The organism is Pannonibacter carbonis (genome assembly GCF_003012935.1).
Taxonomy (GTDB): Bacteria; Pseudomonadota; Alphaproteobacteria; order Rhizobiales; family Stappiaceae; genus Pannonibacter; species Pannonibacter carbonis.
In genome coordinates this window covers 1-55648 of sequence record NZ_PUDR01000011.1, presented here as the reverse complement: position 1 = coordinate 55648, position 55648 = coordinate 1, and the positions used below count along the sequence as shown (strand labels likewise).

Here is a 55648-nt window from a genome sequence, read left to right as displayed (position 1 = left end):
TCTGATGAAGCTCGATGCGGCCGGCTGCCAGACCTTGCTGCGCAACGTCGAGAAGGATCGGCTGGCGATCGCGCTCAAGGGCTCCAACGATGCGGTGCGCGAGTTCTTCTTCTCCAACATGTCTGGCCGTGCGGCCAAGATGTTGCAGGACGATATGGAGGCGCTCGGCCCGGTTCGCCTGCGCGATGTCGATGAAGCCCAGACCGGCATGGTCAACACCGCAAAGGATCTCGCTGCACGCGGCGAACTCATGATTTCGAAGTCGAAGAATGACGACGAGATCATCTATTGATCTCGGGCAACCTTAGGATCAGCGTATGTCACGCCTGAGCAAACCGTCGAAGTTCTTGTTCGACAAGAATTTCAACGTACCGGAGGTGCCCAAGGAAACGGCGCCGCCGGAACCCGTCGAACCGATGATGACCGTGGCCGAGCACGAACGTCTGATCGCCGCCGCCCGTGAGGACGCACGTCGCCAGGGGCACGCGGAAGGGCTGATGGAGGGGCGGTCCGGAGAGGAGCGTCGCCTGGTCGATCAGGTTGGCGACCTGGTCCAGGTCGTCTCCCGCCTGCTGGGGGCACTCGACGAGGCGCGCGAGGAGACCGAGAAGGACGCGGTGACGCTGGCATTCCTGGTCGCGCGCCGTCTGAGCGCCCATCTGATTGCCCGCAATCCGCTGGGTGAAACCGTGGCGCTGGTGTCGGAATGCCTCGGCCCGTTGCGGCAGGCGCCGCATCTGGTGATCCGGGTGGCGGAGCGGGATGTGGAGCCGCTCAAGGCGCGGCTTGACCCCGTGGTGCGGGAAAAGGGCTTTGACGGGCGTCTCGTCCTTCTGGGCGAGCCGGAGATTGCACGGGGCGATTGCCGGATTGAATGGGCCGATGGCGGCATCATGCGTGACCGCAAGGCGGTCGAGGCGCAAGTCGACCTGTCCATTCGCAACTATTTCGAGGCCAAGGCCGCTGCACGGGCACGAACCCGGCAGGCTGCCGTCGCAGGGGCCAGGGAGACTGAAGCATGACCAGTGACAGTGATCGCGGCATTCAGCTCGATGAACTCTCGCCGCAAGGCCGGCGCCGCGACGAGCGGGATGAAAACGCCGGGACCGCGCAGTCAGCGGCGGATCTTGAGGCGGTGTTCGATGTTCCAGTGCGGATTTCTGCCGTGCTGGGGCACTCGAGGCTGCATGTATCTGACCTTCTGAAGCTGGCGTCGGGGACCGTTCTCGAGCTGGATCGCAAGGTTGGCGAGGCGATCGACATCTATGTCAACGACCGCCTTGTGGCACGTGGGGAAGTGGTGCTCGTCGAGGACAAGCTCGGCGTGACCATGACGGAAATGATCAAGGCCGAGCGCTAAGAGCTTGAGCAGGAGACGACGATGCGCTTGCTGATTGTTGGCACGCTGGGTGGTCAGCTGACCACGGCTTCCAGGATCGCGATGCAGCGCGGTGCCCAGGTGACCCATGCCGAGGATGCTGAGGGCGCTCTGAAGGTGCTGCGGTCGGGCCGCGGCGCGGATCTGCTGATGGTGGACGTGAAGCTCGACATCGCCGCGCTTCTCGCAAGCCTTGCCGATGAGCGCATCCACGTGCCGATTGTCGCCTGCGGTGTCGAGACCGACGCCCGCGCGGCTGTTGCCGCCATTCGTGCCGGAGCCAAGGAATACATCCCGCTGCCGCCGGATCCGGAGATGATCGCGGCCGTTCTGGCCGCTGTCGCCCAGGAGCGCGGCGATCTCATCTACCGCGACGAGGCGATGGCGGCGGTGGTGAAACTGGCCGAGCAGGTTGCCCCCTCTGATGCCTCGATCCTGATCACCGGCGAGTCCGGTACCGGCAAGGAAGTCATCGCGCGGCACGTCCACCGTTCGTCCTCGCGCTCGGGCAAGCCGTTCATCTCCATCAACTGCGCTGCGATCCCGGAGCAACTGCTGGAATCCGAACTGTTTGGCCATGAGAAGGGCGCCTTCACCGGGGCTGTTGCCCGCCGTGTCGGAAAGTTCGAGGAAGCCGATGGCGGCACGCTGCTGCTGGACGAAATCTCGGAGATGGACGTCCGCCTGCAGGCCAAGCTCCTGCGCGCGATCCAGGAACGGGTGATCGACCGGGTTGGCGGTACGCGTCCCGTCCCTGTCGACATCCGCATCATTGCTACGTCGAACCGGGATCTTGCGGACAGTGTCCGTCAGGGCACATTCCGCGAGGATCTTCTGTTCCGCCTCAATGTGGTCAATCTCAAGCTGCCGCCGCTGCGCAACCGTCCGGCGGATGTCCTGGAACTGGCCAGCTATTTTGCCCGCCACTATGCCCAGGCGAATGGCCTTCCGGACCGGCCAATCAGCGCCGATGCGCGGCGTGCCCTCACCGGGAATCCCTGGCCGGGCAATGTGCGCGAGCTGGAAAACACCATGCACCGGGCAATCTTGCTCGCCAACGGTCCCGAGATCGGCGTCGACGCGATCCGCATGCCGGACGGCAGTCCGCTCACCGTGACCCGCAGCCCGGTGGAACGGGCCGTAGAGACAGCGGAGGCGGTCTCGCGTTCCCTCGTTGGCCGCACGGTGGCCGATGTCGAGAAGGATCTCATTCTCGACACCCTCGATCATTGTCTTGGCAATCGCACTCATGCCGCCAAGATTCTCGGCATTTCGATCCGCACCCTGCGCAACAAGCTGAACCAGTACATGGACGAAGGCGTCCTGGTGCCGGGGCCCGGCGAGGCGCGTGGCGCGTGACCACTGAACCAGGGCAGGCCAGGGGCACCCCATGACCGATACGTCCGCCAACGAGCCGACACCGCCGACACCGCCGCGCCCGCCGGCCGTGCCCAGCTTCGGCTTGCCGTCGGCTGGCGAGTTCCTGGATTCCATCCGCAAGGGCGATATCGGCCTGGCGGTCGGCGTGATGGTTATCCTCGTGATGCTCATCATGCCGATGCCGGCGATGTTGCTGGACTTCTTTCTGGCGATCTCGATCATCCTGTCGGTGATGATCCTGATGACGGGCCTGTTCATCCAGAAGCCGCTTGAGTTCTCGTCCTTTCCGACAGTCCTGCTGATCTCGACGATGCTGCGCCTGGCACTCAACCTGGCCTCGACCCGTCTTATCCTGGCCGGAGGACATGAGGGGACCGGGGCAGCCGGTCAGGTGATTCAGTCCTTCGGCAAGTTCGTCATGGGCGGAAACTTCGTCATCGGCATCATCGTCTTCGCCATTCTGGTGATCGTGAACTTCATCGTCATCACCAAAGGTTCCGGGCGTATCGCTGAAGTTGCAGCGCGCTTCACCCTGGACGCCATGCCCGGCAAGCAGATGGCCATCGATGCCGACCTGTCGTCCGGACTGATCGACGAGACGGAGGCCAAGCGCCGGCGCAAGGAACTGGAGGAGGAAAGCACCTTCTTTGGCTCCATGGACGGTGCCTCGAAATTCGTGCGCGGCGATGCCATCGCCGGTCTGCTCATCACCTTCATCAATGTCATCGGCGGCATCGTCATTGGTGTGGCCCAGATGGGGCTTACCTTTGGCGAAGCGGCGCAGAACTACACGATCCTGACCGTGGGCGACGGTCTGGTGTCGCAGATCCCTGCGCTCATCGTCTCCACTGCCGCCGGCATTCTCGTCTCCAAGGCTGGCGTCAGCGGCTCGGCCGACAAGGCGCTGGTCGCGCAGTTCACCGGCTATCCCAAGGCATTGGGCATGTCGTCCTTCGTCATGGTGGCATTGGCAATGCTGCCCGGCATTCCCATGGTGCCGTTCCTGGGGCTTGCGGCGTTGGCCGGCTGGCTGGCGGTCAAGGCGGGCAACGCGAAAAAGGTGACGGCCTTCCAGGCTGCGGCGGTCAAGGCTGTCGAGGCCGCCCCGAAGCCGGTTCCCGAACCACCGATCACCGACGCCCTCAAGATGGACGAACTGCGCATCGAGCTTGGCTATGCGCTCCTGCCCCTGATCAACGGCCAGCAGACCGGGCAGCCGGATCAACTCACCGAGCAGATCAAGGCCCTGCGCCGGCAGGTCGCGGCCGATATGGGCATCATCATGCCGCCGGTGCGCATCCTCGACAACATTCAGCTCGGCGCCAATGATTACACGATCAAGGTCAAGGAAGTGGATGCCGGCAAGGGCATGCTGTTCCCCAACCGTTTCATGGTCATGGATCCGGCTGGCGGCCAGGTGAAGATCCCCGGCACCAACACCACCGAGCCGACTTTCGGCCTCCCGGCCACCTGGGTCGAGGCGATCTATCGCGAGGATGCGTCCCTTCGCGGTTACACCGTTGTCGATCCCGCGACCGTCCTGTCGACGCATCTGACCGAGACCATCAAGGCCAATGTCGCCGAACTGCTCACCTATGCCGATGTGCAGAAGTTGCTGAAGGAGTTGAAAGGGGAGCAGGCCAAGCTGGTCGAGGACCTGATCCCGTCCCAGATCACCGTCTCTGGCATCCAGCGCGTGCTGCAGACCTTGCTGGGCGAACGCATCTCCGTGCGCGATCTCGGCACAATTCTGGAAGGCGTCGCCGAAGCCGCCGGCTTCACCCGCAATACCAACACCATCGCCGAGCATGTGCGCACGCGGCTGGCCCGCCAGATCTGTGCGGCCAACATGTCGCCGGGGGGGTATTTGCCGCTTGTCTCCCTGTCCCCGCGATGGGAGCAGTCCTTCATCGAGGCGATTGTCGGGGAAGGGGATGACCGTCAGCTGGCGATGCAGCCGTCGAAACTGCAGGAGTTCGTCACGCTGGTGCGTGATGCCTTTGAAAAGGCGGCGCAGCAGGGCGAAGTGCCGGTGCTTCTGACTTCACCGCAAACCCGTCCCTTCGTCCGCTCGATTGTCGAACGCTTCCGCGCCCACACGACCGTGATGAGCCAGAACGAGGTGCATCCGCGCGTCAAGCTGAAGACAATCGGATCAATCTGAGGCGGGGGCAGGGATGTGGTTCAGGCTGAGGCGCGTCAGACCAGGATGTTCAGACGGGACAGTGCTGAAGCGGTGCTGATATTGTTGCCCTGGAAGGCATCATATGTCTGCTGCTGGCTGACCGTCACAGTCGTCTGGTAGATTGAGTTCTGGACTTCCTGCGACAACGCCTTGGTCTTCTCGATCGATTTTCTGCGGACAGTCGCCCAGGCGTCATTGTAGTCCTTGAGAGTGACACGTTCTTTCTGCTGCCCGAACTTGTTGCCGGACCTGCCTCCGAATTTGTTACCGAAATTGTTTCCGATCTTTGCCATGCCTTCATGCTGGGCACATATGGTTAACACAGGGTTAATGGTCGCAATCTGCGTCAAATGCCGGTTGTCGGTTGTCGGCGGCGGGTGCTAAGCGATGGTCTTGTTTGCGCCCCCAAGGACTCGCCAGAACCCTCCAGGACTTTTCATGACCGCCCTCAATTTGAACGGATACACAGATCTTCCGCCCGGCAAGATCGCCTTTGTTGTCACCTATCTCGAGATGTTTGCCCGGCCGGCCCCGCGGCTTTCGCGCGCTCCGGAGGGCGTCACGTTGACCCGTTGGGAAAAGCCGGATCCAGAAACATACCTGCCGCTGTTTCGCGCCATTGGCGACGAATGGCTCTGGTTCTCCCGCCTCCTGATGCCGCGTGGCCGGCTTGCTGCGATCCTGGCGCAAGAGACCCGGACCATCCACGTTGCCGTTGCGGATGGCCGGCCTGTGGGGTTGCTTGAACTTGACTATGCTGATCCGGCCAATGTGGAACTGGCCTTTTTCGGCCTGGTGCCGCAGGAAACAGGTCGCGGCCTTGGCCGTTGGCTGATGGAAGCGGGGCTGGACATGGCCTGGGCGCGGCCCGAAACGCGGCGCTTCTATGTGCACACTTGCACTGGCGACAGTCCGGCGGCGCTTGGCTTTTATTGTGCCAGCGGGTTCACGCCTTACCGTCGCGCGCTGGAAGTCATCGATGACCCGCGCCTTTCCGGCCTGTTGCCGGACAGCGTCGGCCCGCATCTGCCGATCATCCGGCCGGATCGGTGAACTGCCGGCCCCAGCGCTGGCGGTAACGGTTAAAATGTCTTAAGAAGGGTTAACCAAACTGCCGACATTGCCGGTGGACGAGTGCCGGGGGGCCGGTCAGTGCGGTTTTAACTGCCGCGCAATTGGGTAAAAGTCCGCTTAACAAAAGCGACGTCCTCAACCTGGAATCACCATGGCCAACGAACAGACCAGCGGTTCACCGACGAATGTCGTGCCCCACGCAAAGGTGCGAAACCTGCGCGATGCAATCCGCAAGGTCCGCCTTGGCGAGGCCGAGCGGGCCGATGTGGTGATCGAGCTGCAGGAGACCGAACGCACGCGGCTGGAGATGCTCGCCGACGAGCTGACCGATGTGTTCAAGGAAGTGCCCGAGAACGACGACCAGTTCTCGTTCCAGATCGTCCCGGGCACGACGCCGCGCCTGTGGATCGACATGACAAGCCACATTGCCGTGGCCGGAGACCGGCGCACCTACCGCTTCCTGAAGGACACAAGGCTTGGCCGTGTCGTGATCCTCGAAACCGCGGACATCGACGACATGGCCGACTGCGTCACGGAATATATCGCCGAGCGCATCATCGAGCGCGAGCGGGCCCTTGAGGGCGACTGGCTCGACAAGCGCATGAAGGCGGCCATCAACGGTCAGCCTGCCGCTGCGGCACGGGGTGGCGTGATCTGGGGTCCGGTGCTTGTCGCCTTTCTCGGCGGCATCCTTGCCGGCATGATCGGCCTCATCGCCTATGCCTGGTTCGCCAACCCGATGGGGTAAGGGCTGCCCATTCAAGAACCTATCCGGGGATGGTCAGGTTCAGCCGGTCGATGACCTCGATTCCGCCACCGGCCTCGACAAATCCGCGTTCTTCCATATGGCAGATCCATCCGGCGTTTCCGCGCGCAATGTCGAACAGGTTGTAGCGCGCGCCAGGCTTGCGCCCGCCCGGGCCCTGGCTGGCCGACGGTACGCCGATGACCGGGACCGGCCCGTTGGGCCCCTCGATCACCGTCCGGCTGTCAAGATGTGTGTGGCCATGCAGCACCAGTTCAGCGCCTGAGCGCTTGACGGCAGCACGCACGCGGGATGCGTCTTCCAGCCGCTTGTACCAGCTCGTCGCGCCTTTGAACGGCGGATGGTGGATCAGCACCACCCGAAACACCTGCTCCTTACCCAGCATATCCAGCATCTGCATCAACCGCCGCGTCTGGCGCACGCCGACCCGTCCGGAGGCAAAGCCGGGCGCGGTGGCCTTGGCCGTCGAGACCCCGATGATGGCAACCGGCCCGCGCCGCCTCAAATAGGGGAAGTGCGCTGCGCCATGCTGTGTCATGGCGCTGTCGTCGCCGGTCATGTAGGCGTGCCAGGCCTGCATCGCGCTGCGGAGTGCGCCGGGCACATAGGCATCGTGGTTGCCGGGCACCACGGACAACCGGTCCGGCGCCGCGACGGCGGTGAGCCAGTCGCGGGCCGCGCTGATTTCGGCCGGCAGGGCGATGTTGACGAGGTCGCCGGTCAGGGCGATGTGGTCGGGTTCGGCCGCTTCCATGTCGTCGAGCAGCCGGGCGAGCGTATCGCCGCCCATGGCGCGCAACCGGTTGCGGCGCCAGTTGACGAAGCCGAGCACGCGTTTGGAAGCGAGTTGCCAGAGGCTCGGGTCCGGCAGGGGGCCAAGATGCGGGTCGGAAAAATGCGCCAGTCGAAACATGGGCCGCATGTTCGCTGTCAGCACGCGCCGGTCAAGGAAAAAGCCCTGCCGCGTGCCCATAAAAAAACGCCCGGGGGAGGCCGGGCGTCTTTTTGTGTCGGTGCTTCGCAGCCTTAGTTGGCGCTGAAGGTCGACAGGGTGGCACGAATGCGCGGGTTGCTCAGGTCAATCTCCGGCTTCCATGCGAAGCGGCGAGTGCGGCGACGGCGCGTGAACAGAGCGGTGAACATTTTGAACTCTTTTGGTTTCCGGCGAGAGCCTTGCGCAGGGATTGTGCAAGTCGCTGCCCGCTTTTTGATCGGAATGCGCGATATATAACCTTTCTTCGCACGTGCACAATCCAGCTTTCCGGTAGGGCAGGGCTGCGTTTTCCGCATGGCCGGTTTCCGGCCGTTAGCAACTGGCCGGTTGCCGCTCCGCAAGGCTTGTCTCGCGGCTGGGTCTGCGCATAAGTGTCCCATGCATTCGCTTCTGTCGTTCCTTCCCGCCCGCCTGACCCGCCGCCTCATCCACGGCGCTGCGCTCCTGCGCCATGCGCATACGCTCGGGGTGCGTGTCCTGGTGCGCGATGCCTCCGGCTATGTCCTGCTCGTCCGTCACACCTATCTGCCCGGCTGGTACTTCCCCGGCGGCGGTGTGGATGTGGGCGAGACCTTGAGCGAGGCGGCGCGACGCGAGATCTTTGAGGAAACCGGCATCACGGCCCGCAGCGAGCCCGTCCTGCTCGGCCTCTACCACAACCGCGAAACCACCCGCCGCGATCACGTGGCGCTGTTCGAGATTGCGGAGTGGACCCCGCCGAACCGCAGCCCCGTCCCCAATGCCGAGATCGCCGAGGCCCGTTTCTTTTCCCCGCTCGCCTTGCCGGCGGACGTGACCAGCGCCACCCGGCGGCGCCTCGACGAGATTGCCGGGCATCTGGCGCCGAGCGCGATCTGGTGAGCCGGATGATTTTTTCGTGGACCTCGTCCGCCTGTGCGTGATAGTCGGATTTTTATGGCTTCGCTTCAGAAGCCAGCTGCAGGATATGCGATGACCGCGTGCCACGACCAACGACGACGACGTTGCCGGCGAGATCCGTTCTCGTCCGCCTTCGCACGTCTGGTTGCTGGCTGCTGAGCGGATCGCCCGCTTCGGCGGTTCCGGGCAACGGACGCGACTGATGTCCATATCTGCCCCGGATCCCATGATCATGAAAGCCGACACCTGGTTCATTCGCCTCGAGCACCCCTGCGACGAGGCCGCAGTTGATGCCCTGCAAGCCGCAGCCTTTGGCCCTGGCCGTTTTGCCCGCACTGCCTTCCGCATCCGCGAGGGCATCCCGCATGACGAGCGCCTCAGCTACGTCGGCCTGGCCGGCGATCAGGTCGCTGGTTCCGTCCGTCTGACGCGCATCCGCATCGGCGACACGCCGGCGATGCTGCTCGGGCCGCTGACTGTCGCGCCGGAGTACAAGAACCGGGGTCTTGGCAAGCTCCTGATGCGCACGGCGCTCGATGAGGCGCGGCGGCTCGGCGAGACTGCCGTGCTGCTGGTGGGTGATCCGCCCTATTACGGACCCTTCGGCTTCGATCCGGTGCCCTTTGGCCGCATTGTCATGCCCGGGCCGGTCGATCCGAACCGGTTGCTGGTCGCGATGCTGGACGGCTCGCCGATGCCGTCCGGTCTCGTTCGCGGCGGAGCGGCTTAAGCCCGCATCAGGGCAAGCAGGTCGGTGCGGCTGGCGGTGTAGTCACTGTCAGCCCAGGCCGTCCTGAGGCGCGCCAGCTCTGCCCCGAGCGCCGGGCCTTTTTCCAGCCCAAGCTCGATCAGGTCGCGTCCCGTTACCGGAAACACCGGCACCGTCCAGTCCGTCAGCAAGGCCCGCGAGGCGGCAAGCTGCCCTTCATCCTCGCCTCTGGCCCTCAGCATCGCGGCCGCCAGTGCCAGACCATCGGCCGCCGTCGCTACGCCCTCGTCGACAAGAAGCGCCTTGACGACGCGCTGCGCATCCGGGGCCGCCACGATGTGATCGGCTGCCTGTCTTGCGCCAACCATCCGCTCGCGTTCGGCATTGGACAGCCGCAGGCGCTCCGCCAGCCGTTCAAGGTCATCGGTCCCGAAACCGAACAGCGCAGCGAGGCAGACCGGCGCTGCGGCGGCCTCCGGCAGATCCGGCTGCAAGTGCTTCAGCGCCTCGAAATCGGCAAGCCGCGCAACCCCGCCGGTGACGATCTCCAGGATCCCGCTGTCCTCCATCAGATGGACGACGGGTGCGGCCCCCGCCGTCGTGACCAGCCGCTTCAGCTCTGTCCCGATCCGCTCGGCCGACAACTGGCGCAGACCATCGCGCAGGGCAATCGAGGCGCTGAGGCCCTCGGCGTCCAGATCCCCCCGGCCGTAGCTCGCATGCATGCGGAAAAAACGCAGGATGCGCAGATAGTCTTCCCGGATGCGCTGGCTGGCATCGCCAATGAAACGCACCCGGCGCGCAAGGCAATCGGCAAGCCCGCCCAAGGGGTCATGCAGCGTGCCATCGGCGGAGCAATAAAGCGCGTTCAGCGTGAAATCGCGCCGGGCCGCGTCATGCGTCCAGTCGCGCCCGAACCGCACCACCGCGTGGCGCCCGAAGGTCTCCACGTCCTCGCGCAAGGTGGTGATCTCGAAGGCCTCGCCCGAACTCACCACCGTCACCGTGCCGTGGTCGATGCCGGTCGGGATGGCCTTCAGCCCGGCTTTCTGCGCCCGTTGCATCACTTGCTGCGGCAGGGCCGTCGTGCACAGGTCGACATCCATGACCGGTTCGCCGATCAGGCTGTTGCGCACCGCCCCGCCGACCGCGCGCAATTCGTCGCCCTCACGCCCGATGGCGGCAAAGACGCGCTGCAGGGCAGGGGCCGTCAGCCAGGCGGCTGACGCCAGCGAGGGCAATGCGCTATTCATAGCGTCCGGGCACGAGCACGCCGTCGCGGAACTCGGCGGGCTTGTACTCCTTGTCCTGCGGCATCCGGTCAAAGCTTGCCATCAGCACGAAGCTGCCAACGCTGATCAACAGGCCGCTGAAAATGAGCCAGAACACCGGACCATTGCGCCAGTTGTCGGCGGTTTGTCCCTTGCGGGTGAACCACAGCCACATCGCATAGCCAATGAACGGCATCAGGAAGAACAAGAGCTGGGTGAGAACTACGCGCAGCATCAGCCATACACCGTTTCGTAAAGGGAGCGGACAATGCCCGCGGTCACGCCCCAGATGTATCTGGTTTCATAGGGCATTGCGTAGAAATAGCGCGCCTTCCCCTGCCAGTCCCGGCTTTGGCGCAAATGATTTGCCGGATCCATCAAGAAGCCGAGTGGCACCTCGAACACATCCGCCACCTCGCCGGGGTTCGGCGTCAAAACCGGATCGCCGCTGACGAAGCCGATGATCGGTGTCACCCGGTAGCCCGAGCCGGTGAGATAGGGGGCAAGCCGGGCGAAGGGCTCGACATGATCGCGGCTGAGGCCGATTTCCTCCTCGGCCTCGCGCAGGGCCGCCATTTCCGGCGTCCCGTCTTCCGGGTCGATCTTGCCGCCGGGAAACGCCACCTGGCCGGCATGGGCATTGAGATGGGCGGTGCGTTCGGTGAACAGCATGCTGGCCCGCCCCTGTCCCCGGTCAAGAATTGGGATCAGCACGGCCGCCTCGCGCGGCGCGCCGGTCCACTTGGCATAAGGCCCCATGTCCGGATTGAGAACATGGTCGCCCGTCACCAGGTCCGCCGGCACGGGCAGGCGGGCGCTGGCCCGGGTCCGGAATTCCGCAACGCCGAAGGGGGCAAGGTCGAGAACACTCACGCTGCAGTCTCCCCGGTCGTGTCTTCGCTCAGCACAGTCAGCGCCTCCGGTGGCAAGGCAAAGAAGGTTCCCTCACTCCATACGCCGGTTTGGCCATTTCGGACGTCGAAAAGCGCAGCCAGCTCGTAGAGCAGTGGCCTCGACAGCAGCGCCTCAAGCCGCCCGCGAATGAGCACATAGGGCTTCAGGCCTCCAGTCTCTGGCTCCACCACGAAGCGGAGGGGATGCTCCGGCCCCGCTGTCACCACATCGCCGACACTGGTGCGCAAAGTGAGTCGCTGCGCTGCACTCTCGCCCTCCGCGTGCAGTTCGACCGCCAGGAAAGGGGCGTCATCGACCCGGATGCGCACCTTTTCCACAGGGGTCACAAGATAGTGAGCGCCGTCCTCGTCGCGCCGCAGCACCGAGGCGAACAGGCGCACCAGGGCCTCCCGGCCGATGGGGGAGCCCATGTAGTGCCAGGTGCCGTCAACCGCGATGCGCATGTCGAGATCACCGCAGAATGGCGGGTTCCAGCGCTCCACCGGCGGCTTGCGGCCATTGCCGGCGCCGGCACGGGCCAGCAGCGCGGTCAGTCCTGCATCCAGTTGCGTCATCGTCTTGTCCCGTTGTGCCGCTGGCTTGTCGATCCTGAGCCGCGGCCGCGCCATTGTTCCGCCATGTCCCGGCGCTGTGATCTGTCCCGTCGGTCTGCCGCGTAGCCTCAGCATAGCCCTGCTTGCCAGAATTAGCGGCTTACGGGTGTAAAGATATGCTGTCAGAGTGGCAGGACCAATGGCCCGTTCGGCCAGTCCGTCCGGTGGTGATGCAGGCAAAGCGAAGAGGTCCGCGATGAGCGCAATCAGCCCCTCCCCAGAAACGGATCCCGCCGCGATCGTGGCCGAGGCCGAAAAGGCCGTTGCCCGGATCGGCGAGGCGAAAGCGGATATCGCCCGCGTCATCTTCGGTCAGGAAAGCGTCGTCGAGCGCGCTCTGGTGACCATCCTTGCCGGCGGCCACGGGCTCCTTGTCGGCGTTCCCGGCCTTGCCAAGACCAAGCTGGTCGACACGCTCGGCACGGTGCTTGGCCTCAACGCCCGCCGCGTCCAGTTCACCCCGGACCTGATGCCCTCCGACATTCTTGGCGCCGAAGTCATGGAACAGTCGGCCGATGGCGCCCGTGCCTTCCGCTTTATCGCCGGGCCCGTGTTCTGCCAGCTCCTGATGGCCGATGAAATCAACCGCGCCAGCCCGCGCACCCAGTCGGCCCTGCTGCAGGCGATGCAGGAATACCACGTCACCGTTGCCGGCCAGCCGCATGACCTGCCGCGCCCGTTCCACGTCCTGGCCACCCAGAACCCGCTGGAGCAGGAAGGCACCTATCCTCTGCCGGAAGCCCAGCTTGACCGTTTCCTGATGCAGATCGACGTGCATTACCCCTCGCTTGAGGCCGAACGGCGCATTCTTCTGGAAACCACCGGGGCGGGTGAAGCCAAGGCCAAGGGCGTCCTGAACGGCGAGGAACTCGCCGCGATCCAGACCCTCGTCCGCCGCATGCCGGTTGGCGAAAGCGTCGTCGAGGCGATCCTCACGCTCGTGCGGGCGGCCCGCCCGGCTGACGCCGGCGCCGGCGATGACCTGCAGCGCCTCATCGCCTGGGGCCCGGGCCCGCGCGCCAGCCAGGCCCTGATGCTGACGGTTCGTGCCCGCGCCCTGCTGGAAGGACGGCTTGCCCCGTCCATCGACGACGTCCTGGCGCTGGCAGAGCCCGTGCTGCAACACCGCATGGCCTTGACCTTCGCCGCACGTGCCGACGGTCACACCGTCCGGGACGTGATCGGCCGGCTGAAGTCCAGGATCGGCTGAGGCGGGAGAGCTGAATGGCGCGCGGCGCGGAGACAGCCACATCCAGGACCGAGCGGGACACCGCCGCAAGCCCCTCGCTTGCCGGCCCTGCCACCATGGGCGAGGCCCGCAGCCTTGCGGACGCCTTGCCGGATCTCCTTGTTGACGCGCGCCACATCGGCAACACCGTGTCCGCCGGCTGGCATGGACGCCGCCGCTCCGGCCCCGGTGAGACGTTCTGGCAGTTCCGCCCCTTCACCATGGGTGAGCCGGCGCGCCGCATCGACTGGCGCCGGTCGGCCCGCGATGACCATCTCTACGTCCGCGAACGGGAATGGGAGGCGGCGCATACACTTTGGCTTTGGGCCGACCTGTCCTCGTCCATGGCCTTCCGCTCCAGTCTCAGTGCCGTGTCAAAGCGCGACCGGGCGGTTGTCCTGATGCTTGCGCTGGCCGATATGCTGGCCGGCAGCGGCGAGCGCATCGGCCTGCCGGGCGTGACCCGTCCGCTGGCAGACCGCAATGCGGCCGAGCGGCTGGCCGATGCGCTGGTGCATCTGGCAAAGCCTGCCGCCTTGCCCGACGCCACCGGCATTCGGCGCTTTTCGGACGTGGTGCTGATCGCCGATTTCCTCGACCCGATCGCTGACATTGCCGAGTGGGTCAACCGGGTGGCCGGAACCGGGGCACGCGGCGCGCTTGTCCAGGTGCTGGACCCGATCGAGGAAACGTTCCCCTTCGATGGCCGGGTCGAGTTCCGCGATCCCGAGAGCGGCCTCAAGCTGACGACGGGACGCGCCGAGGGCTGGCGTGCGGCCTATCAGGCGCGCCTTGCCGAGCGCAAGGATGCCCTGCGCCAGATCGCCACCCGCGCCGGCTGGAGCTACATCCTGCACCACACCGATCGCTCGGCTACCGAGCCTCTGCTGGCGCTGCACGAGCGCCTCAGCGGCCATTCGGATGCCCTTGCGGCCAAGGGAGGGCGACTGTGATGTTTGGCCTGCCGCTCGCCTTCGCCACGCCGCTTGTTCTGGGTGCCCTCGTCCTGCTGCCGGTAATCTGGTGGCTGCTGCGTTTCACTCCACCGCGCCCGCGCGAGGTGACCTTTCCGCCAACCCGGCTGCTGATCGACATCGAGAAGCGCGAGGAAACGCCGCAGAAGAGCCCGTGGTGGCTCACCTTGCTGCGCCTGCTCATCGCTGCGCTGCTGATCCTGGCGCTCGCCGGGCCGATGTGGCGCCCTGCCGACCGCATCGCGTTCGGCGATGGCCCGGTGCTCATTCTTCTCGACAACGGCTGGACCTCGGCAGCGGACTGGGAGCGCCAGTTGACCGCCGCCCGGAGTGTCTTGGAACTGGCCGAGACTGCCGCGGTGCCGGTGATCCTCGCTGCCACGGCAGATGGTCCTGCCCAGCCATTGACCCCGACATCCGCCACTTTGGCCGCTGAACGGTTGCGCGCCATGGCACCGCTGCCCTGGGACCGGCAGCGCGCCGAATTGGTGACCGCCCTGCGCAAGGCCATGGCCGAAACACCGCCCGGCCATATCGTGTGGATCTCCGACGGGTTGGAGGATCCATCTGCCGGGGCCTTCCAGCGCGACCTGGCCGTCCTGGCCGGTGCCAAGCCGCTGACGCTCTACACCGGTGCGCGCACGCCGCAGGGCATCGCCGCGTTGTCCAGCACGGCCGATGCCCTGACCGCAACCTTGATCCGCATGCCTGGCGCCGCCGCCGCCGATGTCAAGCTCAGGGCACTGGACCCCAAGGGTCTCGTCCTCGGCGAGGCTATTGCCCGGTTCGAGGCAGATGCTGCCGAGGCCTCTGCGAGTTTCACCCTGCCCAGCGAACTGCGCAATGACATTGCCCGTCTCGAGATCGACGGGGAGCGGGCGGCCGGAGCCGTCAAGCTGATTGACGACAGCTGGCGCCGGCGCACGGTCGGCTTGATCTCCGGCGCTGGGGCCGATCAAGCCCAGCCTCTTCTTTCGCCGCTGTATTATCTCCAGCGGGCGCTGGCGCCCTTTGCGGATCTGCGCTTGCCGCGCTCCACCGATCTGGGAGCGGCAATCCCGGAGCTGCTGGAGCAGGGCGTCTCTGTCGTCATGCTGGCCGATGTCGGCCGTCTGCCGGATCCGGCGGTCGAGGCACTGGACCGCTGGGTGCGCGGTGGCGGGTTGCTGGTCCGCTTTGCCGGGCCGCGCACGGCGGGCAGTACGGATGATCTTCTGCCGGTTGCCCTGCGCGCCGGCGGCCGCACGCTTGGCGGCAGCCTGTCCTGGGAGCAGCCGCAGAAACTGGCGCCGTTCCCCGCAGCTTCGCCCTTTGCCGGCCTGGCTGTTCCAGATGAGGTGCTGGTGTCGCGTCAGGTGCTGGCCGAGCCGACGGCCGATCTGCCCGAGCGCAGCTGGGCCATGCTGACGGATGGCACGCCGCTCGTCACCGCAGGCCGGCGCGGGGAGGGTGCCATCGTCCTGTTCCATGTGACAGCGGACAGTGCCTGGTCCAATCTGCCGCTCTCCGGCACCTATGTCGACATGCTGCGCCGCATCGTGGCCTCTGCCAGCGCCGTGGCCGCTGCGCCTGATGCCGGCGAAGCTCTGCCGGCTGGTACAGCAGCGGAAACCGAGGTGCGCTCCGTTCTGCCGCCGCTGCGGCTGCTCGATGGGTTCGGTGCCTTCGTCCCGCCGCGCGGGGACGTCACCTCCATTCCTGCGGCGGGATTTGCAGCAGCCCGCGCCAGCCGCGACACGCCGCCCGGCCTTTATGGCACCGAAGATGGCTACCGCGCCCTCAACCTCCTTTCGGGTGGGGAGCGCCTCATGCCCCTCGACACCAGCGCCTTCGGTTCCAACCTTGATGTCCGGCCCTATCTCGATGCCGAGCCGGTTGATATGCGCGCCGGTCTGTTCTCGGCAGCCTTCCTGTTGCTGGCGCTGGATGCGCTCATCGTTCTCCTGATGGCCGGGATGCTCAGCCGCCTGCGGCTGGCCCGTATGGCATCCGCTGTGGTCTGCACGCTGGCGATTGGCGGCACTGCAGCAATCCTGATGACACCGTCAGGACCGGCCCGGGCGCAGGCGACCTCGTCCGAGGACCTGAAGGCGCTTGAGGCAACGACCGAGACCAGGCTGGCCTATGTCATCACCGGCAATCCGGAGATCGACGAAGCCAGCCGTGCCGGTCTTGACGGCCTGTCGCGTTACCTTGCCGCCCGGACGGCGCTGGAGCCGGGTGCTCCTATCGGGCTCGACATTTCCAGCGATGAACTGGCCTTTTTCGCTTTGCTCTATTGGCCCATCGACCCGGCGAGCCCCAAGCCGGATGCGCGTACCATGGGACGCATCGATGGCTTCATGCGCGGTGGCGGCACCATCCTCTTCGACACCCGCGACCATATCACCACCTCGGCCACCGGCCTGTCCGGCATGCCGGCGACGCTGAAGCTGCGCGAGATCCTTGAAGGCCTTGATGTCCCGGCGCTGGAGCCGGTGCCTGATGATCACGTCCTGACCAAGGCCTTCTTTCTGCTCGACAGTTTCCCTGGCCGCTTTGCCACCAGTCCGCTCTGGGTCGAGGCCACGGAGGCCGGTCCGCTGGACAGCGAGCGCCCCGTCCGTTCCGGTGACGGGGTGACGCCGATCCTCATCACCGGCAATGATCTTGCCGCGGCCTGGGCGGTGGATACCGGTGGCAACCCGCTCTACCCGACCGTTCCCGATGATCCGGGCCAGCGCGAATATGCCTATCGTGCCGGGGTCAACATCGTGATGTACAGCCTGACCGGCAACTACAAGGCCGATCAGGTCCACGTGCCGGCCCTGCTCGAACGGCTTGGCCAGTGAGGGAGACACGGCAATGATCTGGTCTGTCTCCTTTGATCCCTTCGTCCCCGTCTGGGGCCTGCTGGCGGGCGCGGCTCTCATTGCGCTGTTCCTCGCGGTCGCGCTGTTTCTGCGCCTGCGCGGCGGCCTCCTGCGCACATTTGCCTTGGCTCTCCTCCTCTTGGCGCTCGCCAATCCGGCTCTTGAGCGCGAGGACCGGGAGCCGCTCTCCAGCGTTGTTGCGGTCGTTGTCGACCGGAGCCAGAGCCAGATGCTGGACGGCCGCGATGCGGCGACGTCTGCCGCCCTGTCCGAACTGGAGACCCGCATTGCCGCTTTGCCGGGGTTTGAGCTGCGCCGCATCGAGGCCAGCCCCTCGCTGAGCGATGACGGCACCGCCCTGTTCGGCGCGCTGGCCGATGGCCTTGCCGATGTGCCGCCGGAACGGGTCGGCGGCGCGATCCTCCTGACAGACGGTCAGGTCCACGACATTCCAGCCTCCAGTTCGGCTCTGGGCTTCAACGCGCCGCTGCATGCTCTCGTGACCGGGAGGCCGGACGAAAGCGACCGGCGTCTGTCGCTGGTGCGTGCGCCGCGTTTCGGACTGGTCGGCTCGGAGCAACTGGTCACCCTGAACCTGGAGGATGGCGGCAACCTGCCCGGTGCGGATGGCAGTCCGGCGACCATCCGTGTCCGGCGTGACGGTGAACTCGTCAATGAGTTCCGCCTTCGTCCGGGATCCCGCCTGGAAGTGCCGGTCGAGATCGGCCACGGCGGCCAGAACATCTTCGAGTTCGAGGCGGCAACCCTTCCCGGTGAACTGACTGCGCTCAACAATCGTGTTGTCGTCACCATTGATGGCATCCGCGAGAACCTGCGGGTTCTTCTGGTCTCCGGCTCCCCCCATGCGGGCGAGCGCACCTGGCGCAATCTGCTGAAGTCGGATGCCTCGGTCGATCTGGTGCATTTCACCATCCTGCGCCCGCCGGAAAAGCAGGACGGCACCCCGGTCAACCAGTTGTCCCTGATCGCCTTCCCGACGCGCGAGCTGTTCTCGGAAAAGATCGACCAGTTCGACCTCATCATCTTCGACCGCTATGTGAACCGCGGCGTCTTGCCGATGCTGTATTTCGACAATATCGCCCGCTATGTGCGGGCCGGCGGGGCGCTGCTCATCGCCGGCGGGCCGGATTATGCGCAAGGCTCGACGATCTACCAGACACCCATGGCGCCGGTCCTGCCGGCGCGCCCGACCGGCAACGTCATTGAAATGCCCTACCATGCCCGCGTCTCCGACATCGGCAACCGGCATCCGGTCACGCGCGGTCTGCCGGGCGCCCGGTCTGAACCGCCCCAGTGGAGCCGCTGGTTCCGCGCGGTGGAAGCCGAGGTCGATGCGGGTCAGTCGCTGATGTCCGGCCCCTCAGACACGCCGCTTCTTGTGCTCAACCGCGAGGAAGCCGGCCGCGTCGCTGTGCTGCTGTCCGATCATGTCTGGCTCTGGGCGCGCGGCTATGAGGGCGGCGGCCCGCATGTGCCCCTGCTGCGCCGTCTCGGCCACTGGCTGATGCAGGAACCGGATCTGGAGGAGGAAGCGCTCAGGATCAGCCTGCGCGGGTCCGAGCTCATCCTTGAGCGCCAGACCCTGGGCGACACGGCGGCCGATGTCACGCTCACCCTGCCCACGGGCGGCACTCGGGTGCTGACCTTGAGCGAAGCGGAACCCGGCCTGTGGCGCGCCAGCCAGGCGGCAACCGAACTCGGGCTCTACTCGGCCACGGATGGCCAGCGCACGGCCCTCATCCATGTCGGGCCGCAGAACCCGCGCGAGTTCTCCGACGTGCTCTCCACGACGGAAAAGCTTGGGCCCCTGTCCGCCCAGACCGGAGGCGCAGCGCTGCGCATTGCCGACATCGGCGGCGGCCAGTCGATCCCGCGCATCGTGCCGTTGAAGCGGGCCGATGACTATGCCGGGTCCGGCTGGATCGGGCTCAAGACGACGGACGCCAGCGTGCTGAAGGGCATTGACCGGATCCCGCTTCTCTCCGGTCTCCTTGGCCTTGCCCTTCTGCTTGGCGCCCTGTCCGTTACCTGGTTCCGCGAGGGGCGTTAGCCCCTCTCAGGGCCACTTCACCACAGGCGGCATGGACGACAGGATCGAGGCGACATTGCCGCCGGTCTTCAGGCCGAAGATCGTGCCCCGGTCGTAGAGCAGGTTGTACTCCACATAGCGTCCGCGCCGGATCAGCTGTTCCTCGCGCTCGGCCTCGCTCCACGGCTTCTCGAAATTCGCCTCGACCAGCTTGGGGTAGATGTCGAGAAACGCCAGCCCGACATCGCGCGTCAGGGCGAAGTCCGCGTCCCAGTCGCCGGAATTGACGTAGTCGTAGAAAATGCCGCCGATGCCGCGCGGCTCGTTGCGGTGCTTCAGGAAGAAATAGTCGTCGCACCAGGCCTTGAAGGCGGGATAGTCCGCATTCTTGTGTGGCGCGCAGGCGTTTTCCATCGCCTTGTGAAAGGCCATGCTGTCCGGGTCGGTCTGGGTGCGGCGCGCGTCCAGCACCGGGGTCAGGTCGGCGCCGCCGCCAAACCACTGCCGCGTCGTCACGACCATGCGCGTGTTCATGTGCACGGCCGGCACATGCGGGTTCTGCGGATGCGCGATCAGGCTGATGCCGGAGGCCCAGAAGCGCGGGTCTTCCGACGCCCCGGGGATCTGGCCCCGAAACTCGGGCGAGAACTCGCCGTAGACGGTGGAGACATGCACGCCCACCTTCTCGAACACGCGGCCATGCATCATCGACATGACACCGCCGCCGCCCTTGGCGCCGCTCGCATCCGTGCGCTCCCAGGGCGTGCGCTCGAACCGGCCGGCCGGCCGGTCCGCCAGCGGGCCGTTAAGCGCGCCGATCTTGTTCTCCAGCGCTTCGAACGACGCGCAGATCCGGTCGCGCAATTCGGCAAACCAGGCGGGCGCGGCGAGTTTCTTGGCCTCGATATCCGCCGGCACAGGGCCGCCACGCTCTTGTCCGGTCTGCGGGGTCTTATCGCTCATGGGCTGTCGCATCCTTTGGTGACCGGGCCCGGCCCGGCGTTCTCCTGCCGCCGTTCTAGCGGCCTGAGGCCTCTCTTGCAAAGCGCAGCAATGCCGCGCCTCGCCTTCAAACGCGCGCGAGCGGCGGAAAGTTCCCGGTCTGCCGCAACGCTTCGCCCAGAACCATGCCGGCGGACACGGCAACATTAAGCGACCGCATGCCCTCCGCCATCGGAATGACGATCCGCGCATCGGCCACCGCATGCACTGCGTCGGGGACCCCGGCCGACTCCCGCCCCATCATCACCAGATCCCCGGCCGCGAAGGTATGTCCGGTGTAGGCCACACTCCCCCGCGTGGTCATCAGCACCAGCCGCCGCCCTTGTGCGCGCCGCCAGTCTTCAAAAGCTTCAAAGGTCACATGCCGGATCAGCGCCGCGCGCTCCAGATAGTCCATACCCGCCCGCTTCAGCGCATGATCCGACAGCGGAAACCCCGCCGGCTCGATCAGATGCACTTTCACATTCAGGCAAGCCGCCATGCGCAGCATTGTGCCTGTGTTCTGGGGAATATCCGGTTGATAGAGAACGAGATCGGGCATGGACAGCGACAGGGCCTTTGTCAGGAAAATCAGGGCACTATACGAACTCACCGGCAAACTGCCACCTCTCGGCCGTCATCCCGGCCCAGCTGAGCGAAAGCGAAGCGCCGAGCGGGGACCGGAGAGCCACGGTCACGCATGGCACCCTGCGTGGAATGATGCACCGGAGTGCGCTGTTCCAGCCGGTCGCACCCGGAACTGACCAGCCTTGAGACACTTAATCGCTGGCCAGCACGAAGTGGGATGCTACATAGACCCTCGGGAGAGATACGCACCTAGCACCGGACCCAAGGCCTTGCAGTTCATCTACCGCCTGTTCGAAGGCTGGATCGACCCGTTCCAGCCGGTTGCCTCCCGCGCCTTGCCCTCGTCGGCGCTGGCGTTCCTGCGCCTTTATGTCTGGCAATGCCGCTGGCCTTTCCTGCTCATGCTGGTGCTGGGCGGTCTGACAGCCGCCATCGAGGCCGGGATCTATAGTTTCATCGGCACCATCGTCGACATGCTGGATGCTGCCCGGCCCGAGCGCCTGTTCTCGGATCACGCGCTGACGCTGCTCGGCATGGCTTTTGTCGTCCTGGTGCTGCGGACGGTTGTTGCTGCCGGCACGGCGCTGGTCGAAGAGCAGACGGTTATTCCGGGCTTCAACAACCTGATCCGCTGGCAGGCGCATCGCCGCATCATGGATCAGAGCCTCGGCTTCTTCCATGACGAGTTTGCCGGCCGCATCTCCTCCAAGGTCTGGCAGTCCGGGCAGGCAGCGGGCGAATTCATGGTCACCCTGCTGCAGGTGGTCTGGTACATCCTCGTCTATGCGGTGGCCACCATGCTGATGCTGGGCGATCTGGATGTGCGCCTGGCGCTGCTGGTTGCCCTGTGGCTCGTGGCTTTCGTCATCATCGCGCGGATCTATGTGCCGCGCATCCGGGAGCAGTCGAAGGCCTCCGCGCATGCCGCGTCTGGCCTCACCGGCCGCCTGGTCGACACCTACACCAACATCCAAACGGTGAAACTGTTCGGGTCGCGCGATGGCGAATCTGCCGGAATGCAGGACCAGTTCGGGATCTATCTTGGTGTCCTCAAACGGTTCACCCGCAATCTCACGGAAGTCCGCTCCCTCATGTCCCTGCTTTCGGGGGCGATGATGGTGGCGATCTCCGGCTTTGCCCTGCATCTGTGGCAGGGCGGCGGCCTGACGACCGGTGACGTCGCGCTGACACTTGGCCTCGTGCTGCGCCTCAACCTGCTGCTTGGCCGCATGCTCGGCCAGCTCAACGGCCTGTTCCGCCTCTTTGGCACCCTGCAGGACAGCGTCGAGCTGATTTCGCGGCCGGTCACGGTGACCGATGCCGCCGATGCCAGACCCCTCGTCGTGAAGCAGGGCGGGCTCGCCTTCGAAAACGTCACCTTCCATTATGGCAAGGGCGAAGGCGTGCTCGAAAACCTGAACTTTGCAGCGCGTCCTGGCGAAAAGATCGGCATTGTCGGCCCGTCCGGCGCCGGCAAGTCGACCTTGGCAACGCTCTTGCTGCGGTTCCATGATGTCGAGGCGGGCAGGGTGCTCATCGATGGGCAGGACGTGCGTGAGGTGACCCAGGCGTCCCTGCGTGCCTGCATCGGCATGGTGGCGCAGGATACCTCGCTCCTGCACCGCTCGATCCGCGACAACATCCTCTATGGCCGTCCGGATGCGTCCGAGGCGGATCTCGTCGCCGCGACCACCCAGGCCCATGCGCTTGGCTTCATCGAGGAACTGGTCGACATGAAGGGCCGGCGCGGCTTCGATGCCCAGGTCGGCGAGCGCGGCGTCAAGCTCTCCGGCGGCCAGCGCCAGCGCATCGCCATCGCCCGTGTCCTGTTGAAGAACGCACCGATCCTGATCCTCGACGAGGCAACGTCGGCGCTCGATTCCGAGGTCGAGGCGGTGATCCAGGAGAATCTTGCGCCGCTGATGGTCGGCAAGACCGTGCTCGCTATCGCCCACCGCCTGTCGACCATCGCCGCCATGGACCGTCTGCTGGTGATGGACGGCGGCCGCATTGTCGAGGAAGGCAACCATGACGCGCTGCTGGCGCGCGGCGGGCTCTACGCCGACCTGTGGGCGCGGCAATCCGGCGGTTTTCTGGCCGAGGCATGAGGCTGCGGTGATCTATACCAGGCCATGCGCCGTAAGCCTTGGAAAAGGAACCGGACGCATGGCCCAGATTCTCGTCGCCTATGGCACGACCGCTGCAATTTTTCTCGCCATTGATGCGATCTGGCTGTCGCAGATCGCGACCAGGTTCTATTTCGACCGTATTGGCCATCTGCTGATGGACAAGCCAAACCTCGGTGCGGCAGCGATTTTCTATATTGTCTATGTCGTTGGGATTGTTATTTTTGCGGTGCTTCCGGCGCTGCGCAACGAGTCCTTCTGGCATGCGCTGGTCTACGGCGGACTGTTCGGTTTCTTCGCCTATCTGACCTATGACATGACCAATTTCGCAACGATGCGGGACTGGCCCTTTATCGTTGTCGTTGTTGATGTCGTATGGGGCACGGTGCTGACCGGCGTTGCCGCTGCTGGCGGATATTACCTCACGCAGAAACTGATCTAGCAATCATTGCGCGTACGTCCATAGAAAATTTACTCAAACTCTCCAGTATTGAACCCGAGTGAAAGGCCGGTCAGGTCAGTTTCTTTCGTACTGCGGGTTCAAACTATGTCTCATTCCCTGAATGCTGGCCTGCGTCTGCCAATCATCGGTCGCTTCCTGATCCTTGTCGTCTCTGCGGCTGCGATCATGGTCGCGGGAACAGGATACGCCTTCTACGTCTTCCGCATGGCCTTGACCCGCTCCCTTGCCAATCCGACCGAGGCACAAGGCTTCCTCGGGCCAGACGGTGCAGCCCGCGTTGACAGTCTGATCCTTGACCAGATGCTGCAGATCGTTCTGGTCTGCACGCCGGTGGGCATCGCGTTTCTCGGCCTTGCCATCATGCTGGCCCTGGGCGTTGCCCGGCCGCTGAAGCGGCTTCAGGGCGGTCTGACCCGTCTTTCCCATGGCGATCTGGATGTCGACATCGACGGTGCCGACCGGTCCGACGAGATCGGGGATATTGCCCGTTCGGTGCTTGAGTTTCGTGGCAAGCTGGCCGCGCGCGCCCGCGAGGAATCCTCCCGCCAGGCGATGCAGCAGCAGCATATCGAGGAAGAGCGCAAGGCGCTGATGCGCGACATCGCCGATGATTTCGAGCGGTCCGTCCTGACCGCCGTGCAATCCCTTGACGAGACCGCAAAGGCAGTCGGTACCAATGCCGGCGAGTTGCGCGATGCCGTGAGCCGGTCCTCGCGTGCGGTATCCGAAGTCAGCACGGCGACAGCTGAGTCCGGGCAATCGGTCAGCAGCATGTCCGATGCAGCGGATCTGCTTGCCCAGTCCATCGCCGGTATCACCGAAGACGTGCAGCAGGCCTCGCTGATTGCCGGCAGCGCCGTCGAGGAGGCGCGCCAGACCGATGCCATTGTCGGGCGCTTGGCTGAAACCGGCCGCGCGATTGGCGAGGTCGTTGAACTGATCAGCCAGATCGCCAACCAGACCAATCTCCTTGCGCTCAACGCCACCATTGAGGCCGCGCGGGCCGGGGAGGCGGGGCGCGGTTTCGCCGTCGTCGCCAACGAGGTCAAGGCGCTGGCCGGGCAGACCACCCAGGCTACCGAGGAAATCACCGCGCAGGTGGCATCGGTCCAGAGCGTGGCCGATCAGGCCGTCGGCGCGATCCGCTCCATCGCCGGAACCATCGACCGGATCAGCGACATTTCGAACACCATCCGTGCCTCGATCCAGCAGCAGGCCGAGGCAACCGATGCGATCGGCCGTTCAGTCTCGGTCGCGACCTCCAGCACCGCCCGCGTCGACAGCAACGTTGACCAGCTTGCCGGCGCCATGCAGGCCAGTTCCCGCGCCACCGACGAGATGCAATCCGCGTCCGGCCAGCTTGGAAGCCTGTCAGGTGAGTTGCAGGCGCAGGTCCGCCAGTTCCTCACGAGCATCCGCGCAGCCTGACGGCTCTGCAACCCCAGTTTGTTGCTGAATGGCCACAGCTGCGTCAAAACGCGCCTGTGGCCGCATTGTATAGCTTTTCCTATAGAGCCGATTCGGCTATGTCTTTCCTCGCATCCGGTGGCGGATGCACCTTGGCACTTTGACCCCAAATCGAACCTCAGGAGGGTGTACATGACCATTGCGTCGCGCGTCTGCATGACCGTCGCCCTGCATCTGGGCTCGATCGCCAAGTCTGCCTGCTCCCCGCAGGCCTGACCCAAAGCTCAAAACTCCAGCTGATCTGTCACCGGTCCAAGCCGCGTCGCCAAGACGACGGGCTGCAGCCGCCTTTTTCCGGTTCCTGTTTTCCGGTGGCATTCTGACATCTTTCCTGCCTGGAGCAGACCCATGACCGTTCGTTACCCGATGGACCCGTTCGCGCTGCCGAACGGTCCGGATGTAGACTTCCCTTTTGCCGGCGCCCGCCGCCCGGCAGCCGTGTCGCCGGCCCGCCGGTTGCGCCTTGCCGTTCTGGCCGTTGCGGGCTTTGCCGCCGTTGTCGCTGTCGTCGCGGCAGTCCTGTTCATGCCTGTGCTGCTGCATGACCTGATGTCGTTGCAGGCCGTGCAGCGTCATGGTCAGGTCATGCTGATGGCCCAGTACACCGACCGCCTGCTGTCGCTGTTCCTTGGCACGATGGTGCTGTCAGGCGCCCTGGTCAGCTTTGCGCTGGCTGTGGTCTTGTCGGCGCGCCGGTCGAAGACGCTTGCCCCTGTCCGCCGTGCGCGGGCCAAAACCCGGGCTCAAGATGCCCGCTCGGAGTTGACTGATGTTCTCGCGATTTGAACGCATGGTCGATCCCTTCGTCGACACGGACCTGTCCGTGCCGCCGAAGGGCTTTGCGGCCTTCTGCTGGTACTATACCCGGCCGGTGATGCCGATCCTGCTGGCGGTGGCGCTGTTCGCGGCGCTCATCGCGGTGCTGCAGGTGACGATCTTCACCTATCTCGGTGATCTGGTGAACTGGCTGTCGACGGCGGACCGGGACACGTTCCTGGCCGACAACTGGCATCATCTCTTGTGGATGGGCCTCGTGATCCTGTTGTTCCTGCCGGTGATCGAGGTGCTGTTCGAATTGCTGATGCACCAGAGCCTGCTCGGCCCCTATCCGATGTCGATCCGCTGGCGCGTGCACCGCTATCTGCTGCGCCAGAGCATGACTTTCTATCACAATGACTTCGCCGGCCGCATCGCCAACAAGATGATGCAGACGGCGCTGGCCGTGCGTGAGGTGGTGACCAAGATCGTCGACATCTTCGTCTATGTCGTCGTCTATTTCACCAGCGCCGTGATCGTCGTTGGCGATGCAAATCTCTATCTGGCCCTGCCGTTGCTGGTGTGGCTGGCGGCCTATCTGGCGGTATTACGGGTCTTCATCCCGCGCCTGAAGGATATTTCCCAGGAACAGGCCGATGCCCGTTCGGTGATGACCGGTCATGTGGTCGATGCCTATACCAACATCGCCACCGTCAAGCTGTTCTCCCATGCCGACCGGGAAGAGACCTACGCCCGAAAGTCGATGACGGTGTTTCTCGACTCTGTCTTTGGGCAGATGCGGCTGGTGACGATCCTCAACTCGACGCTGACCTTGATCAACAACCTGTTGCTGTTCTCGACGGGGGCAATGGCGATCTACCTGTGGCAGATCGATGTGGTCACCACCGGCGACATCGCAATCGCCATTGCGCTCATCCTGCGTCTTCAGGGCATGTCGCAATGGATCCTGTGGGAAGTCTCGGGCCTGTTTGAAAACGTCGGCACGGTGCAGGACGGCATTGGCACCATCTCGCGCGAACGGGACGTTGCCGATATCGCGCAAGCCCGGCCGCTGTCGGTGCCACATGGCGAGATTTCCTTCCGGAATGTCAACTTCCACTATGGCAAGACCGGCGGCGTGATCGAGGGGCTTTCCCTGGACATTCGTCCGGGCGAGAAGATCGGCCTGATCGGCCGCTCCGGGGCTGGCAAGTCGACCTTGGTCAATCTTTTGCTGCGTTTCTACGACGTGGAAAGCGGCCAGATCCTGATCGATGGCCAGGACATTTCGCAAGTCCGTCAGGATGACCTGCGTGCCAACATCGGCGTGGTGACACAGGATACGTCCCTGCTGCACCGCTCGATCTTCGAGAACGTCTCCTATGGGGCGCCGGATGCGTCGGAAGCGGACGTGCTGGAAGCGCTGCGCAAGGCCCACGCACTCGACTTCGTTGGCCAGCTGGAAGACAAGGATGGCCGGCGGGGGCTGTCGGCCCAGGTCGGCGAGCGGGGCGTCAAGCTGTCCGGCGGACAGCGCCAGCGCATCGCCATTGCCCGGGTGCTGCTCAAGAACGCCCCCATTCTCGTTCTGGACGAGGCAACCTCAGCCCTCGATTCCGAGGTCGAGGCGGCGATCCAGGACAGCCTGTTCGACCTGATGGAGGGCAAGACGGTGATCGCCATCGCCCACCGCCTGTCGACCATTGCCGCCATGGACCGGTTGATCGTCCTCGAAAAGGGGCGAATCATCGAGATGGGCCGGCATGAGGATCTGCTGGCGGCAGGCGGGCTCTATGCCCAGCTCTGGACGCATCAGTCCGGTGGATTCCTGCCTTCGCATGCAGAAGCCTGAACATAAAGCGGGGGATGGAGCCTTGTGCGCCGTTCCCCCCTTCCAATCCCGGCGCTTTCGCGGCATCAAAGGGGCGAGGGCGAGACGGGAAGCGGTGCGACATTTGGGACTGCATCCACTGGCGATCTGGACAAGCCCGTAGAAGGGTGCAAAAAGACGAGCCACTTGGTGAGGTGCGGGTGAATGCCGCACCCGTCTGCCGTTGATGCCTGCGCCGGGCTGCCTAAGGTTCACTTGAGAGCCGCAGCAGTCTGCCTGTGGGCATTCGGTATACGTGGAACAAGTATCGAGAGGACGCGACCTTGGCACATACCCATTCGGCGGAACCGACCCGCCGTGACTTCCTCTATCTTGCGACGGGCGCAATGGGCGTTGTCGGCGCAGGCGCCGTCGCCTGGCCCTTCATCGACCAGATGAACCCGGATGCGTCTGCGCTGGCTCTGGCTTCCATCGAGGTGGACGTGTCCGCCGTCGAGGTTGGGCAGTCGATCACCGTGAAGTGGCGTGGCAAGCCGGTTTTCATCCGTCACCGTACGGAAAAGGAAATCGAAGAGGCCAAGGCCGTTCCGATCAGCGCGCTGCCGGACAAGCTGGCCCGTAACTCGAACCTGCCGGACACGGCCGAGGCAACCGACACCAACCGCGCAGCTGAAGGCAAGGAGCCTTGGCTGGTGATGGTCGGGATCTGCACCCACCTCGGCTGCGTACCGATCGGCGATGCCGGTGACTTCGGTGGCTGGTTCTGCCCGTGCCACGGGTCGCACTATGATACCGCCGGCCGCATCCGTGTCGGGCCTGCACCTGAAAACCTGCTGGTCCCGCCCTATGCGTTCGTTGACGACGCAAAGATCACCATCGGTTGAGCCGCAGCCCTGAGGAGACAGCCATGGCTGGACATTCCAATTACGTTCCGCAGAGCGCGGCGGCAAAGTGGCTTGAAAGCCGCCTGCCAGTCATTTCGCTCGTTCGCGGATCCTTCGTCGATTTCCCGACCCCGAAGAACCTCAACTACTGGTGGACCTTCGGCGGTATCCTGTTCTTCATGCTCATCTCGCAGATCATCACCGGCATCGTGCTGGTGATGCACTACACGCCGAGCACTGCAGCTGCCTTTGACAGCGTCGAGCACATCATGCGTGATGTGAATTTCGGCTGGCTTTTGCGCTACATGCACTCCAACGGCGCGTCGTTGTTCTTCATCGCTGTCTACATCCACATTTTCCGCGGTCTCTATTACGGCTCCTACAAGGCGCCGCGCGAGATCTCGTGGATCCTGGGCGTGGTGATCTTCCTCATCATGATGGGCACCGCCTTCATGGGCTACGTGCTGCCGTGGGGCCAGATGTCCTTCTGGGGTGCGACCGTGATCACCAACCTCTTCTCGGCCATTCCGGTGGTCGGTGAGGCTGTGCGCACCTGGCTTTGGGGTGGCTTCGCCGTCGATAACCCGACGCTGAACCGCTTCTTCTCGCTGCACTACCTGCTGCCGTTCATGATCTTCGGCGTCGTTCTGCTGCACGTGTGGGCTTTCCACACCACCGGCAACAACAACCCGACCGGCGTGCAGCCGAAGTCCAACCAGGACACGCTGCCGTTCCACCCCTATTACACGATCAAGGACCTGTTCGCGATCGTGGTCTTTATGATCCTGTTCGCCTACTTTGTGTTCTACGTGCCTAACTACATGGGGCACCCGGACAACTACATCGAGGCGAACCCGCTCGTGACGCCGGCGCATATCGTTCCGGAATGGTACTTCCTGCCGTTCTACGCGATCCTGCGCGCGGTTCCGGACAAGCTCGGCGGCGTGCTGGCCATGTTCGGTGCCATTGCGGTCCTGTTCATCCTGCCCTGGCTGGATACGTCCAAGGTTCGCTCCGGTGTCTATCGCCCGCTGTTCAAGCAGTTCTTCTGGATCTTCGCGATCAACGCTCTTGCCCTCGGCTACCTCGGCGCCATGCCGGCGGAAGGCATCTACGTGATCCTGTCGCGGATCTGCACCGTCTACTATTTCGCCCACTTCCTCGTGATCCTGCCGCTGCTCGGCTTCCTTGAGAAGCCGCTGCCGATCCCGGCATCGATTTCGGACGCGGTGCTGGCGAGTGGGGCCGGAAAGCCTGCGGCTGCTGTTGCAGCACCGCAATCCAAGTAAGTGACGGTTAAGGTTCAGGAGTTTTTGAACATGAGCATCATGATCAAGACGGTCCGCGCCCTTGCCGCCGCCGTCGTCCTCGCGGCCACCGCACCGGCATTCGCTGCCGGTTCGGGCCCGCATATCGAACGCCAGCAATGGTCCTTCGCAGGTCCGTTCGGCACCTTTGACCGGGCGCAGCTGCAGCGCGGTTTCAAGGTCTACAAGGAAGTCTGCGCGTCATGCCACGGCCTGCGTCAGGTTGCTTTCCGCAACCTGGCCCAGGAGGGCGGTCCGTCCTTCACCGAGGAGCAGGCCAAGGTCATCGCAGCCGAATACACGGTTGTCGATGGTCCGAATGATGACGGCGACATGTACGAGCGTCCTGCCATCCTCGCCGACAAGTTTCCGTCGCCGTTCCCGAACGAGCAAGCGGCGCGCGCGTCCAACGGTGGTGCCTATCCGCCGGACTTCTCGCTTCTGGCCAAGGCCCGTGCGGCGCACCGCGGGTTCCCGTGGTTCGTCTTCGATGCCTTCACGCAGTACAATGAGCAGGGGGCAGACTACATCTATGCCCTGCTGACCGGTTACGACGAGAACGTTCCGGAAGGCGTGGTCATCAACGCGGGTCAGTACTACAACCCGAAGTTCCTGGCCGGCAATGCCATCGGCATGGCCCCGCCGATCTCGGACGAGCAGGTGGAGTACACCGACGGCACACCGATGACCGTCGACCAGTATTCCCGCGACGTCGCCGCCTTCATGATGTGGGCTGCCGAACCGAAGCTGGAAGAGCGCAAGGCCATGGGCTTCCGCGTCATCGTCTTCCTTCTCGTCTTCGCCTCGCTGCTCTACTTCACCAAGAAGAAGATCTGGCGCAACATCGCCCACTAAGGGCATCACGTTCTGCGATCTCATCAAGGCCGCCGTGGCACCACGGCGGCCCTTTTTGCTTTTGGGGCAGCGCCGCCATTCCGGACAGATACCGCAGGCCTCTCCCGGATAAGCCTGTCCGGAGACATCATTTCTTCGTCGCTCCTGCGAAGGCAGGAGCCCAGTAACCCCGGTCTTAGGTAGTGAGTTGAGCGGGTGTGTCAGCCCCCAAGACGGTATGGGTTGCCGCTTGTGCGCCGCATCCAGCCGCACCGATTTCTGGGCTCCTGCCTTCGCAGGAGCGACGAGGGGTGGGTGGACGGGCTGATCCCCATGGCCCTGATGCGAGATCCTACTCTTGCGCTGGATGCGCCACCTCATAAGCCGGCTGTCTTCCTTGTGTCAGGCAGCCACACTAGTCTGCGGGAATCAGCCGGATAGAAGGGAGCGCAGCATGACAGCATCGGTATTGGGGATCATCGGCGGATCAGGGATCTACGATCTGCCCGGGCTTGAGGGCGCCGAGTGGGTCCATGTCGACAGCCCCTGGGGCGCGCCGTCCGATGATTTGCGCATCGGCACCATCGACGGTCTGAAGGTTGTCTTCCTCCCGCGCCATGGCCGTGGACATGTCCATTCGCCCTCGGACATCAACTACCGCGCCAACATCGATGCCATGAAGCGCTGTGGCGTTACCGATCTTGTGTCGGTCTCCGCCTGTGGTTCGCTCAAGGAGGAACTCGCGCCCGGCACCTTCGTGCTGGTGGAGCAGTTCATCGACCGTACCTTCGCCCGGCCGAAATCCTTCTTCAGCTCCGGCTGTGTCGCCCATGTGTCCATGGCCTATCCGGTCAGCCCGCGGCTTGTTGATCACATCGAGGCGGCCGCCCGGGCCGAGGATCTCAAGTACCGGCGCGGCGGTACCTATCTGGCGATGGAAGGCCCGCAGTTCTCCTCGCTCGCCGAGAGCCATCTCTACCGCGCCTGGGGCTGTGATGTCATCGGCATGACCAACATGCCCGAGGCCAAGCTCGCCCGGGAAGCCGAGATCTGCTACGCGACCATTGCCATGGTCACCGACTACGACAGCTGGCATCCCGACCATGGCGAAGTCGACATCCAGTCGATCATCCGGGTGCTGCACGCCAACGCGCACAACGCCCAGCGGCTCGTTGCCCGTCTGGCGCGCGATCTGCCGCGCAGCCATGAGCCATGTCCGGTGGGCTCCGACCGCGCCCTTGATCACGCCATCATGACCGCACCGGACAAGCTCGACCCTGCGCTGATGGCCAAGCTGTCGGCCATCACCGCGCGCGTGCTGGGGGACTGAGGCCAAATCTCAGGAGCAATGGCCTCAGCGCTGCTGCATCGCCAGCCGCAGGCCAAGGCCGACGAAGATCGCGCCGAGGCCCCGGTCCATCCACATGGCCAGGCGCGGGCTCTGCCGCAGATGGCTGGTCAACCGTTCGCCGACCAGCACCAGCGGCGGTTCGATGCAGGCAGCGATGAGCACCACGAGAAAGCCATGCAGGAACAGCTGGGCCCCGACGGGCCCGGCGCCGGGCACCACGAACTGCGGCAGGAAGGCAAGGAAGAACATGCCGACCTTCGGATTGAGCAGCGACACGATCACGCCCTGCCGGTAGATCGCCAACACCTTCCGCTCGTCCATCGCCTTGCCGGCCAGCAACACGCTGCCCTTCGAGCGCAGCGCCTGGATGCCGAGCCAGATCAGATAGGCAGCGCCCGCCCATTTCACGATGGAAAAGGCTACTGCGGAGGCAGCCAGAATGGCGGACAGCCCGGCAGCAGCCATCAGCACGTGACCGAAGGCCCCCGTCCAGATCCCGAACATCGCTGCAAAGCCCGCCTTTCGCCCGCCCGCCGCGGTCTGCGCCAGGATGAAGGCGAAGTCCGGCCCCGGCGACAGGTTGAGCAACAGGGCTGCGGTGAAGAACGTGGTCCAGTGCAGCAGGGAATAGTCGAACATGAACGATCCGGTCGGAGAGGGGCGGTGTCCGGTGCTGACCGGCGCGCCCAAGCTGGGGGCAGGCGGCAAGGGAGCTGGTACCGGCTGCCGCAACTCCTGTATAACCGGCAAAACAGCCGGCCAACAGGGCGGCAGGTAAAGCTTTTTCAGGTGGACCGCAGACATGGACATGCCCAGCGTTTCGGACGAACTCATCGAGGCCATCCGCACCATTCCGGATTATCCCAAGCCCGGCATCCTCTTCCGTGACATCACGACGCTGCTCGGCAATGCCCGCGCTTTCCGCCGTGCCGTCGACGCGCTGGTCCAGCCCTGGGCCGGGTCCAAGGTCGAGCAGATCGCCGGCATCGAGGCGCGCGGCTTCATCCTCGGCGGGGCGGTGGCACATCAGCTCTCGGCCGGCTTCGTGCCAATCCGCAAGAAGGGCAAGCTGCCGCACGAAACCGTCCGCATTGCCTATTCGCTCGAATATGGCCTCGACGAGATGGAAATGCACAAGGACGCCATCCAGCCGGGCGACAAGGTGATCGTCGTCGACGACCTGATCGCCACGGGTGGCACCGCCGAGGCGGCCTGCAAGCTTCTGCGCGGGCAGGGGGCGGAGATCGTCGCTGCCTGTTTCATTGTTGACCTGCCGGATCTGGGTGGCCGCGCCAAGCTGGAGGCCCTGGGTGTGCCCGTTCGCACGCTGGTGGCTTTCCCGGGCCACTGACCGTGACCGCCCCCACCGGAGCCCCGCCCAGGTTCGACGCCCGCTTCCGCGCGGAGTTCGAGACACTGTTGCGCTGGCGCCGCGATGTCCGCCGCTTCCGGACCGATCCGCTGGACGCCGGGCTGGTGGAGGAGATCCTGCGCCTTGCCGATCTGTCGCCCTCGGTCGGCAACAGCCAGCCCTGGCGCATCGTGCTTGTTGAGAGCGCCCCGGTCCGGGCCGCCGTCCAGGCCAGCTTCGAGGCCGAAAATGCCCGTGCCGCCGAGGCCTATGACAGCGAGCGGTCCGCCCTTTATGCCCGGCTCAAGCTGGCCGGGCTGAAGGAGGCGCCGGTTCAGCTCGCCATCTTCTGCGATCCCGATCCCTTGCAGGGGCAGGGCCTTGGCCGCGCCACCATGCCCGCCACGCTGGCCCATTCCGTTGCCGGCATGGTCCAGGCGTTGTGGCTGGCCGCGCGGATGCTCGGCGTCGGTGTCGGCTGGGTCTCGATCCTCGACCCGCAGGCCGTGCAGAGCGCGCTGGATGTTCCGCCAAACTGGCAGCTTGTGGCCTATCTCTGCCTCGGGTATCCGGTAGAGGAACACATCGATCCGGAACTCGAGCGCGAAGGCTGGCAGGCCCGCACGCCGCTTTCCACACGCCTTCTCAGCCGATAGGACCGCCCATGCCCGCCCTGATCCGTGCCATTGAGGAAGCTGATCGTCCGGCCGTCACCCGCCTTCTGACCGACCGCTGGGCCTCGCCGGACATCCTGATCGAAGGCGAAATGATCGACGCTTCAGCCCTGCCGGGCTTTCTGGCAGAGGACACTGGCGACCTGGTCGGCCTCGTCACGCTGATCAAGCGCGACACCGAATGGGAGATCCTGACGCTCGATTCGCTCAGCCGCTGGGCCGGAACCGGCACCCAGCTGCTCGACGCTGTGGTGCAGGATGCGCGCCGCCAGGGCCTGACCCGCCTGATGGTCCGCACCTCCAACGACAATCTCGACGCCTTCCGCTTCTACCAGCGCCGTGGCTTCCGTCTTGAACGGGTCGTCCCGGGCGTCATCGACGCCGAACGCCGCCTCAAGCCGGAAATCCCGATCATTGGTGAATACGGCATTCCGTTGCACGACGAGATCGTCTTCGGCCGCGAGATCTGAAGCCGGGTCGGTTTTTCATTTCAGACGGTTACCCCAACCTCTGAGTCATCCCCGCCTGGTGCGGGGATCCATCCGGTCTGAGATCAGGCAGGAACGCTTGCGGAGGCTACCGCCCTGCAAGTGAGATCCCCGCACGAGACGGGGATGACCGCAGCCTGTGGGCCTCCGCCCTTCCTCAGCCCGCCACGGGCCGCTTCGGGATATAGACCTTGCTGTCAAACCTGAACACCACGTCGCCGTGCTGGTTGATCCCCTCGTTGACGCCCAGGATGACGCCCCAGTCGGGCCGTCCCGTCGTCTCGATCTTGCCCGTCACTTCGCTGGCATAACGGATCGTGTCGCCGGCATAGACCGGCTTCACCCACTTGAGGTTTTCAAAGCCCGGGGAAGGGCCGCGCGGCACCGGCATGTCGCCGCGCTGGCGTGCCTCCTCGTCCAGCCGCTGGTGCGTCAGCACGAGCAACCGCATGAACACCGCGCCCGTATGCCAGCCGGACGCGCAGAGCCGGCCGAAATGCGTTGCCGCCGCACCTTCTTCACTCAGATGGAACGGCTGCGGGTCGAACTGGCGCGCAAAGCGGATGATGTCTTCGGCGGTGAACAGATAGCTGCCCAGCTCCAGCCGGTCGCCAATCGCCATGTCTTCGAACCAGGCGCTCATTGGGCCGTCTCCCGGCAGGCAAACAGGATCGGGTTTTCCAGCGTCATGACCACATCGCCGCGCTGGTTGGTAACGGTAAAGCGGAAGCTGACGACGCCAAGCCCGGGCTTCGAGCGCAGCGGGCGGCTGGTCAGTACTTCGGCTTTGGCCGACAGGGTGTCATCGGCATAGACGGGCCGCCGCCACATCAGCTTGTCGATGCCCGGCGCCCCCTGTCCGGCGGCCTGGCCCAGCAATCCGTCCACCAAGAGCCGCATGAAGATCGATGCGGTGTGCCATCCCGACGCCGCAAGGCCGCCGAGCAGCGAGGCCTTGCCCGCTTCCTCGCTGAGGTGAAACGGCTGCGGATCAAACTCGGACGCGAAGGCGATGATCTCGTCCCGCGTCACGCTGCGGCTGCCCAGGTCGATGGTGTCGCCGGGCGTGAAGTCTTCGAAATGGCGATAGGTGCTCATGCAATCCTCTATAGCGCGGCGCAATCGGCAGGACCATACGCTGAAGGATGAGCCGGCCGGCGTCCGTCAGGCGTTGCCGATCAGCACGCCGGCTGCAAATACAAGCGATCCGCCGAGCACAACTTGCAGTGCAGCGCGCCAGAAGGGTGTCTCCATGTAGTGATTCTGGATCCACGCGATGGCCCACAGCTCGATGAACACCACCGCAGTCGCAAGGCTGGTCGCTGTCCAGAAGTCCGGGATCAGGTAGGGCAGGGCATGGCCAAGCCCGCCAATGGTGGTCATGATGCCGGAGGCAAGGCCGCGCTTCAGCGGTGAACCGCGCCCGGACAAGACGCCATCGTCATGGGCGGCCTCGGTGAAGCCCATCGAGATGCCGGCGCCCACCGAGGCCGATAGGCCGACGAGGAACGTCTGCCAGGTGTCCTGCGTTGCAAAGGCCGCCGCAAAGATCGGCGCAAGCGTCGAGACCGAGCCATCCATCAGGCCGGCCAGCCCCGGTTGCACATAGGTCAGGATGAACTGCCGCCGCTCGGACTTGTCTTCTTCCTGGCGCACATCTGCCGGGGTCAGGGCTTCGCCAAGCGCTATGGCCTTCTTTTCATGGCCACGTTCGGCCAGCGCCAGATCGCCGAGCAGCTTGCGCGTGGCCGCATCCGTGGTGCGCTTGGCCGCCTCCTCGTAGAAGCGGGCAGCCTGAAGCTCCATTTCCTCCGCCATCGCCCGGACTTTTTCAAGGCCGAGGGGACGGACCAGCCAGTCCGGCTTGCGGGTGTAGTAGCCGCGCACATGTTCGCGCCGGATCAGCGGAATGGTCTCGCCGAAGCGTGCCCGGAACAGCTCGATCAACCGGTGCCGGTGTTCGCTTTCCTCGGCCGCCATGGCATCGAACACGGCAGCTGAGGCGGGATAGGTCTCGCGCAGCCCGTCGGCATAGGCATTGTAGATGCGCCCATCGTCCTCTTCGGAGGAGATCGCCAGCGCCAGGATTTCAGCCTCGCTGAGGGTCGAGAAATCGCGGCGGCCGCTCGTCAGGAACCGGGACAACATCATCAGGATCCAATCGGGAGAAGGGGGAGGAAACAGCCCTCAATCTAAACCGCAAGATATGTCAAAACCACCCATGATAGGCCGAGTGCGTCAAAGTGAGTGAGCGACATGACCTTCCAGACCCAACCGGACCTGACCCGGGCCATTGCCTACGAACGGCGCTTTGCCCGTGTCATCGAGCATGTGCATGCCCATCTCGACGAGCCGCTCGATCTCGATCAGCTCGCCGATATCGCTGCCCTGTCGCGCTGGCATTGGCATCGGGTGTGGCAGGCGGTCTTTGGGGAAAGCGTCGTGGCGATGGTGCGGCGCCTGCGCCTGCACCGGGCCGCTTCGGCGCTGGCCCATGGCGAGACGGATCTCGAACGGCTGGCCCGGGAGGCCGGTTATGGCAGCCTTGCCGCCTTCACCCGTGCGTTCCGCCAGTCCTACGGCTTGCCGCCGGCAACCTACCGCCAGGAAGGATCGCATCGCCGCTTTGACAAGGACTGGACCCCGCCGATCCCGTCAGGGGCGGACACTACAGGAGCGTATCCGATGCAGGACGTCACCATTCGCCACGAGCCGCAACGCCTTTTCGCCAGCATTCCTCACAAAGGCCCGTATATCGAAATCGGCCGTGCCTTCGAACATCTGATCGGCAGTCTCGCCAGCCGCGGCCTGATGGGCAAGACGGGTCAGATGTTCGGCTTCTACTACAGCGATCCTTCCGTCGTGCCCGAGCCGGATCTGCAATCCATGGCGACCATGGAACTCACGGAGGAAATCGCTTTTGAGGCCCCCTTGCAGCGGTTTGAAATGCCGGCGAGCCGCTATGCCGTCCTGCGGCACAAGGGACCTTATGCCGATATGAGGGCCGCCTATGACTGGCTCTACGGCACCTGGCTGCCGACCTCAGGCGAGGAGTTGGCCGATGCGCCGGTGATGGAAATCTACATCAGCAATCCGCGCGACACGGCCCCTGCCGATATCCTCACCGACATCTGCCTGCCGCTGAAAGGATAGTGCTTTGTCGCAGCCTCGAAGCTCCCCTCCCCCTCGTGGGGAGGGGTTGGGGGTGGGGGAGCGGACTTTCACCCCCGTTGCTGACGTGACCAGGCTGACTGCAGACACTTTGTGAATTGATTGCCGCCGGTGCTCCCACCCCTCACTCCCCACGAGGGGAGGGGGGATTGAGGGACCTCGACAGCCGTTTGGCCCCTAAGCAAGAGCCTCGCTCAGACCACCTCGACAACGAGCGGCGCAAAGCCCTCGATCCGGGCTTCGATCCGGTCGCCGCGCGCGACCGGGCCAACGCCAGCCGGGGTGCCGGTGAGGATCACGTCGCCGGCAGCGAGCGTGAAATACTCGGACAGATAGGCGATCATTTCCGGCACCTTCCAGATCATCTGGTTCAGGTCGCCGCTCTGGCGTGTGGTGCCGTTGACGCTCAGCTTCACGTCACCCGCGCTGGGGTGGCCGATGCGGTTCGCCGGAACAATCGGGCCAATCGGCGCCGAGTGTTCGAAAGCCTTTGCCGTGTCCCAGGGGCGGCCAAGATCCTTGGCTTCCGCCTGCAGGTCACGCCGTGTCATGTCGAGCGCGACTGCATAGCCATAGACATGGCTCAGCGCATCCGCCACGGCGATGTTGCTGCCGCCGGACTTCAGCGCCACGGCCAGTTCCACCTCGTGATGCACATCCGCCGTTTTGCCCGGATAGGGAAAGCTGCGCGACGGATTGAGGTTGTCCGGGTTCTTCTGGAAGAAGAACGGCGGTTCCTTGCTGGGGTCGTGCCCCATCTCCACCGCATGGGCGGCATAGTTGCGGCCGACGCAATACACCCGCCGCACCGGAAACAGCCCAGCCTCACCATCGACGGGGAGGGCAGGAACCTTCGGGATGTCGATCACAAAGCTGGTCATGCTGTGCTCCGTGTGGGGTAGGGGTCACGTTCGGACCGGACGGTCGATGGAGTATATTCACTGCCTTGCGTTTAACTGCAGCCCCCCTCTCCCCCCTTGAGGGGGAGATGCCCCCGGCAGGGGGCAGAGGGGGGTGACAGACTGTCCGTTCATGCGTGAGGTGGTGTTATGCCGAAGCGCCGCCACCCCCCTCTGTCTGCTGACGCAGACATCTCCCCCGCAAGGGGGGGAGAGAAGTTGGTGCCAGACCGCCCCCCGGCTTCTCTGTCCCGGATCTCAGGTGTTGAACTTGAACAGCAGCACGTCGCCGTCCTTGACGACGTATTCCTTGCCTTCGTCTCGTGCCTTGCCGGCTTCCTTGGCACCGACTTCGCCGTTCAGGCTGACGTAGTCGTCAAAGGCAATCGTCTGCGCGCGGATGAAGCCGCGTTCGAAGTCCGAATGGATGACACCGGCCGCCTGCGGCGCCTTGGTGCCACGCGTGATGGTCCAGGCGCGGGTTTCCTTCGGGCCTGCGGTGAAATAGGTGATGAGACCCAGGAGATCGTAGCCAGCGCGGATCAGTCGGTCGAGACCCGGTTCCTCGATCCCGAGCGTCTCAAGGAACTCCGCCTGCTCGTCATTGCCGAGCTGCGAGATTTCCGCCTCGATGGCGGCCGAGATCACGACCGAGCCTGCGCCCTGCGCCTTGGCCATTTCGGCGACCTTGGCCGACAGCTCGTTGCCGGTTCCGGCCGAGGCTTCCTCGACGTTGCACACGTAAAGCACCGGCTTGGAGGTCAGGAGGTTCAGACCCTGCAGGATCTTCTCTTCCTCGGCATCGGCCAGCTTCAGCGTGCGAACCGGCTTGCCTTCCTGCAGCAACGCCAGCGCTGCTTCCATGATCGGGGCAATCGCCTTGGCGTCCTTGTCGCCGACCTGGGCCTTCTTCTTCATCGGCGCAAGACGGCGCTCCAGGCTCTCCATGTCGGAGACCATCAGTTCCGTCTCGACGGTCTCGGCGTCGGAGATCGGATCGATCTTACCTTCGACGTGGGTGATGTCGTCATCGACGAAGCAGCGCAGCACGTGAACGATGGCGTCCACTTCGCGGATGTTGGCCAGGAACTGGTTGCCGAGGCCTTCGCCCTTCGATGCACCGCGGACAAGGCCGGCGATGTCGACGAAGGTGATGCGCGTCGGGATCAGTTCCTTGCTGCCGGCGATCTTGGCGATCGCGGCCATGCGCGGATCCGGCACGGCGACTTCACCGGTGTTCGGTTCGATGGTGCAGAACGGATAGTTGGCAGCCTGCGCGGCAGCCGTTCTGGTGAGCGCGTTGAAGAGCGTGGACTTGCCGACATTGGGCAGCCCGACGATGCCGCACTGGAAACCCATGGGAGATCGCTTTCGGTTGGATCGAAGAGTTGCCGCTTCTTGCCCGAGGGGGCACGGAACGTCAAGCTTTGCGGGGTGTTTGTCGCTCGACGGAGCTTGCACTAGGGTTTGGATCGGTGCTGCGCAAAACAACAAACCCCGCGCGAGGCGGGGCTTGTGGACAAAAGCAGTTCGGTTGCTCGTGGCTTGTCATCGCCGATTGAGCAACCTGCCTAGCAAGCTAGGTCTTAAAGCCCGAAGACCGGGATACCCTCACAAGATAAGTCACACTTGTGTTTTCAGCAAGTCCCGCAACCCGAGGTCGTGGATCACGCCGATGCGCACGGCATGCAGATCTTCTTCACTGGCCATGGGCGTAGCCCATTTGCGGCGCCCGATTTTGAACCCGTCCAGACGTTGGCGCGATACGTTCATGACCATGTCGCACTTTGCCCAAACGGCCAGCGTGTCGTCCTCCAGTGGGTGATAATTCCTCGACAGCCGAACGACAAACGGAAGGTTATGCCTTGGAGCGGTCGTGCTGAGCGGGACGAGGGTAACGATCTCGCTTCTGTTTGGCAGCTTTGGCGACAGAATGATCACGGGTCGATGTTTGATCATCTCCGGAGGCTGAAAACCGGAAAAGTCGCAGACAAGAATTTGTCCGGCCGGTGGGAAAAACCCTATCGGCATGATGCTCGCAAGGAGCAGGCTGCGTGTGCTAATCAGTCCTCGTTGTCGCGTCTCACCACCGAACGGGCCACCCTAGCGGTGAAGATTCTTCAACGCAGGATAGTGCATGAGGGCTTATACTTGCAACGCCGATCAGTCCTCACCCTTGCCCAGCAGCTTCTTCAGCATTTCGGCCATCGGGCCGCTGGTGGCCATCTGCGGACCCTTGGGCTGGCGGGCCTGGCGGATGTGGCTCTGGCCTTTCGGGGCGGTGCGTTGTGGCATGTCGGCCTGCGGCGGCAGGGAGGCTGACGGCTCGCCTGGCCCGGCGGCGGTCTTGTCCGCCTTCTCTGCCTTGGCTGTCTTTTCCGTCTTTGCTGCCTTTTCCGGCCGGCGTGCCTTTTCCGGCTCTAGCAGAAGGGTCAGCTTGTTGGCGAACTGGCTGTCCTCGCCGCGCGCCAGCATGCCGGCGTTGTCGGCAATGCCGGTGAGCAGCGGCTCGATCCACTCCGCATCCACCTTGGCGAAATCGCCGAGCACGTAATTGGAGACGAGCTTCTTGTCGCCCGGGTGGCCGATGCCGAGGCGCAGGCGGCGATAGGCATCGCCAATATGCGCCGTGATGGAGCGCAGGCCGTTGTGGCCACCGTGGCCGCCGCCGGTCTTCATGCGGAACTTTGCCGCCGGCAGGTCCAGCTCGTCATAGAGCACGATGATGTCCTTCGGCTCCAGCTTGTAGAAGCGCATCGCTTCGCCAACTGCCCGGCCGCTCTCGTTCATGTAGGTCATCGGCTTCAGCAGCATGACCTTGGTGCCCTCGAGGCTGCCTTCGCTCACTTCGCCCTGGAAGCGGCTGCGCCAGGGGGCAAAGCCGGAATGGCGGCGGTGGATCTCGTCCACGGCCATGAAACCGATGTTGTGGCGGTTGCGGGCATATTGCCCGCCGGGATTGCCGAGGCCGACGATGATCTGCATGGCGGGTCCGTTCAGCTTGCCGGCAGTCCGGCGCGTCTCAAGATCCTGCCCGCTTACAGGACGTCCGGCTGCGTGTCGAGCCGGGGCAGCTTTCCGGGGCGATCGCGCGCCCGGAAATGGCGATGGGGCGGCCTCTTGTGGCCGCCCCAACCGGAATGCGCCTTGGCGGCGCTGCTCGGATCAGATCGCGCCGTCCTTCAGGTCGGAGCGGATCCTGGCCCTTTCGCCGGCGACGTGACGGATCACATCCAGACTGCCGGTGTCGTGTTTTTCAGCCAGGAACTCTGTCATCCGGCTGTCGAGTTCTGCCAGGCGTTCCGTCCGCCGGCTGCGTGGCTTGCGGGTGCCCATCCCGCGCATGGCGAACCAGAAGGGCATGACGGTCGCGTGGCTCATGCGGTCACCACGCCGTTGCGTGCTGCGGGCTTGCGGAAGAATTCCCGCTCGAGCCGGGTGATTTCCTCTTTCAGGCGCAGACGCAGTTTCTTCAGCGCCGTCAGACGCAGCGTATCGGTATGCGGCCGGCGGCTTTCCCGCTCGATCTTGGCATCGAGAATGGCGTGACGGATGCGCAGGGTCACCAGTTTGCGGTGCATGGCTGTCCTCCTTTCGTTGGCCTTGCTCCAAAGAGATGGGAGGTGCTGTCCGATTGTTGAAATACATAGACTGTATCGCCACGATAGATATTATCTATGTCATGCCCTATCGCCCGACCCATCGCCAGCTCGAGTACCTTGTCGCCGTCGCCGATCATGGCCATTTCGGCGTCGCCGCGCGCGCCTGTCACGTGTCCCAGCCGACCCTGTCGGCGCAGCTGAAACTGATGGAAGACCGGCTCGGCGTCGTGCTGATCGACAGGGGTGCCGCCACTGTCCAGCCGACGCCGGCCGGCCAGACCCTGCTGCCGCTCGCGCGGTCCGTGCTTGAAACGCTGGACGAGATGGTCAGGCTCGCCGGCGATGCCGATACGGGACTTGGTGGCCTGATCCGGCTCGGCGTTGCGCCGACGGTCGGGCCCTATCTCCTGCCTTCGGTGCTGGAATATCTGCAGGAGCATGTTCCAGGTTTGGAACTTTACATCCGCGAGGAGCGTCCGGCGCAGTTGGAACCAGCGGTGCGGGAGGGGGTTCTGGACTGTGCCCTGACCCCCCTGCCGCTGCGCGACGAGCGGCTGGTGCATGAGGAAATCTGCCAAGAGAGGATCTATCTCGGCGTCCCCGTGCGCCACCCTCTGGCAGGTCTTGCCGAGATTCCGGGGGCGGCGCTCGGCGGCGAACGCATGTTGACCCTTGGCCGCGGCCACCGGCTTTACGACGAGGTTCAGGCGCTCTGCGCCGTATCTGGGGCCGCCATGGGCGAGGATTATGAAGGCACCAGCCTCGATGCGATCCGCCAGATGGTATCGATCGGCATGGGTCTGTCGCTGTTCCCCGCAGCCTATGTGGCATCCGAATTCGGCAAGGAACGGCGTGTCTTGCTGCGTGAACTCTCCGACTGGCCGATGCAGCGACGCGTTGTTCTCGCCTGGCGCGCCGGCTCCCCGCGCCAGCTGCACTTCCAGCGCCTCGCCATCCTCGCCCGCAACGCCCTTTCGTCCGCGGTGCTGGAGGGGGTAGAGCCTGTATCCCGGTAGACGCTTGCATACGTCAGGACTGCTTTTGAAAGCCAAACGATGGATCGCTATTTCCCTGAATTCGAAACGGTGAATGACTTGAAGCCGCTCGGCTACGTGTGGACCTTCGTGTCGGTCTTTGATCATTGGCTGAGCGAGGCCGAAGCCGAAACGTGTCCCATAATGTTCTACTCATCGGCAATATCAGCAGGTGAAATGACGTCTTACATGGCTGGTGAGGCGCAGTTTCAACGTTTCTACGCTGCCTTGGCGCAACAGGGCTGCACGTGCAATCACCCAGGTCCCCGTCGTTCCCTCGTCTGCCCATCACAGGCATTCGATGATGTCATCATCGCGAGCCTTCGAGAACAGCGTCTGATGGATGTCTATTTCTCGGGCCCAAAGGTCCGTGTCGTCGGCGGCCGTGATCGAACGGACATCATTATCGCAAGCACGCAGGCCGAGATCGACGCCCTAAGGTCGCTCAGGGATAGTACGGGCCTGCATTTCCTTGCCTGATTGCCTCTCGCGGACCTTTTCAGGCAGGACATGAAAGGAGCGTCCTCGCCCGCTTAAGGGGCAGGCTGACGCATTTGCGGTCTGGCACATGCTCGATGTGAAGGACCGCGCCCGTAAAGTTTGACCCGTTGGAGCCTCTCCGCTCCCCTCCCCCTCGTGGGGAGGGGTTGGGGGTGGGGGGGAGCAGACTTAAAACACGGGAAATCTTACGTTTCTTCACCGGCGCACTCCACATTTTTCTCGGTCTGGTGTTCTTCCGTGCCCCCCACCCCTTACCCCTCCCCACGAGGGGGAGGGGGGCGGAGAGGCCTCGAAATCCGTCTCACCACATCTGCAACAGCCTCGTCCTTGAGAGAGGTGCCAGGGAATGCGGACAGAGGGGGAGAGATGTCATCCGGTGACGGGGTAACGGTTCCGGTGTCCAGATGCTGTTCGCGCGCCGGTGGCGTCATGGGACGGCACTAACAAAAAAGGGGCGCGAAAATCGCGCCCCTTTCGAAGGAATGCCTGCGGCCAGATCAGCCGGCGGCTTCTTCGGTCAGACCGCCAGCCGGAGCGACGATCGTTGCGATGGTGAAGTCGCGGTCGGTGATGGTCGGGTGGCAGCCTTCCGGCAGCTTCACGGCCGAGATATGCAGCGAGTCGCCGACCTTGGACTTGGCCAGGTCAACTTCGATGAACTCGGGGATTGCCAGCGCCGGGACGACCATTTCGACCGTGTGACGGACAACGTTCAGCACGCCGCCAAGCTTGATGCCCGGGCAGGTGTCCTGGTTCAGGAAGTGGACCGGGATGTCGATCGTCAGCTTGTCATTGGCGGACACGCGCAGGAAGTCGACGTGGACGACCTTGTCGGTGACCGGATGCAGCTGGTAATCCTTGGCGATGACCTGGTGCTTGACGCCGTCAACTTCAACGGTCGCGATGTGGGTCAGGAACCCGCCCTTGTGCAGGGCCAGCGTGGTTTCCTTGACCGGGATGGAAATCGGCAGTGCCGGCTGCTTGTCACCATAGATGACAGCGGGAATGAGACCTTCGCGACGCAGTGCACGAGCGGCCCCCTTGCCCACCCGGTTCCGTACCGATGCCTTCAGCTCAAAGCCGGTGGCCATGGGTAGTACTCCTTCGGATGCAAAAACAGGCCGGCGGCATCCCGTGCCTTTCGGCGCGGAAACCGGAATCGGCCCCTTGGCGCCGCCTCCAGGGGTGCGGGCGCGAGCCGGCTTATACGCGATGCGACTGGAAAGGGCAACGGTTCCCAGATCATTCGCCCCGCAGCCATGCCTGCCTTCATGGCCTCTCCGCCGGGAACTGGCAAGGCGAGGCAAGGTTGATCGTGAGTGGGCGTGGCACAAGCCGGTGCTGCAAATTCGGGTCGATGGAGAATGTTTCCTGTTTGATCCTTGTAAATTTTAACAGTTCTCATGTATAAAGTCGGCTTTTGGAAATATAACTTTAAATACCTCAGCGGAATTTGGTTTGGTCTGAAATTTGTTAATCAATGTCGATATTATATGGGTGTCCAGATAAACGGAGGACTTTGCCATGAAACGCATGCTCGCAATTGTGTCGCTTAGTGTGTTGATGTCCGCTTCCGCCTTTGCCAATGAATTCACCAAGGAACTGACGGCTCTGGCGAAAGGGCCGATTGCGGACATCGTTCAGGCGCCCGAAGTGGTCGCCGCGATCAAGGCGCAGAACGCAGAAACCGCGGCTTTTGACCAGGCGAAGATCGACGAGTTGGACAAGACCTGGCGTGCGGAGGTGAAGGCCAGTGATCAGCCGATGATCGACAAGGTTCTGGACAACGCTCTGTCCGCCTATCTTCTCGCGGCTCAGGAGGCCAGCGGTGGCAAATACACCGAAATCTTTGTGATGGATGCCAAAGGGCTGAACGTCGGCCAGAGCGAGGTCACCTCTGATTACTGGCAGGGCGACGAGGACAAGTGGCAACAGACTTTCCTTGTCGGGCCTGGTGCTGTCCACATCAGCGAACTTGAAAAGGATGAGTCCACCCAGATGCTTCAGGCTCAGGTGAGTACGTCGATTGTTGATCCCGCGACGGGCGAGGTCATTGGTGCCGTCACCTTCGGGGTCAACGTCGACAAGCTCTGAGGGACCCGGATCACCCTTCAATCCGGTCTCGTCGTGCAAACCGTCCAGCGGGAACAGTCATGCGTATTTCGGTCAAGTTGCCTCTCGTGATGATCGGCACGAGTATGCTGTGCGTCCTTGTGGTCGCTGTCTCCAGTTATCTGGTCGCGTCCACGATCATTCGCGGGCAGGGCGATGAACGGTTGATGGCTCTTGCCGACAGCCATGCTGACGCCATGGCCGATCACTTTGCCGAGATACGAACCTCCTTGGTTGCCAGTGCGGGTGGGGTCACCGTCCGCACTGCCCTGGCCGAGTTTGCATCCGGATGGGAAGCCTATGGCGATGCTCCGGCGGCGACCATCATCGAGAATTACATCACCCGGAACCCCGAGCCGGCGGAAACGCGTGACGCCTTTGACAAGTCGGGACGCAAACCCTACGAGAAAGTCCACAAGACCTATCACGCGCTGCTGCGTGACCAGATGCACGACGGTGGCCTGTCGGATATTTTGCTGGTCTCTCGCGATGGCAATGTTCTTTATAGCGTCCGCAAGCAGGCGAATCTTGCCCTTAACGTGACCGAACCTGCCATTGCTGCAACGCCATTTGGCAAGGTCGCGAATGCGGCACTCAACGGCGAGGCGCTGGAGGTCTTCGCGTCCGACTTTGCGCCTGATCCTGTGCTTGAGAACCGCCCGGAGGCCTATCTTGCGACCCCGATCATAATCGGATCGAAAGTGATGGGCGCCCTTGTGTTCGGCGCACCGAAAGCTGGCCTCGACCGGGTTCTGAGCGGCGTCTCGGGCTTGGGCGAGACAGGCAACAAGTATCTTCTCAATGAGGCCGGGCTTATCCAGAATGACAGCCCGCGCACGGTTGAGAACGATCGTCTGGCATCACAGTTTCTGACGGCCGGGTATGTGCCCGGCGAGGCGGATCTGCCGCGGCTTGGCGAGTTCGTGGCAAGCGACGGCAACTCCTTTAGTGTCGCCACATCGCGGTTCGAGGTCGATGGGCGGCGCTATGCCGTAGTGATCACGCAGGCCGTGGGCGAGGTTCTTGCCCCCCTGCAGACCCTGCGAAACTGGATCCTTCCCATTGCCCTCGGATGCGGCTTGATCGTCGGTATCCTGTCCTTCGTGTTCTCGCGCCAGCTTTGCAACCGGCTAAAGGGCCTTGCCAATGCGATGACGCTTCTGGCAAAGGGCGAAAACGAGGCCCCGCTGCCGGACGTGCGCGATGTTGATGAAATCGATGACATGGGCCAGGCCGTTCTGGTGTTTCGCGATACGGCGCTTGAACGGCTGCGTCTGCAGGCCGAGCAGCAGCAGGTTCAACTCGAACGCGAGCATAAAGTTGCTGCCATGCAGCAGCTTATCGCCGATTTTCGCGATGAGATCGGACGGGTGCTTGAGCAAGTCGGGGGGACCGGCAACAGGATGCAGGCTCTCGCCCAGAACCTGACACAGATTTCCGGAGAAACCACCGATGGCGCCAATGCCGCCTCCGGTGTGTCGTCGGATGCGTCCTCGAATGTTGAAACGGTGGCTGCGGCAGCCGAGGAGCTTTCCGCGTCGATCTCGGAGATATCACGCCAGGTTGCCGAGGTGACCGGAATGATGGCATCGGCGCTGGAAGATGCGCTGACTACAAATGATCGGATCGGAGAACTCGCTGCTGCGGCAGGCCGTATCGGTGATGTCGTCGGCTTCATCACGTCGATCGCGCATCAGACCAACCTGTTGGCCCTCAATGCCACAATCGAGGCGGCCCGGGCTGGCGAAGCCGGACGGGGCTTTGCCGTGGTTGCTGCAGAGGTCAAGGATCTGGCAACCCAGACGAGCCGGGCCACCGAAGAGATCGGCACCCAGATCGCCGGCATCCAGAGTGCGACCCAGGAAGCGGTGCAATCGATCGGCCGGATCACGCAGGCGATGTCCACGGTCAATGGCTACACCACAGCGATCGCTGGTGGCGTCCAGCAACAGGGCAGCGCGACCACCGAGATTTCCGTCAGCGTGCGTGATGCGGCGCGGGGGACCGGCCATGTGGCGGTTCTGATGGGCGAGATTTCGGCTAAGGCCGGCACGACGAGCCGGACGGCGGGTGATGTGCTTTCAGTCGCGCAGGAAGTCAATGCCAGCGCCAGCTTGTTGCGCCAGCGTGTTGACGGGTTCCTTGCCCGCGTAGCGGCCAACTGACTGTTCAGATCATCCCTTCAGCCGCCTGTCGGTGTTTTCCGTGAAGGCCGGGTCCATCTTGCGGGCAAAGGCGGCGCGCCAGGCTTCGGCAAGTACGCTGAGCCCGGCCAGTTCCTCGGCTTCGCTTGCCGGCAAGCGCGGGTCGAACCGGGCCTTGATCAGCCGCTGCAGGGGCCAGTCGGGTTGCTGCCGCTGAAGAAGCCGGATCGGTCCGCCAGCGGCAACCTCGCCTTCCTCGATCACCCGGTAGTACCAGCCGGTAAAGCCGGTCCGCTGGAACTGGGGCGCCATCGCGGCGATCCCGGTATGCAGGTTCAGCTTCCAGCACGGTTGCCGGCCCTGGCAGATCTCGACGGTCGCCCCGTCCATCTTGAGGATATCGCCGAGGCACAGGTTCGCTTCCGTCAGTCCGAGGCTCGAGATGTTCTCGCCGAAGCATCCCGGCTTGAAGAAGTCGCCACTTTCGGGAAACTGGCTTGCCCAATGCGGCATATGGTCGGCAGCGTAGTGATGCAGCGCCTTTTCCGGCCCGCCATGCACAGCGGTGTCGGCCTGTTCATCGCCGAGGATACCGGTCTTTGACAGCCACAGCGATGTTGTTGCCGCCTGCTTGGCAATCGCGCTTGGCGCCTTGCCATCCCAGCGCTCGCGCGCCTTGCCGGTGAACACGCCCAGGATGGTGGCCTCAAGTGTCTCAATCATCTCGGGTCTCCTTTGAAGGCTGAAATTATGGCGACGGCCGGTCAGCGGCAACACGCAATTCGCCACAGACAAGACAAGCCTACGACAAGACAGGCCGACCTCTGGCGCTTTACGCGTGTCGCGTTCCCCACCGCGCCGTCCCGGCCGTGTGCCGGGACCTGTGAGGGACGTATTGGGCCGGAGAGATATGCAAGCCGAGGCAGTGGCGAGAAGTTCTGGCTCAGGGCCTTGCCCCACATGACAGGTCCCGGCACACGGCCGGGACAGCGCGGAGGGGAGGATTGTTGAAGAACCTACAGAAGCAGGTGCAACAAGCGCCCTGCGAATGAGCAGGCCCCGGGTCTTCGCTGCGCCACGCCAGCGATGACGCAAGTTCTTGAGATGCAGAACACAAAAGGCGCCCGTTGGGCGCCTTTTGCAGAAAGCTAGGATTACCCGGATCAGTCGAACAGGCTCGACACCGATTCTTCCAGCGCGGTCCGGTTGATCGCCTCGCCCATCAGCGGTGCGATGGAGACAGCGCGGATGTTGGCAGAAGCCAAAACAGCTGCGGTCGGCTCGATGGAATTGGTGATCACCAGTTCCTTCAGCTTGGAGGCCGAGACGCGGGCCACGGCACCACCGGACAGGACGCCGTGGGTGATATAGGCCGTCACCGAATTGGCCCCCTTGTTCAGCAGCGCCTCGGCGGCGTTGCACAGGGTTCCACCGCTGTCGACGATGTCATCGACCAGGATGCAGTCGCGGCCTTCGACGGTGCCGATGATGTTCATGACTTCGGATTCGCCCGGACGATCTCGGCGCTTGTCGACAATAGCGAGCGGCGCATCGATGCGCTTGGCCAGCGCACGGGCGCGCACCACACCGCCAACGTCCGGCGAGACGACCATGACATTGTCGGTCGCGTAGCGCTCCTTGATGTCGCGGGTCATCACCGGTGCAGCGAACAGGTTGTCGGTCGGGATGTCGAAGAAGCCCTGGATCTGGCCGGCATGCAGGTCCAGCGTCAGGACGCGGTCGGCACCAGCTTCGGTGATCAGGTTGGCGACCAGTTTGGCCGAGATCGGCGTACGGCCGGAGGCGCGGCGGTCCTGACGGGCATAGCCGAAGTAGGGGACCACGGCGGTGATGCGGCGCGCGGACGAGCGGCGCAGGGCATCGATGATGATCAGCAGTTCCATCAGGTGGTCATTGGCCGGATAGCTCGTGGACTGCACCACGAACACATCCTCGCCACGGACATTTTCCTGAAGTTCGACAAAGACCTCCTGATCGGCGAAGCGCCGGACCTGGCAACGTGCCAGCGGGGCATCGAGGTACTTGGAGATCTCTTCGGCGAGCGCGCGATTGGAATTGCCCGCGACGATTTTCATGGGCCGCCAGTCCTCTAGATGCGACGAGGCAAGGCACGCCCGGCAGGGACGTCCTCGTCAGGGGGGTCGTCGATGGTCCGCGTCTGTTTCAGCTGCCTTCGCGGCAGTCTGAGTCCCGGTCCACATGCCTGGCCGGGCGGCGGCGTTGTAACAACCTCCCGTCCTGCCGACAACAGCGCAGGTGCACAATGGACGCGTTTTTTTAGCCGAACCTGACGATATGGCTAATCTTGCCGGCTAAAGACCCGGATCAGCCCGCCCGCGGCCGTCCCGCCAGGGCAGACGAGCTCGCACCGGCGGGGGCCGGGCGGCTGTAGAGCCAGGCCTTCAGCTGCATCACCGATGTTGCTGCAATCCGCTTCAGTGCATCGTTGTCGGCGCTGCGCCATGGGTCGCCGCTGACGCCCTGCGTCAACTCGCTGCCGGAGATCCGCGTCACGCGCAGGCCATGGGCGTCAAACACGTCAAAGACATAGAACAGCGCCGAGGAGGCCGGGGAGCCTGTTGCCGACAGGTAGCCCTTGACGCGGAAGGTCGCCTGCAGGTCGATGCGGCGCACAAGTGTCAGGCCCTCATCGCGGGCACGGGTGCCAATCTGGCGCGACAGGTCGTCGGCCACATTGCCAGGGGCGCCGATGAAGGGCTCGAAGGCAAACGTCGCCTGCTCGCTGGCCACATAGGGCGCCGGCGTCGTCGGTGCAGTAGCGCTTGGCGCGGGCGCGGTCACCGGACGTGGCGGCTGGGGCGAGGGGCCGCAGGCGGCAACCAGCAACAGGAGGGCAGCAGCAGCGAAGCGCCGGGTGGCGGCGGGCAAGGTCGTCGTCATCTTGTCTCTTGGGTCGCGTGTTGCGGTCCGGTCAGTCCTCAAGCGCCACGCCTTGCGGCGCAAACACCCTGTGTCAGCCTTGGTTTAGCCTGCCTTGACGTCGAGGTCGAGAGGCAGCGCCGACAAGGGCACAGCTCCGCTCTCGGTGGTCAGATAGGTCCGGCCCAGCGTCATCGCCGTCTCGGTGGCCGAATCGGCCAGGATCATGTGCATGAAGATGACCATGTTCGGCTCCACCACCGCCTCGTTGCCGCGATAGGCCATCGGCCAGTCCATCCAGCTTGGGGTGAACCGCGCGCCAAGCGAATAACCGCAGGCGTTGAGCCGGTGCGGCATCAGGTCTCGCGCGTCCATCGCCTCGGCGTGGGCGTCAAAGATCTCGCCGAAGCTGCTGCCGGGCACCAGCTTCGTCTCCACCGCCGAGAGGGCCGCAGTGCAGGCTTCGTGCATGTAGAGGTGGCGCGGCGTCGGCTCGCCAACGATCACCGTGCGCATCAGGGCGACATGGTAGTGGCGAAAGGCTCCGGCGAATTCCAGCGTGATCTGGTCGCGCGCGGACAACTGCCGCCGCCCGGCCTTGTAGCGGCACAGCAGCGCATCGCGGCCCGAGCCGATGATGAACTCGTTGCCCGGATAGTCGCCGCCGCCTTCCAGGATCGTGCCCTGCAGCATGGCGAGGATGCGGCCCTCGTCGGCGCCGGGGCGGATCTCGTCACGGGCGGCGAGATAGGCCGCATCGGCCAGCCTTGCCGCCTCGCGCACATAGTCCAGCTCGGCCGGGCTTTTCACGGCGCGCAGGCGCGGGATCAGCGTCGAGGCATCGCGCAGCTCGGCAAAGGAGCGCAGCGCCTCGTCCAACTCCCGGCCGATCTTTCCGGTCATGCCGTGGGTGTCATACTCGACGCCAAGCCTGGCACCGAGCAGGTCCATCTCGAACAGCAGCTCCTTCAGCTGCGCCACCGGGCTTGCGCCGCCCCGGTCCACCCAGATCCGCACATCGGCGACATTGGACGTGTGCCGTGCTTGCCGCTGGTCGGCCGAGCGGGTCAGCAGCACCTGCCGGCCATCGGCGGTCACCACCAGGCACTGGAAGAAGCAGAAGCCGAACGTGTCGTAGCCGGTCAGCCAGTACATGCTCTCCTGCGCAAACAGCAGCATGGCATCGAGCTTTTCCTCGCCCATCCGTCCCTGCAGCCGGCCGAGACGGGCCGCGAATTCTTCGTCTGAAAAATGCAGCGCCATGCGTCACGCTCCTTCGATGACTATGGCCGACATCAGCCGGCCATAGTCGGGTTCCTTGCGATGGGTGGTCCGGCGATAGGAAAAGAACCGCGCCTCGTTGGCATAGGTGCAAAGGCCAAGGCTTTCCGCTGCGCCAACACCGGCGGCCGCCAGCCGGGCGAGGATGAAGGCCGGCAGATCGAACATGAAATGCTCAGGTTTCTGCGACGGGCTGAAGAACACGCCGCTGCCTTCTGCCTCCTCCAGGAACCGGGCATGAAACTCCGGGCCGACCTCGTAGGCGGTGCGCGAGATCGTCGGCCCCAGCACGGCCCGGATCCGGCCGCGCTCGGCCCCCAGCGCTTCCATTGCCGCAATCGTGTTGTCCAGCACCCCGGTCAGCGCCCCGCGCCAGCCGGCATGGGCTGCGCCGATCACCCGCGCTTGCAGGTCGGCAAACAGCACCGGTCCGCAGTCTGCCGTCGAGATTCCAAGCGCCAGTCCGGGCGTCGCGGTCACCAGCGCATCGGCCCGCCGGTCGGCGTCCGCCGCAAACGGGGCCTCGACGGTGATCACATCAGGCGAGTGGACCTGATAGGGCGACACCAGCCGCTCCGGCGCCACCGCCAGCTTCCCGGCAATCCGCGCCCGGTTTTCCAGCACATGGGCCCGGTCATCGTCGGACCCCAGACCAATGTTCAGGCTCTCGTAAATCCCCCCGGACACGCCGCCCTGCCGGGTAAAGAACCCGTGCCGGATCCCCCCGGACTGAGCAAGAAGGTCAGACGTGATCATCAGCACTCTCCGTGTCTGTCCCAGGCGCGCCGATCCTGCGGCGCTTGGCCGGGCCTGTCAAATTTGTGAAGCTCGCAGTCCGCTTCAACCTGATCCTGCAAGTCCGGGCGGCAGGGATTTGTTCCCTTGGCACGGCCTTTCGCTCCCCTCCCCCTCGTGGGGAGGGGCCGGGGGTGGGGGGGAGCGGAGCCAGCCCCGGCAGCAGCCGAAGACGTTGATCCCGCCCACCCTGTAAAGACCGTCTAGGCCTTGCGTCCGTGGCTCCCCCCACCCCTTACCCCTCCCCACGAGGGGGAGGGGGGCTGAGAGGCCTCGGCCAATCTGCTTCCACGATCCGCTGCCGTCACCTCATTCCCGCCCCGTGGCACAGCCCATCGCTCCCCTCCCCCTCGTGGGGAGGGGTTGGGGGTGGGGGGGCGGAGCCAGCCCCGGCCAAAGCCGAAGACGTTGTTTCCTTTCACCCTGCAAAGACCATCAACTGCCAGCGTCCGTGGCACCCCGCCTTCCTCGCCCTCATTTCCCACGCCGCTCGAAGCCGGGCGGGACCAGACCCGGGGTTGCGAGGGCCAGAACCTTGAACAGCTCGCCCATCTGGTCCGGCGCGGCCAGCCGCTCGACTTCGCCGCGCAGCCGTTCCTGAGTTGCAGCGTCCTTGCCCGCGCCCAGCTGTCCGGCCCGCTCCAGCAGGCCGAGCCGCAGCAGGAATTCGCCCTGCGTCAGCGGCGCCATCGCGTCCGCTCCGGCCTGCATTCCCGCCCGCGCCAGAGCCTCGAAGTCCACATGCGCCGTCAGGTCCGCCTTGCCCGGTTCGGCCAGCGGATCGGCAAAGGCGTGACGCGACAGGGCCTGCAGCGTATCCCCTTCGCCAGAGCGGAGATAACCGTAATCAATCAGCAAGGCCGCCCCGCGCTGGGCAGCGATCCTCGTCCCGATTTCGGCCGTGATGGCAGCGGATGCCGGCGAAACCTCAAGGATGGCGCCAACTGCCGCCGCTCGCGCGGAGGCGGGCACCAGGCCTTCTGCCAGCGCCACGCTGCTGACGCCGAAGGCCAGATGGCCTGCGGCATCCAGCCCGACAACGCGCTCGCACCAGCCCTTGGCGGTCTTCACGAACTGACGGATTGGCAGGGCATCGAAGAACTCGTTGGCAATCAGGATCGTCGGTCCCTCCGGCACGGCGGAGAGATGATCATGCCACTGCGGTGCGCTCTTCAACGCCCCCGCGACGCCGCCGAGCGTTTCGCCCTGCCGGTGGCGCAGCTTCGGGCTGACCTCGACCAGATGCACCGCGACAGCGTCCATGAAGGCCGGACGCAGCCGCGCGGTGCGCAGGATGTCGGCCATCAGCGTGCCGCGCCCGGGGCCAAGTTCGACCAGACGCACCGGACTGGGAGCGCCCATGGCAATCCACGTCGCCACCACCCAGCCGCCGATCAGCTCGCCAAACATCTGGCTCACTTCGGGCGCAGTGATGAAATCGCCATCGCGGCCGAAGGGTTCCGGGCTGGTGGTGTAGTAGCCGTCCTCGGGGTCGGCGAGACAGGTGGTCATGTAGTCCGCCACACTGATCGGCCCGGTCAGCCGGATCCGGTCCTCAAGCCGTGCTTTCAGCCGGTTTGTGCTCATGCGCTGCGGGCCCTGCGGGCCGACCAGACCATCAGCGCGATCCCGGCCAGGATCATCGGCACCGACAGCAGCATGCCTATGGTGAGCCCGCCGGAGAGGAAACCGATATGGGCATCCGGCTCGCGGAAGAACTCGGCCATCGACCGGGTGATGCCATAGCCGGCGGCAAAGGCGCCGGCAATAAAGCCGGGCTTTTGCAGCAGACCTGCCCGGTGCGACAGCAGGCGCAGCACGACAAACAGCAAAATGCCTTCAAGTGCAGCCTCATAGAGCTGGCTCGGGTGGCGCGGAAATGGCCCGCCATTGGGGAACACCACCGCCCAGGGCGCGTCGCTCAGCCGGCCCCACAGCTCGCTATTGATGAAATTGGCGATGCGGCCAAAAAACAGGCCGATGGGAGCGGCAATTCCGGCAAGGTCGAACAGGGTCCAGACATTCAGGCCGCGCTTGTGCGCATAAAGTACCATCGCCAGAACGGTTCCGGCAAAACCGCCATGGAACGACATGCCGCCGGACCAGATCGCCAGCGCTTCAAACGGGTTCTGCAGGTAATAGGCGGGGTTGTAGAACAGCACGTAGCCCAGCCTGCCACCGACAACGATGCCGATCGTGCCCCACATGACAAAGTCGTCAATATCAACTGGCGTCGGTCGCGGCGTTCCGGCCCAGACCCGGTCCCTGCGCACCACCATCACCATGTAGCGCCAGGCGAGCAGGATCCCGGCGATATAGGCCAGCGCATACCAGCGGATCGCAAAGGGGCCGACTTCGATCAGCACCGGATCAATGGCCGGAAAGGGCAGGGCGAGAAGCGGTGTCATCGGTCATCCTCAAAAGGTCCGCACTGCCTCTGCAGCCAGTGGCGCGACCGTGTGAGACCTTGCGCATTCGTCGCCATGCGTCAAGTCGCCGGCCCCACTGCCCCTCCATCCTCTCCTTCGTCATGCCATGGCTCGACCATGGCATCCACGCCGTTCCCCGTCCCCGCGACCGGCCTCTCGACGACGCTTCATTGGCCTCTCCCTGCGCTGCAAAGTCTCGGCATGGATGCCATGATCAAGTCATGGCATGACGACAGGGGGAACGAGGATCCGACCCGCACCGGAAACCGGACAGCGATACCTGTGGCCGTCCAGGCTTCTCCCCAGCCCATCCCTTCTCCTTCGTCATGCCATGGCTTGACCATGGCATCCACGCCGTTCCCCATCCCCACGATCGGCCTCTCGACGACGCTTCATTGGCCTTTCCACGCGCTGCAACGTCGCGGCGTGG

Annotated in this window: 57 protein-coding genes (1 of these 57 cut by a window edge); 31 read left to right on the top strand and 26 right to left on the bottom strand. The window is 64.3% G+C overall.

Annotation, left to right across the window (positions count from 1 at the left end):
- The 5 genes in view from fliG to flhA are tightly spaced (at most 31 nt apart) and all read left to right on the top strand, a layout consistent with a single transcriptional unit that may run on beyond the window.
- Positions 1-292: the 3' portion of a flagellar motor switch protein FliG gene (fliG, locus tag C8348_RS15665; RefSeq protein ID WP_106754308.1), read on the top strand. Its footprint begins 758 nt before the window's first position; the window shows 292 of its 1050 coding nt (coding positions 759-1050); its start codon lies off the left edge, out of view; it ends in the stop codon at positions 290-292.
- 25 nt (positions 293-317) lie between these two features.
- Positions 318-1022, top strand: coding sequence for a FliH/SctL family protein (locus C8348_RS15660; protein WP_106754307.1), 705 nt, complete (start codon positions 318-320; stop codon positions 1020-1022).
- Entirely contained in the window at positions 1019-1360 is a 342-nt protein-coding gene (gene fliN / locus C8348_RS15655; protein WP_106754306.1) for a flagellar motor switch protein FliN, read from the top strand. The genes C8348_RS15660 and fliN overlap by 4 nt, the downstream gene beginning before the upstream one ends.
- Positions 1361-1381: 21 nt before the next feature.
- A complete protein-coding gene (flbD, locus tag C8348_RS15650) occupies positions 1382-2737 on the top strand; it encodes a sigma-54-dependent transcriptional regulator FlbD (RefSeq protein WP_106754305.1) in 1356 nt (451 codons plus the stop codon).
- Positions 2738-2768: 31 nt separating this feature from the next.
- Complete coding sequence (flhA, locus tag C8348_RS15645) at positions 2769-4922, top strand: flagellar biosynthesis protein FlhA (RefSeq protein ID WP_106754304.1); 2154 nt, start codon at positions 2769-2771, stop codon at positions 4920-4922.
- A 35-nt stretch (positions 4923-4957) separates the two neighbouring features.
- Here flhA and C8348_RS15640 read toward each other — a convergent pair whose 3' ends face one another.
- Positions 4958-5236, bottom strand: coding sequence for a hypothetical protein (locus tag C8348_RS15640; RefSeq protein WP_106754303.1), 279 nt, complete (start codon positions 5234-5236; stop codon positions 4958-4960).
- Positions 5237-5381: 145 nt separating this feature from the next.
- Here C8348_RS15640 and C8348_RS15635 point away from each other — a divergent pair, with 145 nt between their 5' ends.
- Positions 5382-5996: a GNAT family N-acetyltransferase gene (locus tag C8348_RS15635; protein WP_106754302.1), complete on the top strand. Its 615-nt coding sequence runs from the start codon at positions 5382-5384 to the stop codon at positions 5994-5996.
- A gap of 172 nt (positions 5997-6168) precedes the next feature.
- On the top strand, positions 6169-6765 hold the full coding sequence (locus C8348_RS15630) for a hypothetical protein (protein ID WP_106754301.1): 597 nt from the start codon (positions 6169-6171) through the stop codon (positions 6763-6765).
- Between the two features lie 19 nt (positions 6766-6784).
- Here C8348_RS15630 and C8348_RS15625 read toward each other — a convergent pair whose 3' ends face one another.
- Complete coding sequence (locus C8348_RS15625; protein WP_106754413.1) at positions 6785-7696, bottom strand: metallophosphoesterase family protein; 912 nt, start codon at positions 7694-7696, stop codon at positions 6785-6787.
- Between the two features lie 459 nt (positions 7697-8155).
- On the opposite strand from C8348_RS15625, the gene C8348_RS15620 reads away from it, so the two are divergent.
- Both C8348_RS15620 and C8348_RS15615 read left to right on the top strand, forming a co-directional pair.
- On the top strand, positions 8156-8638 hold the full coding sequence (locus C8348_RS15620) for an NUDIX domain-containing protein (protein WP_106754300.1): 483 nt from the start codon (positions 8156-8158) through the stop codon (positions 8636-8638).
- A gap of 220 nt (positions 8639-8858) precedes the next feature.
- Positions 8859-9386: a GNAT family N-acetyltransferase gene (locus tag C8348_RS15615; RefSeq protein ID WP_425270826.1), complete on the top strand. Its 528-nt coding sequence runs from the start codon at positions 8859-8861 to the stop codon at positions 9384-9386.
- Here the strand turns inward: C8348_RS15615 and C8348_RS15610 are convergent.
- From C8348_RS15610 to C8348_RS15595, 4 genes are read right to left on the bottom strand one after another with little or no spacing between them, the layout of a single operon-like run.
- A complete protein-coding gene (locus C8348_RS15610) occupies positions 9383-10618 on the bottom strand; it encodes a CCA tRNA nucleotidyltransferase (RefSeq protein ID WP_106754299.1) in 1236 nt (411 codons plus the stop codon). The two genes, C8348_RS15615 and C8348_RS15610, sit on opposite strands and share 4 nt — an antisense overlap.
- Positions 10611-10871, bottom strand: a complete 261-nt coding sequence (locus C8348_RS15605) for a DUF6111 family protein (protein WP_106754298.1) — start codon at positions 10869-10871, stop codon at positions 10611-10613. Before C8348_RS15605 ends, C8348_RS15610 begins: the two co-directional genes overlap by 8 nt.
- Positions 10871-11509 (bottom strand): CoA pyrophosphatase, encoded by a 639-nt coding sequence (locus C8348_RS15600; RefSeq protein ID WP_244294032.1) that lies wholly within the window; start codon positions 11507-11509, stop codon positions 10871-10873. The genes C8348_RS15605 and C8348_RS15600 overlap by 1 nt, the downstream gene beginning before the upstream one ends.
- Complete coding sequence (locus tag C8348_RS15595) at positions 11506-12159, bottom strand: DUF1285 domain-containing protein (RefSeq protein ID WP_106754297.1); 654 nt, start codon at positions 12157-12159, stop codon at positions 11506-11508. The genes C8348_RS15600 and C8348_RS15595 overlap by 4 nt, the downstream gene beginning before the upstream one ends.
- A 181-nt stretch (positions 12160-12340) precedes the next feature.
- On the opposite strand from C8348_RS15595, the gene C8348_RS15590 reads away from it, so the two are divergent.
- The 4 genes from C8348_RS15590 (at position 12341) to C8348_RS15575 (ending at position 19269) form a co-directional block, all read left to right on the top strand.
- Entirely contained in the window at positions 12341-13354 is a 1014-nt protein-coding gene (locus C8348_RS15590) for an AAA family ATPase (protein WP_106754410.1), read from the top strand.
- Between the two features lie 95 nt (positions 13355-13449).
- Positions 13450-14325, top strand: coding sequence for a DUF58 domain-containing protein (locus C8348_RS15585; protein ID WP_106754409.1), 876 nt, complete (start codon positions 13450-13452; stop codon positions 14323-14325).
- Entirely contained in the window at positions 14325-17177 is a 2853-nt protein-coding gene (locus C8348_RS15580) for a DUF4159 domain-containing protein (RefSeq protein WP_106754296.1), read from the top strand. Before C8348_RS15585 ends, C8348_RS15580 begins: the two co-directional genes overlap by 1 nt.
- 13 nt (positions 17178-17190) lie before the next feature.
- The gene (locus C8348_RS15575) at positions 17191-19269 is read left to right on the top strand and encodes a hypothetical protein (protein ID WP_106754295.1); all 2079 of its coding nucleotides are present in this window, start codon (positions 17191-17193) and stop codon (positions 19267-19269) included.
- 6 nt (positions 19270-19275) lie between these two features.
- Here C8348_RS15575 and hemF read toward each other — a convergent pair whose 3' ends face one another.
- Entirely contained in the window at positions 19276-20211 is a 936-nt protein-coding gene (gene hemF, locus C8348_RS15570) for an oxygen-dependent coproporphyrinogen oxidase (protein ID WP_106754294.1), read from the bottom strand.
- A 106-nt stretch (positions 20212-20317) separates the two neighbouring features.
- On the bottom strand, positions 20318-20791 hold the full coding sequence (locus tag C8348_RS15565) for a tRNA (cytidine(34)-2'-O)-methyltransferase (protein ID WP_106754408.1): 474 nt from the start codon (positions 20789-20791) through the stop codon (positions 20318-20320).
- Positions 20792-21086: 295 nt separating this feature from the next.
- On the opposite strand from C8348_RS15565, the gene C8348_RS15560 reads away from it, so the two are divergent.
- From C8348_RS15560 to C8348_RS15520, 9 genes are all read left to right on the top strand, one after another.
- Entirely contained in the window at positions 21087-22925 is a 1839-nt protein-coding gene (locus C8348_RS15560; protein WP_106754293.1) for an ABC transporter ATP-binding protein, read from the top strand.
- 58 nt (positions 22926-22983) lie between these two features.
- On the top strand, positions 22984-23385 hold the full coding sequence (locus tag C8348_RS15555; RefSeq protein ID WP_106754292.1) for a DUF2177 family protein: 402 nt from the start codon (positions 22984-22986) through the stop codon (positions 23383-23385).
- A gap of 105 nt (positions 23386-23490) precedes the next feature.
- A complete protein-coding gene (locus C8348_RS15550; protein WP_106754291.1) occupies positions 23491-24834 on the top strand; it encodes a methyl-accepting chemotaxis protein in 1344 nt (447 codons plus the stop codon).
- A 387-nt stretch (positions 24835-25221) separates the two neighbouring features.
- Complete coding sequence (locus C8348_RS15545; RefSeq protein ID WP_106754290.1) at positions 25222-25659, top strand: hypothetical protein; 438 nt, start codon at positions 25222-25224, stop codon at positions 25657-25659.
- Complete coding sequence (locus C8348_RS15540; RefSeq protein WP_106754289.1) at positions 25643-27481, top strand: ABC transporter ATP-binding protein; 1839 nt, start codon at positions 25643-25645, stop codon at positions 27479-27481. The genes C8348_RS15545 and C8348_RS15540 overlap by 17 nt, the downstream gene beginning before the upstream one ends.
- A 302-nt stretch (positions 27482-27783) precedes the next feature.
- Positions 27784-28344, top strand: a complete 561-nt coding sequence (gene petA / locus C8348_RS15535) for a ubiquinol-cytochrome c reductase iron-sulfur subunit (protein ID WP_106754288.1) — start codon at positions 27784-27786, stop codon at positions 28342-28344.
- Positions 28345-28367: 23 nt separating this feature from the next.
- Positions 28368-29633, top strand: coding sequence for a cytochrome b (locus C8348_RS15530; RefSeq protein WP_106754287.1), 1266 nt, complete (start codon positions 28368-28370; stop codon positions 29631-29633).
- Between the two features lie 30 nt (positions 29634-29663).
- Entirely contained in the window at positions 29664-30506 is an 843-nt protein-coding gene (locus C8348_RS15525; protein WP_106754286.1) for a cytochrome c1, read from the top strand.
- Between the two features lie 433 nt (positions 30507-30939).
- On the top strand, positions 30940-31815 hold the full coding sequence (locus C8348_RS15520; protein ID WP_106754285.1) for an S-methyl-5'-thioadenosine phosphorylase: 876 nt from the start codon (positions 30940-30942) through the stop codon (positions 31813-31815).
- A 24-nt stretch (positions 31816-31839) separates the two neighbouring features.
- On the opposite strand, the gene C8348_RS15515 is transcribed toward C8348_RS15520, so the two are convergent.
- Positions 31840-32475, bottom strand: coding sequence for a LysE family translocator (locus C8348_RS15515; protein WP_106754284.1), 636 nt, complete (start codon positions 32473-32475; stop codon positions 31840-31842).
- Between the two features lie 163 nt (positions 32476-32638).
- On the opposite strand from C8348_RS15515, the gene C8348_RS15510 reads away from it, so the two are divergent.
- From C8348_RS15510 to C8348_RS15500, 3 genes are read left to right on the top strand one after another with little or no spacing between them, the layout of a single operon-like run.
- The gene (locus C8348_RS15510) at positions 32639-33187 is read left to right on the top strand and encodes an adenine phosphoribosyltransferase (RefSeq protein WP_198647084.1); all 549 of its coding nucleotides are present in this window, start codon (positions 32639-32641) and stop codon (positions 33185-33187) included.
- Positions 33184-33843 carry a 5,6-dimethylbenzimidazole synthase gene (bluB, locus tag C8348_RS15505; RefSeq protein WP_425270827.1) on the top strand — a complete coding sequence of 220 codons (660 nt, stop codon included), beginning with the start codon at positions 33184-33186 and terminating at the stop codon, positions 33841-33843. Before C8348_RS15510 ends, bluB begins: the two co-directional genes overlap by 4 nt.
- Positions 33844-33851: 8 nt before the next feature.
- A complete protein-coding gene (locus tag C8348_RS15500) occupies positions 33852-34331 on the top strand; it encodes a GNAT family N-acetyltransferase (RefSeq protein WP_106754282.1) in 480 nt (159 codons plus the stop codon).
- 175 nt (positions 34332-34506) lie between these two features.
- Here C8348_RS15500 and C8348_RS15495 read toward each other — a convergent pair whose 3' ends face one another.
- The 3 genes from C8348_RS15495 to mbfA all read right to left on the bottom strand — a co-directional run bounded on the left by C8348_RS15495 (position 34507) and on the right by mbfA (position 36497).
- Positions 34507-34992: a MaoC family dehydratase gene (locus tag C8348_RS15495; protein WP_106754281.1), complete on the bottom strand. Its 486-nt coding sequence runs from the start codon at positions 34990-34992 to the stop codon at positions 34507-34509.
- On the bottom strand, positions 34989-35447 hold the full coding sequence (locus C8348_RS15490) for a MaoC family dehydratase (protein WP_106754280.1): 459 nt from the start codon (positions 35445-35447) through the stop codon (positions 34989-34991). The genes C8348_RS15495 and C8348_RS15490 overlap by 4 nt, the downstream gene beginning before the upstream one ends.
- A gap of 66 nt (positions 35448-35513) precedes the next feature.
- Positions 35514-36497 carry an iron exporter MbfA gene (gene mbfA, locus C8348_RS15485; RefSeq protein ID WP_106754406.1) on the bottom strand — a complete coding sequence of 328 codons (984 nt, stop codon included), beginning with the start codon at positions 36495-36497 and terminating at the stop codon, positions 35514-35516.
- A gap of 108 nt (positions 36498-36605) precedes the next feature.
- On the opposite strand from mbfA, the gene C8348_RS15480 reads away from it, so the two are divergent.
- A complete protein-coding gene (locus C8348_RS15480) occupies positions 36606-37502 on the top strand; it encodes an AraC family transcriptional regulator (protein WP_106754279.1) in 897 nt (298 codons plus the stop codon).
- Positions 37503-37714: 212 nt separating this feature from the next.
- On the opposite strand, the gene C8348_RS15475 is transcribed toward C8348_RS15480, so the two are convergent.
- The 6 genes from C8348_RS15475 to C8348_RS15450 all read right to left on the bottom strand — a co-directional run bounded on the left by C8348_RS15475 (position 37715) and on the right by C8348_RS15450 (position 42000).
- Positions 37715-38401 (bottom strand): fumarylacetoacetate hydrolase family protein, encoded by a 687-nt coding sequence (locus C8348_RS15475; protein ID WP_106754278.1) that lies wholly within the window; start codon positions 38399-38401, stop codon positions 37715-37717.
- Between the two features lie 276 nt (positions 38402-38677).
- Positions 38678-39778: a redox-regulated ATPase YchF gene (ychF, locus tag C8348_RS15470; RefSeq protein WP_106754277.1), complete on the bottom strand. Its 1101-nt coding sequence runs from the start codon at positions 39776-39778 to the stop codon at positions 38678-38680.
- A 264-nt stretch (positions 39779-40042) separates the two neighbouring features.
- A complete protein-coding gene (locus tag C8348_RS15465; protein ID WP_106754276.1) occupies positions 40043-40450 on the bottom strand; it encodes a type II toxin-antitoxin system PemK/MazF family toxin in 408 nt (135 codons plus the stop codon).
- A 132-nt stretch (positions 40451-40582) separates the two neighbouring features.
- Positions 40583-41404 carry an aminoacyl-tRNA hydrolase gene (pth, locus tag C8348_RS15460; RefSeq protein WP_106754275.1) on the bottom strand — a complete coding sequence of 274 codons (822 nt, stop codon included), beginning with the start codon at positions 41402-41404 and terminating at the stop codon, positions 40583-40585.
- 180 nt (positions 41405-41584) lie between these two features.
- Entirely contained in the window at positions 41585-41800 is a 216-nt protein-coding gene (locus C8348_RS15455) for a hypothetical protein (RefSeq protein WP_157950443.1), read from the bottom strand.
- The gene (locus tag C8348_RS15450; protein ID WP_106754273.1) at positions 41797-42000 is read right to left on the bottom strand and encodes a YdcH family protein; all 204 of its coding nucleotides are present in this window, start codon (positions 41998-42000) and stop codon (positions 41797-41799) included. The genes C8348_RS15455 and C8348_RS15450 overlap by 4 nt, the downstream gene beginning before the upstream one ends.
- A gap of 53 nt (positions 42001-42053) precedes the next feature.
- Between C8348_RS15450 and C8348_RS15445 the strand changes: the two genes are divergently transcribed.
- Both C8348_RS15445 and C8348_RS15440 read left to right on the top strand, forming a co-directional pair.
- Entirely contained in the window at positions 42054-43037 is a 984-nt protein-coding gene (locus C8348_RS15445) for a LysR substrate-binding domain-containing protein (RefSeq protein ID WP_341871593.1), read from the top strand.
- Between the two features lie 39 nt (positions 43038-43076).
- Entirely contained in the window at positions 43077-43535 is a 459-nt protein-coding gene (locus C8348_RS15440) for a VOC family protein (RefSeq protein WP_106754271.1), read from the top strand.
- 518 nt (positions 43536-44053) lie between these two features.
- Here C8348_RS15440 and C8348_RS15435 read toward each other — a convergent pair.
- Positions 44054-44647, bottom strand: coding sequence for a 50S ribosomal protein L25/general stress protein Ctc (locus C8348_RS15435; protein ID WP_106754270.1), 594 nt, complete (start codon positions 44645-44647; stop codon positions 44054-44056).
- A 433-nt stretch (positions 44648-45080) separates the two neighbouring features.
- Between C8348_RS15435 and C8348_RS15430 the strand changes: the two genes are divergently transcribed.
- On the top strand, positions 45081-45650 hold the full coding sequence (locus C8348_RS15430) for a hypothetical protein (protein ID WP_106754269.1): 570 nt from the start codon (positions 45081-45083) through the stop codon (positions 45648-45650).
- Positions 45651-45709: 59 nt separating this feature from the next.
- Entirely contained in the window at positions 45710-47833 is a 2124-nt protein-coding gene (locus C8348_RS15425; RefSeq protein ID WP_106754268.1) for a methyl-accepting chemotaxis protein, read from the top strand.
- Between the two features lie 9 nt (positions 47834-47842).
- Here C8348_RS15425 and C8348_RS15420 read toward each other — a convergent pair whose 3' ends face one another.
- From C8348_RS15420 to lgt, 7 genes are all read right to left on the bottom strand, one after another.
- A complete protein-coding gene (locus C8348_RS15420; RefSeq protein ID WP_106754267.1) occupies positions 47843-48535 on the bottom strand; it encodes an MOSC domain-containing protein in 693 nt (230 codons plus the stop codon).
- A gap of 440 nt (positions 48536-48975) precedes the next feature.
- Complete coding sequence (locus C8348_RS15415; RefSeq protein ID WP_106754266.1) at positions 48976-49908, bottom strand: ribose-phosphate pyrophosphokinase; 933 nt, start codon at positions 49906-49908, stop codon at positions 48976-48978.
- A 250-nt stretch (positions 49909-50158) separates the two neighbouring features.
- A complete protein-coding gene (locus C8348_RS15410) occupies positions 50159-50734 on the bottom strand; it encodes a hypothetical protein (RefSeq protein ID WP_106754265.1) in 576 nt (191 codons plus the stop codon).
- A gap of 84 nt (positions 50735-50818) precedes the next feature.
- Entirely contained in the window at positions 50819-51976 is a 1158-nt protein-coding gene (locus C8348_RS15405) for a M24 family metallopeptidase (protein ID WP_106754264.1), read from the bottom strand.
- 3 nt (positions 51977-51979) lie between these two features.
- Positions 51980-52750: a peptidoglycan editing factor PgeF gene (gene pgeF, locus C8348_RS15400; protein WP_198647083.1), complete on the bottom strand. Its 771-nt coding sequence runs from the start codon at positions 52748-52750 to the stop codon at positions 51980-51982.
- Between the two features lie 513 nt (positions 52751-53263).
- The gene (locus tag C8348_RS15395) at positions 53264-54376 is read right to left on the bottom strand and encodes a class I SAM-dependent methyltransferase (RefSeq protein ID WP_106754263.1); all 1113 of its coding nucleotides are present in this window, start codon (positions 54374-54376) and stop codon (positions 53264-53266) included.
- The gene (gene lgt, locus C8348_RS15390; protein WP_106754262.1) at positions 54373-55197 is read right to left on the bottom strand and encodes a prolipoprotein diacylglyceryl transferase; all 825 of its coding nucleotides are present in this window, start codon (positions 55195-55197) and stop codon (positions 54373-54375) included. The genes C8348_RS15395 and lgt overlap by 4 nt, the downstream gene beginning before the upstream one ends.
- A 222-nt stretch (positions 55198-55419) precedes the next feature.
- Between lgt and C8348_RS22300 the strand changes: the two genes are divergently transcribed.
- A partial coding sequence (locus tag C8348_RS22300) for a hypothetical protein (protein WP_208983786.1) occupies positions 55420-55648 on the top strand: 229 nt, incomplete at its 3' end.

Bases quoted from the DNA above. Each gene is read 5' to 3' on its own strand.
- C8348_RS15565 (WP_106754408.1), bottom strand. From the start codon at position 20,791: ATGCCCGATCTCGTTCTCTATCAACCGGATATTCCCCAGAACACAGGC.
- C8348_RS15620 (WP_106754300.1), top strand. From the start codon at position 8,156: ATGCATTCGCTTCTGTCGTTCCTTCCCGCCCGCCTGACCCGCCGCCTC.
- lgt (WP_106754262.1), bottom strand. From the start codon at position 55,197: ATGACACCGCTTCTCGCCCTGCCCTTTCCGGCCATTGATCCGGTGCTG.
- C8348_RS15450 (WP_106754273.1), bottom strand. From the start codon at position 42,000: ATGCACCGCAAACTGGTGACCCTGCGCATCCGTCACGCCATTCTCGAT.
- fliN (WP_106754306.1), top strand. From the start codon at position 1,019: ATGACCAGTGACAGTGATCGCGGCATTCAGCTCGATGAACTCTCGCCG.
- C8348_RS15510 (WP_198647084.1), top strand. From the start codon at position 32,639: ATGGACATGCCCAGCGTTTCGGACGAACTCATCGAGGCCATCCGCACC.
- flbD (WP_106754305.1), top strand. From the start codon at position 1,382: ATGCGCTTGCTGATTGTTGGCACGCTGGGTGGTCAGCTGACCACGGCT.
- C8348_RS15580 (WP_106754296.1), top strand. From the start codon at position 14,325: ATGTTTGGCCTGCCGCTCGCCTTCGCCACGCCGCTTGTTCTGGGTGCC.
- C8348_RS15490 (WP_106754280.1), bottom strand. From the start codon at position 35,447: ATGAGCACCTATCGCCATTTCGAAGACTTCACGCCCGGCGACACCATC.
- C8348_RS15500 (WP_106754282.1), top strand. From the start codon at position 33,852: ATGCCCGCCCTGATCCGTGCCATTGAGGAAGCTGATCGTCCGGCCGTC.
- C8348_RS15465 (WP_106754276.1), bottom strand. From the start codon at position 40,450: ATGCCGATAGGGTTTTTCCCACCGGCCGGACAAATTCTTGTCTGCGAC.
- C8348_RS15640 (WP_106754303.1), bottom strand. From the start codon at position 5,236: ATGGCAAAGATCGGAAACAATTTCGGTAACAAATTCGGAGGCAGGTCC.
- C8348_RS15555 (WP_106754292.1), top strand. From the start codon at position 22,984: ATGGCCCAGATTCTCGTCGCCTATGGCACGACCGCTGCAATTTTTCTC.
- C8348_RS15615 (WP_425270826.1), top strand. From the start codon at position 8,859: ATGTCCATATCTGCCCCGGATCCCATGATCATGAAAGCCGACACCTGG.
- C8348_RS15415 (WP_106754266.1), bottom strand. From the start codon at position 49,908: ATGAAAATCGTCGCGGGCAATTCCAATCGCGCGCTCGCCGAAGAGATC.
- C8348_RS15595 (WP_106754297.1), bottom strand. From the start codon at position 12,159: ATGGCGCGGCCGCGGCTCAGGATCGACAAGCCAGCGGCACAACGGGAC.
- C8348_RS15515 (WP_106754284.1), bottom strand. From the start codon at position 32,475: ATGTTCGACTATTCCCTGCTGCACTGGACCACGTTCTTCACCGCAGCC.
- C8348_RS15435 (WP_106754270.1), bottom strand. From the start codon at position 44,647: ATGGCCACCGGCTTTGAGCTGAAGGCATCGGTACGGAACCGGGTGGGC.
- C8348_RS15550 (WP_106754291.1), top strand. From the start codon at position 23,491: ATGTCTCATTCCCTGAATGCTGGCCTGCGTCTGCCAATCATCGGTCGC.
- flhA (WP_106754304.1), top strand. From the start codon at position 2,769: ATGACCGATACGTCCGCCAACGAGCCGACACCGCCGACACCGCCGCGC.
- C8348_RS15590 (WP_106754410.1), top strand. From the start codon at position 12,341: ATGAGCGCAATCAGCCCCTCCCCAGAAACGGATCCCGCCGCGATCGTG.
- C8348_RS15405 (WP_106754264.1), bottom strand. From the start codon at position 51,976: ATGGCGCTGCATTTTTCAGACGAAGAATTCGCGGCCCGTCTCGGCCGG.
- mbfA (WP_106754406.1), bottom strand. From the start codon at position 36,497: ATGTTGTCCCGGTTCCTGACGAGCGGCCGCCGCGATTTCTCGACCCTC.
- ychF (WP_106754277.1), bottom strand. From the start codon at position 39,778: ATGGGTTTCCAGTGCGGCATCGTCGGGCTGCCCAATGTCGGCAAGTCC.
- C8348_RS15530 (WP_106754287.1), top strand. From the start codon at position 28,368: ATGGCTGGACATTCCAATTACGTTCCGCAGAGCGCGGCGGCAAAGTGG.
- C8348_RS15395 (WP_106754263.1), bottom strand. From the start codon at position 54,376: ATGAGCACAAACCGGCTGAAAGCACGGCTTGAGGACCGGATCCGGCTG.
- C8348_RS15605 (WP_106754298.1), bottom strand. From the start codon at position 10,871: ATGCTGCGCGTAGTTCTCACCCAGCTCTTGTTCTTCCTGATGCCGTTC.
- C8348_RS15660 (WP_106754307.1), top strand. From the start codon at position 318: ATGTCACGCCTGAGCAAACCGTCGAAGTTCTTGTTCGACAAGAATTTC.
- C8348_RS15630 (WP_106754301.1), top strand. From the start codon at position 6,169: ATGGCCAACGAACAGACCAGCGGTTCACCGACGAATGTCGTGCCCCAC.
- C8348_RS15525 (WP_106754286.1), top strand. From the start codon at position 29,664: ATGAGCATCATGATCAAGACGGTCCGCGCCCTTGCCGCCGCCGTCGTC.
- C8348_RS15455 (WP_157950443.1), bottom strand. From the start codon at position 41,800: ATGAGCCACGCGACCGTCATGCCCTTCTGGTTCGCCATGCGCGGGATG.
- C8348_RS15585 (WP_106754409.1), top strand. From the start codon at position 13,450: ATGGGCGAGGCCCGCAGCCTTGCGGACGCCTTGCCGGATCTCCTTGTT.
- C8348_RS15495 (WP_106754281.1), bottom strand. From the start codon at position 34,992: ATGAGCGCCTGGTTCGAAGACATGGCGATTGGCGACCGGCTGGAGCTG.
- C8348_RS15520 (WP_106754285.1), top strand. From the start codon at position 30,940: ATGACAGCATCGGTATTGGGGATCATCGGCGGATCAGGGATCTACGAT.
- C8348_RS15575 (WP_106754295.1), top strand. From the start codon at position 17,191: ATGATCTGGTCTGTCTCCTTTGATCCCTTCGTCCCCGTCTGGGGCCTG.
- pth (WP_106754275.1), bottom strand. From the start codon at position 41,404: ATGCAGATCATCGTCGGCCTCGGCAATCCCGGCGGGCAATATGCCCGC.
- C8348_RS15610 (WP_106754299.1), bottom strand. From the start codon at position 10,618: ATGAATAGCGCATTGCCCTCGCTGGCGTCAGCCGCCTGGCTGACGGCC.
- C8348_RS15410 (WP_106754265.1), bottom strand. From the start codon at position 50,734: ATGACGACGACCTTGCCCGCCGCCACCCGGCGCTTCGCTGCTGCTGCC.
- C8348_RS15480 (WP_106754279.1), top strand. From the start codon at position 36,606: ATGACCTTCCAGACCCAACCGGACCTGACCCGGGCCATTGCCTACGAA.
- C8348_RS15420 (WP_106754267.1), bottom strand. From the start codon at position 48,535: ATGATTGAGACACTTGAGGCCACCATCCTGGGCGTGTTCACCGGCAAG.
- C8348_RS15430 (WP_106754269.1), top strand. From the start codon at position 45,081: ATGAAACGCATGCTCGCAATTGTGTCGCTTAGTGTGTTGATGTCCGCT.
- pgeF (WP_198647083.1), bottom strand. From the start codon at position 52,750: ATGATCACGTCTGACCTTCTTGCTCAGTCCGGGGGGATCCGGCACGGG.
- C8348_RS15475 (WP_106754278.1), bottom strand. From the start codon at position 38,401: ATGACCAGCTTTGTGATCGACATCCCGAAGGTTCCTGCCCTCCCCGTC.
- C8348_RS15635 (WP_106754302.1), top strand. From the start codon at position 5,382: ATGACCGCCCTCAATTTGAACGGATACACAGATCTTCCGCCCGGCAAG.
- C8348_RS15545 (WP_106754290.1), top strand. From the start codon at position 25,222: ATGACCGTTCGTTACCCGATGGACCCGTTCGCGCTGCCGAACGGTCCG.
- hemF (WP_106754294.1), bottom strand. From the start codon at position 20,211: ATGAGCGATAAGACCCCGCAGACCGGACAAGAGCGTGGCGGCCCTGTG.
- C8348_RS15425 (WP_106754268.1), top strand. From the start codon at position 45,710: ATGCGTATTTCGGTCAAGTTGCCTCTCGTGATGATCGGCACGAGTATG.
- C8348_RS15540 (WP_106754289.1), top strand. From the start codon at position 25,643: ATGTTCTCGCGATTTGAACGCATGGTCGATCCCTTCGTCGACACGGAC.
- C8348_RS15625 (WP_106754413.1), bottom strand. From the start codon at position 7,696: ATGTTTCGACTGGCGCATTTTTCCGACCCGCATCTTGGCCCCCTGCCG.
- C8348_RS15440 (WP_106754271.1), top strand. From the start codon at position 43,077: ATGGATCGCTATTTCCCTGAATTCGAAACGGTGAATGACTTGAAGCCG.